This is a genomic window from Streptomyces sp. NPDC003456, from assembly GCF_042878735.1.
Lineage (GTDB): Bacteria > Actinomycetota > Actinomycetes > Streptomycetales > Streptomycetaceae > Streptomyces.
The window spans coordinates 846,756-904,426 of sequence record NZ_JBIAOK010000004.1 but is presented as its reverse complement, the minus strand read 5'-3'; the positions used below and the strand labels follow the sequence as shown (position 1 = coordinate 904,426).

Here is a 57,671-nt window from a genome sequence, read left to right as displayed (position 1 = left end):
CCCCGGCCCACGGGTAGTCGACGGTCACGCGTTTCTCCGTGACGAGCCGGACCGTGCCGACCGGGTCGCCCGCCGCCGGAGCGGCGTGCGCGGGCGCGGTCGACACGGAGCAGGACAGGGCCAGCACCCCGCCCGCGGCCACCTGGACGAGCCTTCGTGAACGGCTCAAGTTCCTCTCCCCCCGCACCGGGCGCACACGCGTGCCGTGTGCACAGGGAGCATCCAACGCCTCTCGGGCGGACGGGAGCCGGCCGGAACGGTGAACTCCGGGTGACGGCCGGGCGGACACGGCGAGGGCGGCGCCCGAACCGGACGCCGCCCTCGGGGAACCGTGTCGTTACGCGGCCAGCTTCGCCAGCGCCGCGTCGATCCGGGCCAGGGTCTTCTCCTTGCCCAGGATCTCCAGGGACTCGAAGAGCGGCAGGCCGACCGTGCGGCCGGTGACAGCCACGCGGACGGGCGCCTGCGCCTTGCCGAGCTTGAGGCCGTGGGCCTCACCGGCGGCCAGGACGGCCTCCTTGAGCGACTCGGCGGAGGTCCAGTCGGCCGCCTCCAGCTTCTCGCGGGCCGTGCGCAGCAGGGCGTCCGAGCCCTCCTTCATGGCCTTGTTCCAGGAGGCCTCGTCCTCGGCCGGCTCCGGCAGGAACAGGAAGTCGACGTTGTCGGTGATCTCCGACAGGACCTTCAGCCGGGTCTGCGCGTGCGGCGCGATGGCCTGCCACTTGGCCTCGTCGAAGGCCTCCGGGGCCCAGGGGGCGAACGGCGGCTGCAGCCACGGGCGGCAGCGCTCGGTGAAGTCCTTCACGTCCAGCATGCGGATGTGGTCGCCGTTGATCGCCTCGCACTTCTTGAGGTCGAAGCGCGCCGGGTTGGGGTTGACGTCGGAGATGTCGAACGCGGCGACCATCTCGTCGATGGAGAAGACGTCCTGGTCGGCCGAGAGGGACCAGCCGAGCAGCGAGAGGTAGTTGAGCAGGCCCTCGGGGAGGAAGCCGCGCTCGCGGTAGAGGTTGAGGGAGGACTGCGGGTCGCGCTTGGAGAGCTTCTTGTTGCCCTCGCCCATCACGTACGGCAGGTGGCCGAAGGACGGGATCTCCTTGGCGATGCCGAGCTCGATCAGCGCCTTGTAGAGGGCGATCTGGCGGGGGGTGGAGGAGAGCAGGTCCTCGCCGCGCAGGACGTGGGTGATCTCCATGAGGGCGTCGTCGACCGGGTTGACCAGGGTGTACAGCGGGGCGCCGTTGGCGCGGACGATGCCGTAGTCCGGGACGTTCTCCGGGGTGAAGGTGAGCTCGCCGCGGACCAGGTCGGTGAAGGTGATCGTCTCGTCGGGCATCCGGAAGCGGACGATCGGCTCGCGGCCCTGGGCCTTGTACTCCTCGACCTGCGCGTCGGTCAGCTCGCGGCAGTGGCCGTCGTAGCCGGAGGGCTTGCCGGCGGCGCGGGCGGCCTCGCGGCGGGTGTCCAGCTCCTCCTGGGAGCAGTAGCAGTGGTAGGCGTGGCCGGCGTCGAGCAGCCTGGCGGCGACGTCCTTGTACAGGTCCATGCGCTGCGACTGGCGGTACGGCGCGTGCGGGCCGCCGACCTCGGGGCCCTCGTCCCAGTCGAAGCCCAGCCAGCGCATCGAGTCGAGCAGCTGGGTGTACGACTCCTCGGAGTCGCGGGCCGCGTCGGTGTCCTCGATGCGGAAGACCAGAGTGCCCTGGTGGTGCTTGGCGAACGCCCAGTTGAACAGGGCGGTGCGCACCAGGCCCACATGGGGGTTGCCGGTGGGCGACGGGCAGAAACGGACACGGACTGCTGGGGCGGATGCGCTAGCCACGCTTGACAACCTTGTTGGTGAGAGTGCCGATGCCTTCGATGGTGACGGCGACCTCGTCGCCGACGTTCAGGGGGCCGACCCCAGCCGGGGTGCCCGTGAGGATCACGTCGCCGGGGAGCAGCGTCATGGCCTCGGAGATGTTGACGATCAGGTCCTCGACCGAGTGGATCATCTCGCTGGTGCGGCCGAGCTGGCGCTGCTGCCCGTTGACCGTGAGCTGGATGGTCAGGTCGGAGGGGTCGAGGTCCGTCTCCACCCAGGGGCCGAGCGGGCAGGAGCTGTCGAAGCCCTTGGCCCGGGCCCACTGCTTCTCGCGCTTCTGGACGTCGCGGGCGGTGATGTCGTTGGCGCAGGTGTAGCCGAAGATCACGTCCTTGACGCGCTCGCGCGGGACCTCGCGGCACATGCGGCCGATGACCACGGCCAGCTCGGCCTCGTGGTGCACCTCCTCGGAGAAGGAGGGGTACCGGATCTCGTCGCCGGGGCCGATCACGGAGGTGGACGGCTTGAAGAAGGCGAAGGGGGCCTCGGGCACCTCGTTGCCCAGCTCGCGCGCGTGCTCGGCGTAGTTGCGGCCGAAGGCCACGACCTTGTTGGGCAGCACCGGCGGCAGCAGCCTCACCTTGCCGACCGGCACCTTCGTGCCGGACAGCTCGTAGTCCGCGAACGGGATGCCCTTGATGATGTCCAGGACGAGCTCGTCCTGCTTCTCGCCCTCGATGGCGCCGAAGGCGACGTTCCCGTCGATGGAGAATCTGGCGATGCGCACGGGATGCTTGGCCCCTTGACTGAAGCGGCTGGAGTCTGACGCTCCAGGCTAACGCGGGGAAGGCGCCGCGCCCCGCGCACACCGGCGGGACGCCGTACGTGCACAAGGGGCGCCCCCCGGGTGGGGGGCGCCCCTTCGCGGTGGTCCGTCTCCCGCCGCCGTGAGCATCCGGCGGCCGGCGTGCGTACTGACGGGTGTCACTCGGCGGCCGCGCCGGCCGCCACGGGGATCTCCATGAGGACGGTGCGCTTGGGGTTGGCGGTCTGGGTCGGGAGTTCGACGGGGTGCTCCGGCTGCTGCGGCGTCTGCAGTTCGTCGGCGCCCGCGAGGTGCGCCAGCGTCGTGCGCCGCGGGTTGGCGATCTTGTGGAACATCGTCGTCGTCTTCACTGTTTACTTGACCCTGTCCTGTGACGGGCGCCGGGAGGGCGCGTAAAGGCCCCCACGCGGGCGCGGGTTGTCGGTTTTGCCATGTCTGTAAAGCGTCAGGCTAAACAGCGGATTCCCGCCTCAACCGTCGGAGGCTCATGTTCGGCATGTGAGTTTGCTCACCAGCAGGGGGGTGAATCGGGCATTCCGGGCTGCCACTTCGGAGCGACGAAGCGGACATTGACCCCCTGAACCCATCATTCCGCTCCTGATCATGGCGACTGGGACACGGACGGCAGCTCGGCGACTCGCGGGCATACGCCCGAAATGGACGAACTCCCTTTCTACGTCCGGTGATCCGGCCCTCACGTGGTGTCACCTAGGTCACGGCTCGGCCTACGGGCCTTGTTGGAGATCCTGTGCTGTGCTGGAATCTCACGGACCGCCGCAGGATCGAGCCGGCGCACAGGGGGCGCACAGACGCGCCGCGTGGCGGGTGAGAAGGGGGAGCCAGCGCCGGTCACTCACGACCATCACGGGGACGTAATTCAGGGCGTCCCCAGAACGCCGACACCGTGCTCCGCCGCTCACACGACGGGGTGCCTGGTCCAGAGGTTGCGACGCTAGTGCAGGGACGTTTCAAGAGGGATGGCAACGCTTCGGCGGAGCCGGAGCCGCACGGCGGGACTGGCCCCATGAATGGCGGCCCCTCGCCCCAGCACGCCCAGAACCCGGGCCCGGCGGGCGACGGCGGTGAGCGCCCCGGGCGTCCCGGCGCGCCGGCCGCTTCGACGGCGGCCCCGGCCGAGCCGCTGAAGCCGCCGACGGGCCCCACCGGCCCCGGTCCGCGAATAGCCCTGCGCAACTGGCGCATCTCCACGCGACTGGTGTCGCTGCTCGCCCTGCCGGTGGTCGCGGCCACCTCGCTCGGCGCGCTGCGCATCAACCAGTCCATGGACGACATCCAGCAGCTCGACAACATGAAGCTGCTGACGGACATCACCAAGCAGGCCACCGAGCTGTCCGCGGCCCTCCAGGAGGAGCGCGACCAGTCGGCCGGCCCGCTGGCGCACGGCGCCAAGGCCACGGACTTCACGGTCAAGGGCCTGCGCGACAAGACCGACCGGGCGAGGAAGAACTTCCTCGACAGCTCCGAGGAGATCGAGAGCGCCAGCAGGGACGGCGACCTCGGGGGCGTCCGCGAGTACCTCGTCCAGCTGGCCAGCGAGCTCGGCGACCTGGAGCAGATCCGCAAGGGCGCCTACGAGACCGAGGGCAACTCCACGCAGACGGTCGAGGCCTACCACCGTCTGATCGAGAACCTGATCGACCTCTCCCAGGACATGGCCGAGGCGACCAGCAACCCGGACATGATCCAGCGCACGCGTGCGCTGGCGTCGTTCTCCGCCGCCAAGGAGTACTCCTCCATCCAGCGCGCGGCCCTCGCGGCGGCGCTGCCCGCGAACAACACCACGGCCGGCAAGCTCTCTCCGAACGACCGGCTGTACGCGCAGTCCGCCTCGGACAGCCAGAAGTCCGAGATCCGCAGCTTCAAGAGCATCTACGGCGAGGAAGCCGCCGCCGAACTGCTGAAGCCGATCGAGGACGGCAGCAACAGTACGATCAAGGCGACCGACCGGTACGCGGACCGCGCACTGGTCTCCGCGAGCGGTCTGGCCCAGCAGGACAAGCGGTCCTACCGCGACTGGCTGGACGACAGCTCCACCAAGATCCTTCAGATGAAGAAGATCGAGATCACGCTGCTCGAGGAGATGGAGCAGAAGGCCCGCGAGCTGCGCAGCGCCACCGAGCGCGACGCGATCATCTCCGGTGCCCTGATCCTGATCGTGCTCGGTGTGTCGCTGGTCGGCGCCTTCGTCGTGGCCCGCTCCATGATCCGCTCGCTGCGGCGCCTGGAGGACACCGCCACCAGGGTCGCCTCCGACCGCCTGCCCGAGCTGGTCAAGCAGCTGTCCGAGTCCGACCCGCAGGACGTCGACACGTCCGTGGAGTCGGTCGGCGTGCACTCCCGGGACGAGATCGGCCGGGTGGCCGCGGCCTTCGACGACGTGCACCGCGAGGCGGTCCGCCTCGCCGCCGAGCAGGCGCTGCTGCGGGGCAACGTCAACGCGATGTTCACCAACCTCTCGCGCCGCTCCCAGGGTCTGATCCAGCGCCAGCTGTCGCTCATCTCCGAGCTGGAGTCCCGCGAGGCCGACCCGGACCAGCTGTCGTCGCTGTTCAAGCTCGACCACCTCGCCACCCGCATGCGCCGTAACGGCGAGAACCTCCTCGTCCTCGCGGGTGAGGAGCCCGGCCGCCGGTGGACCCGCCCGGTCCCGCTGGTCGACGTGCTCCGCGCCGCCGCGTCCGAGGTGGAGCAGTACGAGCGCATCGAACTGGCCTCCGTGCCGACCACCGAGGTCGCCGGCCGGGTCGTCAACGACCTCGTGCACCTGCTGGCCGAGCTGCTGGAGAACGCGACATCGTTCTCCTCGCCGCAGACGAAGGTGAAGGTCACCGGTCACGCCCTGCCCGACGGCCGGGTGCTGATCGAGATCCACGACACCGGTATCGGTCTGTCGCCCGAGGACCTCGCGGCGATCAACGAGCGCCTCGCCTCTCCCCCGACGGTGGACGTGTCCGTCTCCCGCCGCATGGGTCTGTTCGTGGTCGGCCGGCTGTCCCAGCGCCACGGCATCCGCATCCAGCTCCGCCCGTCCGACTCCGGTGGTACGACCGCGCTGGTCATGCTGCCCGTCGATGTCGCCCAGGGCGGCAAGAAGCCCCAGCCCAAGCAGGGCGGTCAGCCGCCGGCCGGCGGCGGCGGTCCGGCCGCTGCGCAGGCGGCGGCGGGCGCCGCGGCAGCCCGGCGGGCCGCCGGCCAGGGTGCCGGTGCCCCCGGTATCGCGGGTGCCTTCGGCGGTGGCCGGCCGGCGGTCGGCCAGGGCGCGCGCGCCGCGCTGCCCGGGCGGGACGGCGACGCGGGACGTCCGGGCGCACCGCGCGGACCGCAGGGCCAGGGCAACTCCATGTTCGAGCAGGGCCGTCCGAACCAGGCACCGGCCGGTGCCGGCTTCGGCCAGGCCCCGGGCGCCCCGCAGGGCCTGCAGTCCGCGGGCGCCAACGGGGCTCAGGGCCAGGACGCGTTCGGCGGCGGCCGCAGCCGGTCGCAGCAGAACGGCGAGGCCGAGCAGCAGGGCAAGGGCCGCGGTCGCGGCCGCCGGCCGCAGCTGCCGCCGCGGGGCGGTGGCGCGCGCGCCGAACTGCCCGGCGGTGACGCGCAGCAGCAGCGTCAGCAGCCGAGCTGGAGCGACGAGAACGCCCAGCCGCCCGTGCCGCGCGCCTCGCTGGACGCCCCGCGCGGCCACGAGGACGCGGACGGCCCCCGCACGGCCGCCCTGCCGCGGATCGACGACCGGCAGGGTCCGGGCGCCACGGCGGAGATCCCGGCCGTGCCACGCGACGCCGGCCGGCAGCTCCCGGGGCCGGCCGACTACAGCGCCCCCCAGCAGCAGGACCCCTACGCCCAGGGCGGGAACGCCCAGCAGGGACCGGGCCAGTTCGTCCGCCCGGACATCTACGGCACCCAGTCGGGCCACCGCGAGGCGTCGCCCGCGCCCGGTCAGTACCAGGTGCCGCAGCAGTCGTACGACAACGGCAACGGCTCGACGGGGCAGTACCCTGCGCCGCAGGCCCCGCAGGGCTACGACAACGGCTCCACCGGGCAGTACCCGGCGCCGCGCCAGGACAACGGCTCCACCGGCCAGTACCCGGTGCCCCACCAGGGCAACGGCGCGGGCCGGCCGACCCTCCCGGGTCCGGCCACCCCGGCCGACCCGGCGGGCACGGGCCAGTTCGAGCGTCCGCAGGTCAACGGCGGCCGGAACGGCGCCGACTTCGGCGCCCCGCGCCCGCCCGCCCCGCAGGCCCGGCCCGTCCGGCAGGAGCCCGAGGCCCTGCCGCCGGCGACCGGCCCGGGCGACGGCCGCACGCCGCTGTACGACACGCTGGAGACCAACTGGTTCCACGGGCAGCAGGAGCAGCAGCCGGGCAACGGCTCCGCTCCCGCGGCCCCGCAAACGCCGCAGCAGCCCACCGGCCCGCAGCGGTCCGCCTCCGCCGGCTGGCGCACCTCGCCCAACGACGACCTCGTCCGCCAGGCCGAGCGCGTCCGCCAGCCAGCCGCCGGCGGTATCACCACCTCCGGACTGCCGCGCCGGGTCCCCCGGGCCAACCTCGTCCCGGGCACGGCGCAGCAGCAGACCCACCAGAGCGGTCCGCAGGTCTCGCGCGCACCCGATGACGTGCGCGGCCGGCTGACCAATCTCCGTCGGGGAATCGCACAGGGTCGTCAGGCCGGGTCCACCCAGACCGGCAGCCACCCACGGCCCACTCACCAGCAGGAGCGTTAGTTGAGTCCGATGAGCCAGGCGGCACAGAACCTCAACTGGTTGATCACCAACTTCGTGGACAACACCCCCGGGGTGTCCCACACCGTCGTCGTGTCCGCCGACGGTCTCCTCCTGGCGATGTCGGAGGGCTTCCCGCGCGACCGCGCGGACCAGCTCGCGGCCGTCGCCTCGGGCCTGACGTCCCTGACAGCGGGCGCCTCCCGGATCTTCGAGGGCGGTGACGTGGCGCAGACGGTCGTGGAGATGGAACGAGGATTCCTCTTCCTCATGTCCGTCTCCGACGGCTCGTCCCTGGCCGTCCTCGCGCACCCCGAGTGCGACATCGGCCTCGTCGGCTACGAGATGGCGCTCCTGGTCGACCGCGCGGGCGCGGTCCTCACCCCGGACCTGCGAGCCGAGCTGCAAGGCAGTCTGCTCCACTGATCGGCCCCGGCACCACCCGTCTCACCACATCACCGTCCGGCCGCCACATCCCCCACACAGGCCTCTACAGACGGCTCGACCGACCGACTTGCTGTCCCGCCCGGAGGACTCATGACCCCGCCCACCGCCTCTCATGATCCGTACGCGGAGCCGTACGAGGACGAGGGCGACCAGCCACTGGTAAGGCCGTACGCCATGACCGGTGGCCGGACCCGGCCGCGCTACCAGCTGGCCATCGAGGCACTGATCAGCACGACGGCGGACCCCGCCGCACTCATGGGACTGCTCCCCGAGCACCAGCGCATCTGCCACCTCTGCCGTGAGGTGAAGTCGGTCGCGGAGGTCTCGGCCCTGCTCAACATGCCGCTGGGCGTGGCCCGGATCCTGGTCGCGGACCTCGCCGAGGCCGGCCTCGTCGCGATCCACCAGCCGGGCGGCGACGAGACCACCGGCGCACCGGACGTGACACTGCTCGAAAGGGTGCTCAGTGGACTTCGCAAGCTCTGACGGGGGTCGTTCCACCACTTCCGCGAAGATCGTGGTGGCGGGCGGCTTCGGCGTGGGCAAGACCACGTTCGTCGGCGCCGTCTCGGAGATCAACCCGCTGCGCACGGAGGCCGTGATGACCTCCGCGAGCGCGGGCATCGACGACCTCACGCACACCGGGGACAAGACCACCACCACGGTGGCCATGGACTTCGGCCGTATCACCCTGGACCAGGACCTGATCCTGTACCTGTTCGGTACGCCGGGCCAGGACCGCTTCTGGTTCATGTGGGACGACCTGGTGCGCGGCGCCATCGGCGCCGTGGTCCTGGTGGACACCCGGCGGCTGGCGGACTGCTTCCCGGCCGTGGACTACTTCGAGAACAGCGGCCTGCCGTTCGTCATCGCGCTCAACGGCTTCGACGGGCAGCAGCCGTACAACCCGGACGAGGTCCGCGAGGCGCTGCAGATCGGGCCGGACACACCCATCATCACGACGGACGCCCGGCACCGGGCCGACGCGAAGAGTGCCCTGATCACGCTGGTCGAGCACGCTTTGATGGCACGGCTCAGGTAGCACCCAAATCCACGAGCCTATACGGCAGTTGTCGTAGATGCACCGGAGCCGGCTGTGTCCTTTGACACGGTCGGCCAAGGTGTTCATAACGTTTCGGCAGAGGAATCGGGTGGTACCGCCACGCGACGCGCACGCCCGGTCTCGCTGTGCGCACAACCGCCCCGCCTTTTGGCGGGGCTCGCTCTTTATGACCGTTTTATCTAGGCCTTACAACGCGGGGATTCGCCCCCTCGGACTGTTTGGAAGAGCGCAGGTCGTCGTGCTGGAATGCCTGAACTGCCCAATAGTCAATGACGTACTCGTCCGTAGATGGTGCGTGGGGCTCTGAGAAACTGCGGCACAACGTTGGTGCCGACCGCCGAGAGGTTGTTGGTCGAGTGAGGCGAAGCAAGAACAGTCCCGAGCCGTCGGCCCGGGGCAACTTCACCCCGCCGCCGCGGACAGCGGCGCCCGCCCCCGTGGCCGGTTCGGAGCCGACGGCCGCCTCCGCGCAGAGCGGCGGCCGCTTCTCCCCGCGCAACTGGCGCGTGGCGACCCGGCTGAACGCGATCCTGCTCATCCCGGTGGTGGTCGGCCTGGTCATGGGCGGCTTCCAGGTGAAGAGCTCCATCGACACCTGGCAGGAGGCCGAGGACGCGGAGAACACCGCGCGTCTGGTGCGGGCCTCGCTGCTGTACGCCAACGCCCTCTACAACGAGCGCGACATCACCGCCGCCCCCCTGCTGCAGGGCAAGGGCCAGGACGACAAGACCGTCGTCGAGGCCCGCAAGCTGACCGACAAGGCGGCCGACGAATTCGACGCCGCGGCGCAGGACATGCCCTCCAAGCCCGGCCTGGTACGCCGGCTGGACCTGTTCCACGACGTGGAGCCGAAGCTGGCCACCCTGCGCCAGGCCGCGTACACCTCCAAGCTCAAGGGCGTGCAGACGGAGGAGGGCTACGTCGAGATCGCCCACCCCCTGACGGAGTTCGCCAACGAGCTGGGCCTGGGCACCGGCAACATCACCAGCTACGGCCGGACCGTGTACGCCATGGAGCTGACCAAGGCGGCCCTGTCGCTGCAGCGCTCCATCGGCATGCACATCCTGATCAAGCCCGGCCCCGACGACGTCAACCTGGCCAGCCAGCGCGTCGCCCTGTCCTCCTACGCCTACCTCGAGCGCATCGCCATCGGCGAGTACATCGGCGGCGGCACCGAGCAGGACGCGGCCAAGCTCAAGACGGCCGAGGCCGACATCAAGGCCGAGGGCGCCGCCATGGCCCGCGAAGCCAAGGCCAAGGACCCGGACTACGTCGCCCCGCCGGCCAAGCCCGAGACGATGGTCGGCGCCCTCGTCACGCTGCCCAGCACGGACCCGAGTGCCCGCGCCGCCCTCGCCACGAAGGGCATCAACGCCGAGAACTGGTGGGCGGTCAACACGCTCAAGTTCAACGCGTACGAGAAGATCGAGGCGGACCTGGCCGACAAGGCCGTGAGCGAGGCCTCGGACATCGCCGCCGACGCCCAGCGCGACGCCTACATCACCGGTGCCGCCGTCGTCGTCGCCCTGCTCCTGGCCTTCATCCTGGCCGGCGCGGTCGCCCGCCAGATGAGCCGCTCGATGCGCCAGCTGCGCAACGCCGCCTTCGGCATCGCCGAGCAGCGCCTGCCGATGCTGGTCGACCAGCTCTCGCGCACCGACCCGGGCCGCGTCGACACCCGTGTCCAGGCCATCCCGATCGCCACCACGGACGAGATCGGCGAGGTCGCCCGCGCCTTCGACCAGGTCCACCGCGAGGCGGTCCGGCTCGCCGCCGAGCAGGCCCTGCTGCGGGGCAACATCAACGCGATCTTCACCAACCTCTCGCGCCGCAACCAGTCGCTGATCGAGGGCCAGCTGACCCTGATCACCGACCTGGAGAACAACGAGGCCGACCCGGACCAGCTGGAGAACCTCTTCAAGCTGGACCACCTGGCGACCCGTATGCGGCGCAACGGCGAGAACCTCCTCGTCCTCGCCGGCGAGGAGCCCGGCCGCCGCTGGGACCAGCCGGTGCCGCTGATCGACGTGCTGCGCGCCGCCTCCTCCGAGGTGGAGCAGTACGAGCGCATCGAGCTGTCCGGCGTGCCGGAGGCGGAGATCCACGGCCGGGCCGTGACCGACCTCGTGCACCTGCTCGCCGAGCTGCTGGAGAACGCCACCACGTTCTCCTCCCCGCAGACCAAGGTCCGCGTCACCGCGACCCGTCTCCCCGACGGCCGCGTGATGATCGAGATCCACGACAAGGGCATCGGCCTGACCGCCGAGGACTTCGCCGACATCAACCACAAGCTGGCCAACCCGCCGACCGTGGACGCCGCGATCTCCCAGCGCATGGGCCTGTTCGTGGTCGGCCGGCTGTCCGACCGGCACGGCATCCGCGTCCAGCTGCGCCCCTCGGGCGAGCAGGCCGGCACCACCTCGCTGGTCATGCTGCCCGACGCCATCACCCACGGCGGTGGCGGCGAACAGCACGTGGACCGCGACGAGTTCACCGTCTCGCAGATCATCCCGGAGCAGCACTTCGGCGGCGGCGAGAACTTCAACCAGCAGCCGATGCGCACGGCCGCGGAGCTCGGCTTCGACGACAGCCGCTACTCCGACGTCCCCGACGACATACGCGACCTGGACCCCGTCGGCCGCTCCCTGATGCGCGAGGAGCGCCGGGCGGCCCTGGAGAACCAGTCGCACCAGCCGCCCGCCCTGCCCGCCCAGGGCTCCCAGGAGCCCGCCGAGGCGTACGACGAGTACAACGGGCAGCGGGGCTACGACAACGGCCAGGGCTACGACACGGGCCGTCACGGCTACCCCGAGCAGCAGCAGCCCGCGTACGACCGCCAGGCGCCGTACGAGGAGCAGCAGCAGGGGGCGTACGAGGACCGGCAGCAGGCGTCGTACGAGCAGCAGCAGGCGGCCTACGACGAGCAGCAGCGCCCCGCGTACGACGACCAGTACTACGCCCCGGACGGCCGACTGCCGCAGAACGACACCTTCGCGCCGGGCGGCGGCTACCCTGAGCCCTCCTATGCGGAGCCGGCCCAGGAGGAGTCCCACGCTCAGAGCGCCGGGGCGACGGAAGCCTTCCCGGCCTTCGAGCAGCGTCGCCACCAGGACGACTGGCCGCAGCAGGAGGGTTACCGCAACGGCTACCCGAACCAGTACCCTGCTCAGGCCCCGGAAACGGAATCTGCGCAGGCCGCTGACGCGAGTGAGCGGGACCGCGTAGGCTTCGACCGTCCGGGACAGGCCCCCTCCGCAGCCCACGCGCTGACCGATGCCGGTCTTCCCCGCCGCGGAGCCACCGCCGGCGGAGCGAACGGCACGGGTGGCGCACGGCACGTGAGCCAGGAGCCGCCGGCCTCCTCCCAGGAGAGCGACGGCGACGGCGACTGGCGCTCGGCCAACGACGAGCGGTGGCAGCAGGCCTCGCAGCTCCGGAAGCCCAAGGCGGGCGGGGTCACCTCCTCCGGCCTGCCGCGGCGGGTGCCCAAGGCCAACCTGATCGAGGGCGCCGCCGAGAGCACCCCCCAGGGAGGCCCACAGGTCTCCCGCGCCCCGGAGGACGTCCGGGGCAGGCTGAGCAACCTGCGTCGGGGCGTCCAACGCGGACGCAGCGCAGGCAGTGAAACGAACGGCCAGGGCCTCGGTCCTGACAGCACCTACAACCAGGAGCGTTAGTGTGAGCCCGATGAGCCAGGCGGCACAGAACCTGAACTGGTTGATCACCAACTTCGTGGACAACACCCCGGGGGTGTCCCACACGGTGGTGGTCTCCGCCGACGGACTCCTTCTGGCGATGTCCGAAGGCTTCCCCCGCGACCGCGCCGACCAGCTCGCGGCCGTCGCCTCCGGTCTGACGTCTCTGACGGCAGGCGCCTCCCGCATCTTCGAGGGCGGCAGCGTGAACCAGACGGTCGTGGAGATGGAGCGGGGATTCCTGTTCATCATGTCCATCTCCGACGGCTCGTCGCTCGCGGTTCTCGCACATCCCGAGGCGGACATCGGCCTCATCGGGTACGAGATGGCCCTGCTGGTCGACCGAGCCGGTACGGTCCTGACACCGGACCTTCGGGCGGAGCTCCAGGGGAGCCTGCTCAACTAACAGACGAACGGTGCGTTTTGGCGTCCCTTGGCCGTAAGGTCATGGGACGCGGCTCCACAGCGTTGGGTGCCGGGCACAGTCGGAGGAGGAGAAAGTGGCAACACCCCCAGGCGGTTCGTCGGGCAACTGGTCGTACGGCCCTGCCCAGGGTCAGGGCGACGGTGGCCAGAACCCGAACCGTTACAACTTCCCCTCCGCGCCCAGCCACCGGCAGCCGTACGCGCCGCAGGGCCCCGGCCCGTCGCCGTACGACCAGCCGCACGCCCCGCGCATCCAGCCCGTGCAGCCGCAGCGCCGCGCCCCCGAACCGGCGCCCGCCGGGGGGTCGAACAACCCGCTGGTGCGTCCGTACGCCATGACCGGTGGCCGGACCCGCCCGCGTTACCAGCTCGCCATCGAGGCGCTGGTGCACACCACTGCGCAGCCGCACCAGATGCAGGGCCAGTTGCCCGAGCATCAGCGGATCTGCAACCTCTGCCGGGAGATCAAGTCGGTCGCCGAGATCTCGGCGCTCCTGACGATCCCTCTCGGCGTGGCCAGGATCCTCGTCGCCGACTTGGCGGAGGCGGGACTGGTCGCCATCCATCAGCCCGGCGGCGACGAGAACGCCGGCGGCCAGCCAGACGTGACACTGCTCGAAAGGGTGCTCAGTGGACTTCGCAAGCTCTAGCGGAGGGCCTTCCCGCTCCACCACCTCCGCGAAGATCGTGGTGGCTGGCGGCTTCGGCGTGGGCAAGACCACGTTCGTCGGCGCCGTCTCGGAGATCAACCCGCTGCGCACCGAGGCCGTGATGACGTCCGCTTCGGCGGGCATCGACGACCTGACCCACACCGGGGACAAGACCACCACCACGGTGGCCATGGACTTCGGCCGTATCACCCTGGACCAGGACCTGATCCTGTACCTGTTCGGTACGCCGGGCCAGGACCGGTTCTGGTTCATGTGGGACGACCTGGTGCGCGGCGCCATCGGCGCGATCGTGCTGGTCGACACGCGGAGGCTCGCCGACTGCTTCCCCGCCGTCGACTACTTCGAGAACAGCGGCCTGCCGTTCGTCATCGCGCTCAACGGCTTCGACGGCCAGCAGCCGTACAGTCCGGACGAGGTGCGCGAGGCGCTCCAGATCGGGCCGGACACGCCCATCATCACGACGGACGCCCGGCACCGGGCCGATGCGAAGAGTGCCCTGATCACGCTGGTCGAGCACGCGCTGATGGCTCGGCTGCGGTAGGTCGGTCGCTGTGGAACAGCCCCCGGCGGCCTTCGGGCTGCCGGGGGCTGTCGCGTTGCCGGGTGCGGGTGGTGGTGGGCCGGTCGCGCCCGCGCGGCGGAGCCGCACGGGGACGCAGCCCCGCGCCCCCGAACGAAGAAGGCCCCTCGCAGAGGGGCCTTCTTCGCATGCGGGGTCAGCGCCAGCTGTGCGGGGCGCGGAAGCCGGGCTCGCGCTCCAGGCGGCGCCAGCCGGCCTTCACGCGGCCCCGGTGGGCCGGTGCCGGGTCCGTGGGGTGGGCGGCCGCGCGGGCCAGGAGGAGGGCCGTGATGGCGGCGACCTCCTCGGGCTCGGCGTGGCCCTTCTCGACGCGGATGTCAGGAGTGTCCATGGGTGTCAGTCTCCGTGGCTGAGATGTCCGCCGGGTTACTGCGGCGGGTTGCCGTGCTTGCGCGACGGCAGATCGGCGTGCTTGGTCTGGAGCATCGCGAGGGACGTGACGAGCACCTCGCGGGTTTCCGCGGGGTCGATGACGTCGTCGACCAGGCCGCGTTCGGCCGCGTAGTAGGGGTGCATCAGCTCGGACTTGTACTCCTTGACCATGCGGGCCCGCATGGCCTCGGGGTCCTCGGCCTCGGCGATCTGGCGTCGGAAGATGACGTTGGCCGCACCCTCGGCGCCCATGACCGCGATCTCGTTGGTCGGCCAGGCGTAGGTGAGGTCGGCACCGATGGACTGGCTGTCCATGACGATGTACGCACCTCCGTAGGCCTTGCGCAGGATCAGGGAGATCCTCGGCACGGTCGCGTTGCAGTAGGCGTAGAGGAGCTTCGCGCCGTGGCGGATGATGCCACCGTGCTCCTGGTCGACACCGGGCAGGAAGCCGGGGACGTCCAGAAGGGTGATGATCGGGATGTTGAAGGCGTCGCACATCTGGACGAAGCGGGCCGCCTTCTCGGAGGCCTCGATGTCCAGGACACCCGCCAGGACCTGCGGCTGGTTGGCGACGATGCCGACGACCCGGCCGTCCAGCCGGCCCAGGGCGCAGATGATGTTGCGGGCCCAGCGCTCGTGGACCTCGAGGTACTCGCCGTCGTCGACGATCTCCTCGATGACCTTGGTCATGTCGTAGGGCCGGTTGCCGTCCGCCGGGACGAGGTCCAGCAGGACGTCCGAGCGGCGGTCGACCGGGTCGGAGGACTCGGCGCGGGGCGGGTTCTCGCGGTTGTTCTGCGGCAGCAGCGACAGCAGGTAGCGGACCTCGGCGATGCAGGTCTCTTCGTCGTCGTAGGCGAAGTGGCACACGCCGGAGGTCTCGGCGTGGACGTCGGCGCCGCCCAGGCCGTTCTGGGTGATCTCCTCACCGGTGACCGCCTTGACGACGTCGGGGCCGGTGATGAACATCTGCGAGGTGTCGCGGACCATGAACACGAAGTCGGTCAGGGCGGGGCTGTAGGCCGCGCCGCCCGCGCACGGGCCCAGCATCACCGAGATCTGCGGGATGACGCCCGAGGCCTTGGTGTTGCGCTGGAAGATGCCGCCGTAGCCGGCGAGCGCCGAGACGCCCTCCTGGATCCGGGCGCCCGCGCCGTCGTTCAGCGACACCAGCGGGGCACCGGCCGCGATGGCCATGTCCATGATCTTGTGGATCTTCGTGGCGTGGGCCTCGCCCAGCGCGCCGCCGAAGATGCGGAAGTCGTGGGCGTAGACGAAGACCGTGCGGCCCTCCACCGTGCCCCAGCCGGTGATCACACCGTCCGTGTACGGCTTCTTCGTCTCCAGCCCGAAGCCCGTCGCCCGGTGCCGGCGCAGCTGCTCGACCTCGCGGAAGGAATCGGGGTCCAGGAGGAGCTCGATGCGCTCACGCGCGGTCAGCTTGCCCTTGGCGTGCTGCGCCTCGGTCGCCTTCTCGCTCGGTCCGGCCACCGCCTGCGCACGGATCTCGTGCAGTTCGGCCACGCGTCCGCGCGCGTCGGTCGTCTCACCCGGCGCCTCATCCAAAACGGTCATGTAGCGACCTTACGAAGCCGACCGAGGAATGGGGGCCGTCGACTCCTCACAGTCTCCGGCGTGTTTTCCTGGTACCCCTGAACAGAACCATGGCCGCGTGCAGCCTTTCCGACTGCTCAGAGGGCCTGCGGCTTGTAGAGGTCGTACAAAGTCGTCAGCCGAGAGACACCTCACAGACATGGGTGGCACATGCCTCCCCCGGGGTGACGCGCACGCGCAGACGGGTGCCCGCGGCCAGGACGCGGACCGAGTCGTCGGCGCGCAGCACCCGGCGCACCGGCCGGTTCCAGACGATCTCCAGGGGCTCGCCCGTACGGGGCGGCTCGCTGACGCAGAGCGTAGCGGTACGGCCCCGGCGGACGGTCAGCACGCTCGCGCCCGAGGAGGCGGTGAACGGGCCGGCCGTGCCGGCCTGCCAGAAGTTCGCCGCGGTCAGGCCCAGGGAGGGCACCGCGACCGCCTGCCGTCGGGCGTCGTTGGCGAGGACCGACAGCCAGGGGCGGTCCGCGGCCCGGCGGGCGACGGCGCGGCGGGACGCCCCGGGCATCAGCAGGTAGGCGTAGGTGGCGTCGTGCGGGTCGGTGCCGTGGTCGAGCCAGAGGGTCTGCCAGCGGCGGGTGCGGCGCTCGGGCGTGCCGCCGGTGTTGATGTCGGCCCAGGCGCCGGTGCGGTCCTCGCGCAGCACGCGGGCCTCGCCGTCGAGCAGCACCCAGCCGCCGTGCTCCGCCAGGTGGGCCCAGCGCGGACCGCGGGTGAACCGCTGGGTGCCGGACTCCCCCAGGTTGCGGTTGTCCACGACGGTCTCCACGGGGACGCCGTCGGCGCAGCTGATCCCGGCGCCCAGGCAGATCACCGCGTCGTGGGCGAAGAACCAGGACTTGCGGGCCCGCAGGGTGGAGCCGAGGCCCCGCAGGTCCTGGCCGAGGGCCGCGTACCGGCCGTCGGTGGTGCCGCCCACCCAGCGGGCGGCGGGGCGGGCGGTGCCCCACTCGCCGCCCTCCCGGTCCGCGAGCCGCTTGGTGGAGACGGTGGTGCCGGGCAGGCGGTACCAGTCGACGGTCGGCCAGTACCAGTCCGTGTACTGGTCGCTCGCGCCGGCCCACCAACCGACCATGCCGGCGCCGGTGTGCCAGCCGCGCGGGTTCTCGCCGTTGCCGCACTCGTAGTGGGCGATGCGGTCGCTGGCCATGGCGACGTTCACGGTGAAGCCCGGACCGCGGTGGACGGCGCGGTCCATGGCGGCGAAGATGCGGTGTCCGGCGGGCTCGGGAGCCGCCGGGACGGGGGAGGCGGCGATCGCGTGCAGCCGGGCGAGGTCGGCGACGCCGTACTGAGGGGCCGTCAGGATCGGGGCGGCGGTGTTCCGTTCGATCCATCCCTTGACGTAGGCGTGCCAGCGGTCGCGTTCCGAGGGGCTCGCGCCGGCCGCGAGCAGGGCGATGGCCGCGATGAGCTGCCGGCCGTGGTAGTGGTCGCTGCGCATGATCTCGCGGTCGTCGGTGACGAGGTGGCCGCGGCTGATGGCACGGCCGTTGACGCTGTCCATGACCAGTCCGTCGTGGATGAGCGGCGCGAAGGCCCGCTCGACGCTGTCGAGGACGATCTGCCGGTCGGGGTCGGTGACGTCCCACTCGGACCCGGCCAGCAGGGCGAACAGGCGGCCCAGGCCGTCGAGCAGGACCTGGCCGTAGGTGCCCGAGTAGGCGACCCAGGTGTGCTGGACGAAGGACCCGTCGGCGTGGAGTCCGTCGCCCCGGGTGACGTACGGGAAGACCGGCGAGAGCGCGTCACGGGCCAGGGAGATCTTGGCCGGGTCGCGGCCGAGGATGCCGCGCAGGGCGACCGAGCGGCACAGGTCGACGCGGTTGGCGCCGGTGGAGGTGCCGCTGTAGTCGCCGAGGGCGGAGTCGGGGACGAAGCGGTCGACGGCCGCGCAGGCGGCCGCGACGCGGGCGTCGCCCAGCCGGTCGTGTAGGGCGGCGGTGATGTCCATGAGCAGGCGGGGGCTGCCGATCTGCCACTCCCACCAGTTGCCGTAGGGGGTGGTGGCGGGGTGGTAGACGGTGGCGGAGAGGTGGTCGAGGCCGCGCAGGACGCCGGCGAGGAGGTCGGGGTCGCCGGTCGAGCCGGTGCCCGGCTGGAGCCACGCCTGCGTCATGGTCCACAGGCGGCCGTAGCTGAACGTGATGCCGGACGGCGGGTCGAAGGGGTGGCCGGGCCAGAGGAAGCCCGCGGCCGGGGACATGGTGCCGCTCAGCTCCCGGGCGAGGGCACCGGTCCGGGCGAGGCGGGAGGCGTACGGCTCGCCGGCCGGGTCGTACCCGCTGCCCAGGGAGAGGTCGAGCCAGCGGCGGCGCAGGGTGTCGTACGGATCGCCGGCTCCGTCCCGGCCGGAGGCCGCGCTCGGGGCGGCGGGCGGCGCGCCCGCGGTCGCCGCGAGGGCGGCGGCGGCCAGCAGCAGGGTGCGACGGGTGGGCCGGGGCGGGCGGAGACCCCGGGGCGGGACGCGGCGCTGGGCAGTCATCCCCATGCCGTACCACGCGCGCCCACCCGCCCTGAACGCCGGAACCGGCCGGATCGCCCACCCGGAGGACGGCCGGACGCCCCCCCGGGGGGGCCTGCTCCGGTCATCCGCGGCGCGCCGCACCGGGTCCCGCCGCCAAGTGGGGGCCGCGTGACGGCCCGTCGGACGAGCCGGTGCCCGCGGCGCCGGTCACGGGCTGACCGGGGCCGGGCCCCTGCCGGGAGCGCGCGCGGACGGGCGCCGTGCGGGGCGCGTCCGGTCGGTTCGGGCGGGTCACGCGCAGGACCACCGAGGCCCTCCGGCCAGACCGGGCGGGTCACGCGCAGGACCGGGATCCTCTGGTCGGTCCGGGCGGGTCACGCGCCGCACAGGCGCCCTCCGGTCAGTCCGGGCAGGGCACGTACACGACCGGGCCCCTCCGGTCAGTCCTGTCGGTTCGTCAGGCGGCGGTAGAGGCCCGGCGCCAGGTCGCGGACGCGGTCCGGCAGATTCGCCCGGGCGGACCCGGCGGTCTCGTCGCGGTCCTGGGAGACGGCCTCCCAGATCCGGGCGGCCACATGGCCGGGCGACAGGCGGCCCGTATGGTGGCCCCCGCGCCCGGGGAAGGCCGCGCCCACCGGGCCCGGCTCGACGAGCGTCACGCCCACGCCGGTGCCGCGCAGTTCGCGGCGCAGCGCCTCGGCGAAGGCGGCGAGGCCGGCCCTGGCGGCGGAGTGCACCGCCTCCTGCGGTACCCCGGCGCGGCCCGGCGCCGCGCCGAGCAGCACCACCCGGCCGCGCCCGGCGGCGATCATGGACGGCAGGACCTCGCGCACGAGGTGGAGCGTGGCGTTGAGGTCCAGGGTGAGCACCCGGTCGATGTCGGTGTGGGGCATGGCCGCGAAGGGCCCGGTCCAGCCGAGCCCCGCCCCGGCGACCAGGGCGTCGACACGGCCGGTCGTGTGCAGGGCGGACCTGGCCAGCAGGCGGGGCCCGTCCGGCGCCGCGAGGTCGGCGGGCAGCACGACGGCCGACGTACCGGACGCCGTCCGTTCCAGGCCGTGCCGGTCGCGTCCGCTGAGCAGCAGGTGCCAGCCGTCCAGGGCGAAGCGCCGTGCCGTGGCCGCCCCGATGCCCGAGGAGGCCCCGGTGACCAGGGCGACGCGTCGGTCGAGTCCGCGCGCGGGTCCGTAGGCGCCGGTCCGGGCCGGGGCCGCGGAGCGTAGGGCTGGGTCCGTCCGGGGGTCGTGGGCCGAGCCGGAGCCGGTGAGTGTCACGAGTCGCTCTCCCCTGCGCTGTGCGTCCGCCGTGGTCTCGTCTGTCGCGTCTCCATACGGTTCCTTGCAACGGAACCCCGTCTTCCGGGACCCCGCCACCGCACACCGCCCCGGATCGCGCGCCCGCCGGGCGGGTCCCGGCGGGCCCGTTCCCGGGCGGGGCACGGTCCGTGGCGTCTCCACCGGAATCCGCCGGCACCCCTGCGGCGGGCCGCTCGATGCCGCCGTCCGGGTGTACGGGCACCGGGACGGCCGGGCGGTCCGCGGACCGGGCCGGGGCGGGACCGCAACACACCCGGCGATGATGTTGAAGGTTGAACGGAATAGGTCTACGGTGGGTCGCGTTGAGGTAGTTCAACGTTCAACATCAGCCCAGGAGGCGTACGCCATGAGCATCTTCAGCCGCAACACCACCCCCGCCGCCGCCACCACCGGCGGTGCCGTGAACCCCGAGCTGGCCGCTCTGACCGGCGACTACACGATCGACCCCGCGCACTCCACGATCGGCTTCACGGCCCGGCACGCCATGGTCACCAACGTCAAGGGCGGCTTCAAGGACTTCACCGGCACGCTCCACCTGGACGGCAGCGACCCCTCGCGCTCCACGGCCACCCTCGACGTCGTGATGGACAGCATCGACACGGGCAACGCGGACCGCGACGGCCACCTCAAGAGCGCCGACTTCTTCAAGGCCGACGAGTTCCCGGCCATGACCTTCCGCTCCACCAAGGCGGAGGCGCTCGGCGGTGACGACTACCGCATCACCGGCGACCTGACGATTCTCGGCACGACCCGCCCGCTGACCATCGACCTGGAGTTCAACGGCGTCGCCAAGGACCCGTTCGGCAACGAGCGCGCCGGCTTCGAGGGCAAGGCGGAGATCCTGCGCTCCGAGTGGGGCCTGACCTGGAACGCCGCGCTGGAGACCGGCGGCGTCCTGGTGTCGGACAAGATCAAGCTCACCTTCGACATCTCGGCCATCAGGAACGCGTGAGCCCGCGCGGCCGGCCCGGCGGCGCACCGCCGGGCCGGTCTGGCCGGAACGCGCCCCTTGTGGAAGGACCGTCGGCGTTCTCATAATCCAGCAGCAGAATTTTGACCAGTCCATGCCAGTACATGGACGTTCTTTTTGCCCATGCTGCTGTCATGCTCTCGTCAATCTGATGCTTCGGTTGCACCTCCCCAGTCAACCCCCCACGGAAGGCATCACGTTGAAGAGACTCCTCACGGCCCTCAAGAGATGCGCCGTGCTCGGCGCCGCCGCGCTCGCGATCGCCAGCCTGCAGCCCGTCTCCGCCGCGCAGGCGGCCCCCTCGCCCGTGGTCGGCGGCACGCGCGCCGCCCAGGGCGAGTTCCCGTTCATGGTCCGGCTCTCCATGGGCTGCGGCGGCGCGCTCTACACCCAGCAGATCGTGCTCACGGCCGCGCACTGCGTCGGCCGGTCCGGCACCAACACGAGCATCACCGCGACCGCCGGGGTGGTGGACCTCCAGTCGACCAGCGGCCGGGTGCAGGTGCGCTCCACCAAGGTGCTGCGCGCCCCCGGCTACAACGGCACCGGCAAGGACTGGGCCCTGATCAAGCTCGCCCAGCCCATCAACCTGCCGACCCTCAAGATCGCCACCACCGCGCAGTACAACACCGGTGACTTCACGGTCGCCGGGTGGGGCGCCAACCGTGAGGGCGGCGCCCAGCAGCGCTACCTGCTGAAGGCCACCGTGCCGTTCGTCAGCGACGCGGCGTGCAGGGCCTACGGCGGCTCGTACAGCGGCCTGGTGGCCGACGAGGAGATCTGCGCCGGGTTCGACGCGGGCGGTGTCGACACCTGCCAGGGCGACTCCGGCGGCCCGATGTTCCGCAAGGACAACGCCGGCGGCTGGATCCAGGTCGGCATCGTCAGCTGGGGTGAGGGCTGCGCCCGGCCGCAGGCGCCGGGCGTCTACACTGAGGTCTCGACCTTCGCCTCCGCCATCGCCTCGGCGGCGTCCACGCTCTGACCGAGCGTCCGACCGTCCCACCGCTCGACCGTCCCGGGCCCGGCGCCGTGTCGGCGCCGGGCCGTCACGCTCCGCGGGGACAGCGGACGTCACCGCGCGGAGCGTGCGGCTGGCCGGCACGGGAGGGGACGCCACGGCGGGGCATACGGGCCGTCGCCCGCGCGGGCGACGGGACGTCACCCACGGGAGGACCGCGCTTCCACGGCGGCCCGGCCCCGGCCGTGCGGGTCCGGGAGTCAGCGGCCCGGTTCGCCGCGGGACTCCAGCGCGGCGATCGCGGCCGCCACCCGGGCCTCCCGCGCGCTCGCCGTCCGGGCGCGCAGGACGCCGAGCATCGCCAGGTAGCGGTCCGTGCGGCCGAGCGCCCGGAAGGCCGCCGCGGCCCGCGGGCTGCGTTCCAGCGCCGCCGCCAGATCACCGGGCACCTCGGCCTCCTTCTGCGACGCGTACGCGGCGTCCCACCGGCCGTCCGCCCGCGCGGCGGCCACCTCGCGCAGCCCGCCCGGACGCATCCGGCCCTCGGCGGTCAGCTCCCCGACCCGCCGGACGTTGACCATGGACCACACACTGCCGGGCCGCCGCGGGGTGATCCGCTGGAGGTAGCGCGCGGCGTCGACACCCTTGCGCTGCCCGGTGATCCAGCCGTGGCACAGCGCCACGTCGTTGACGTCGGCGGCGCCGACCGAGGGGATGCCCGAGCCCTTCTTCGCGATCTCGACCCACAGCCCGGGGTGCGGCGCCGGATGGGCGGTGAGCCAGGAGTCCAGCTCGGCCACGGTCGCGAAGGCGAGGGGGCCGCTGTCGTCGGAGACGGTCATGGCTCCACCGTAGGGAGCCGGTAGGACGGATCCCGTCCGCTACGGGAGCAGAGCCCGGGCCTGTTCCCGTGCGGCCGCGGCGGCGTCCGGGAAGATGCCGAGGCCGTGGGCGACCAGGGCGCCCTCGTGCAGCAGCATCAGCGTCCGGGCCAGCTCGCCGGCCCGGTCGGGGGCGATGTCCCCGGCGAGGCGGGTGAACAGGTCGAGCATCCAGCGCTTCTGCCCGGTGATGACCGGATGGGCCGGGTGGGCGGGATCGCTGATCTCCGCGTGGGCGTTGACCATGCTGCACCCCTTGGGGCTGAGGTCCACGGCCCAGGCGCCCGTGGCGTCGAAGACGGCCAGGACGCGGTCGCGGGGGTCGGGCCCCGCCGCGTCCAGCCGCTCGGCGAGGAAGGCACGCCAGCGCTCGTCGCGGTCGGCCAGGTACTCCACGACGATCTGCTCCTTGGAGCCGAACCGGTCGTAGAGCGTCTTCTTGGTCACCCCGGCCTCGGCCGCGATGAGGTCGACGCCGACCGCGTGGATGCCGCGCTCGTAGAACAGCCGGGCGGCGGCCTGGAGGGCGCGGCGGGCGGCGGGCGTCATCGTGATGCGGCGGGGGGTCTCGGCGGTGGCCATGCTCACGAGTATACCGATCTGTATAGTGGGCAGGACGCAGGTATACCGATCTGTCTATTGGATGGGGTGCCGCCGTGAACGTCCTTCTGTCGCTCGCCTTCGTGCTGTGCTGGAGTTCCGGCTTCATCGGGGCGAAGCTCGGTGCGGGCAGCGCGTCCGCGATCACCGTCCTGATGTGGCGGTTCCTGCCGCTGGCCGTCCTCCTCGTGGCCGTCGCCCTCGTCGCGCGCGGCGCCTGGCGGGGGCTGACCGCCCGGGACCTGACTCGCCAGGCCGTCGTCGGCCTGCTGTCGCAGAGCGGCTATCTGCTGAGCGTGTACCACGCCATCCAGCTCGGCGTCTCCAGCGGTACGACGGCTCTCGTCGACGGGGTCCAGCCCCTGGTCGCGGGGGCGCTCGCGGGGCCGCTGCTGGGGCAGTACGTGTCGGGGCGGCAGTGGATCGGCCTGGTCCTGGGGCTGAGCGGCGTCGCCGTGGTGACCCTGGCCGACGCGGCGGCCGGGGCCGGTGTGCCCTGGTGGGCCTACGCCGTCCCGCTGCTCGGGATGTCCTCGCTGGTGGCGGCGACCTTCCTGGAGAGCCGGTCCCGCTCGCGGGTCGCGCCGCCGGTGTCGCTGACCGTCCACTGCGCCACCAGCGCCGTCCTGTTCTCCGCGCTGGCCGTCGAGGCCGGGGCAGCCGCGCCGCCCGCCGAGGGGGAATTCTGGCTGGCGGTCGGCTGGCTCGTGGTCCTGTCCACCTTCGGCGGGTACGGGCTGTACTGGATCCTGCTGAAGCGTTCGGGCGTCACCGCCGTCAACACGCTGATGTTCCTCATGGCGCCGGTCACGGCCGTGTGGGGAGCGCTGATGTTCGGGGAGCCATTCGGCGTCCGGACCGCCCTGGGGCTGGCCGTGTGCCTCCTGGCCGTCGTTATCGTCGGCCGCGGCGAGGAGGGGCGGACCAGGGCCGCGGCGGCCGTCCGCGCCGGCCGTGCGGCCGGACGGGCCTCCGACTCCCCCGCGCACGCCCGCCGTTGACCGTCATCGTCCCGCCGGCTCGGGCACGCCCGCCGCTGAGTCCCTCTACCCGGGCGCACCCGCCGTCGCGGGTCATGCCCGGAGGTCGGCGTCGGCCCGGAGGTCGGCGTCGGCCCGGGGGCGCGGGCCGGTTAGGGGGACGCGGGCCGGTTCGGGGGCGCGGGTCAGAAGCCGCCTCCGAAGTCGCCGCCGCCGCCGAAATCCCCGCCTCCGCCGAAGTCGCCGCCGCCGAAACCGCCGCCGAAGTCTCCGGTGTCGAAGTCCGCGCCGGAGACGTCGCCGCCCTCGTAACCGCCGAAGTCCCCGTAGCCGGAGCCGTAGTCGGCCGCGTAGGCGGGGCCGGCCATCATGCTGCCGAGGGCCGTGCCGACCAGGAGGCCGGGCAGCAGGCCGCCGCCGAAGTAGCCGCCGGCCCAGGGGCCGTAGGCGGGGCCCGCCTCCCAGTACGGGCGGCGGCCGTAGTCGGTGTCCACCTCGCGCACCGCCGGGTCCCGGCCCTCCGCGAGCCGGACCTGGTCGGCGCCGCACACCGGCACCTCCCGGGTGGTGCCGCCCGGCGGCGTCCAGCTCGCGTCGGCCACCGAGGGGCCGTGGCGCGGGTCGAAGAAGCAGGGCGGGCGGCGCTCCGGAAGCGCCCTGCCCTCGCGGCGGGCGGCCAGGGCGGCCAGGGAGAACCGGCCGTCCTCCACGGTCTGGGTCACGGCCCGGACGTCCTCCGGTTTCGCCGCGGCCGCCATCAGGGACTTGGCCCGGTCGTAGGAGTCCAGGGCCCGCTCGTAGTCGGCGCGCATGGCGTCGTCGGCGCCCGGTTCGCCGGGGCGGAAGTCGAGGCGGTCGAGTTCCTCGCCGAAGGCGGTGATGTCCTCGTCGACCACCACGCGCAGCTTCTCCAACGCGGCCCGCTGCTCCTCCTCGTGGCGGCGGCGGTTGCGCCGGACCAGCGTGTAGGCGCCCGCGCCGCCGGCCGCGACCAGGGCACCGACCGTGATCAGCCCGCCGACCGGCACGTCGCCGCCGGAGCCGTCGCTCCAGCTGCTGGGCGCCGTGCCGCGCATGTTGCGCACGGCGTCGTCGACGAAGTCGTTCAGCTGGGCCTTGGTGTCGCCCGCGCCCTGCACGGCCGAGACGAGGTTGGACACCGCCGGGCGGCTCATCACCGCGCTGTCGGCGCGGGCGTCGAACCGGTCGCCGAGGCGGATGCCGTACAGGCCGGTGACGCCGGTCTCGGTGCGCAGGTTCCGGAACAGGTCCTGGGTGGGGTAGCCGGCCGGCAGGACCGCCACGAAGACGGGCTTGTCGGCGTCCTTGATCTTGTCGGCGAGCGCCTCGGCGTCCGACGCGGAGAGCAGGCCGGAGGCGGCCGGGTCCACGTAGACGGGGTTCTCGCGCAGTTCGGCGGCGACTTTCGACAGGTCGGTGGCCGCGTGCGCACCCGGCGCACCCGCCACCAGCACCGCCAGCGCGGCGGCGACCGGCACGATCAGCAGGCGTAGGACGATACGCACCAGGTGGGGCCTCATATGTTCGAAGCTACCTGAATCGGCACACAAAGGGAGATCGTCCGGGGCCCGGTTTTCGGCGGGCCGCTGCGCCTACGATGCCTGTGGATTCACTGCCGTGGGCCGCTCCGGCCCGTCGGCCGCAGCGGAGGGCGGGGGACGAAGGCATGCTCGGACGACGCAGGGCCGCGGACATGACCGTGTCGCGACTGGCCGAGCTGGACCGGTCGCGGACGCGGGCCGACCTGCTGTGGGAGCTGTTCCGGCACGCCGAGGCCGAGGTGGCGGCGGCGATCGACTGGTACCTGGCGCGGCGCAGGGGGCCGGCGCTCTGGTCGCGTTCGCTGCGGGCGCTCGCCGCGCTGCTGGGCATCGTCGGCACGCTGACACCCCTGGTGCACGCGGCCGCGCCCACCGCCGTGCAGCCCGAGTGGGGCTTCGTGTTCCTGGCGGCCGGTGCGGGCTGCGTCCTGTTCGACCGGATCTTCGGGTTCTCGGCGTCCTGGACCCGGTACATCCGCTCGCAGCTGGCGCTGCAGCAGGTGCTGAAGAAGGCGCAGGCGGAGTGGGCCCAGGCGTTCCTGCGGACCACCGACGCCCCCAGCGACAAGGAGCAGGCCGCCCTCCTGGGCGTGATCGAGCGGCTGCGCACGGACGCCCACCGGATCATCGAGGAGGAGGGGTCCGCCTGGGTCGGCTACCTCGCCGACGGCGTCGAGGAGCTGACCCGCTCCACCTCCCAGGCCACCGGCCAGCGCCCCCACGGCGCGGGCCTGTTCCGCCTGGACCGCGTGCCCGGCCGCGACCGGGGCGGGGAGGTCCCGGGCCCGCGCTCCCGGGACACGGCGATGTGACCCGCGCGCCGCGACCGGCCCCGCACCGACCCGGCACACCGCCTCGGAACCCCGCACGGCCCGCCCCGCCGCTCCTGCCCGGCCGGCGCGGCCCCGCAGCAGCCCGCCCCGCCGCTCACCGCCCGGCCGAGTCGGGACCCGAACCGGCCCGCCCCGCCGGTCCTACTCGGCAGGGACCACCCCGGCCCGGAGCAGGCCGTAGGTGTACGCGTCCTCCAGGGCCTGCCAGCTCGCCGCGATGACGTTGTCGGCGACGCCCACCGTGGACCACTCCCCCGAGCCGTCCGACGTGGAGATCAGCACGCGGGTCGTGGAGTTGGTGCCGTGCTTGCCCTCCAGGATCCGGACCTTGTAGTCGACCAGCTCCAGCTTGGCCAGCTGCGGGTAGATCTTCTCCAGACCGACGCGCAGGGCCCGGTCCAGGGCGTTGACCGGGCCGTTGCCCTCCGCCGTGGCGACGATGCGCTCCCCCTTGGCCCACAGCTTGACCGTGGCCTCGTTGGCGTGGGAGCCGTCGGGCCGGTCCTCGACGATGGCCCGCCAGGACTCGACCTGGAAGTAGCGCAGCGGCCTGCCCTGGACCTCGGTGCGCAGCAGGATCTCGAAGCTCGCGTCGGCGGCCTCGTAGGTGTAGCCCTTGAGCTCGCGCTCCTTGACCCGCTCGACCACCCGGCCGACCAGTTCGCGGTCGCCGCCGAGGTCGACGCCGAGTTCCTTGCCCTTGAGCTCGATGGAGGCCCGCCCGGCCATGTCGGAGACGAGCATCCGCATGGTGTTGCCGACCCGCTCGGGGTCGATGTGCTGGTAGAGGTCCGGGTCGACCTTGATCGCGGAGGCGTGCAGGCCGGCCTTGTGGGCGAAGGCGGACAGGCCGACGTAGGGCTGGTGGGTGGAGGGGGTCAGGTTGACGACCTCGGCGATGGCGTGCGAGATCCGCGTCATCTCCCGCAGATGCCCCTCGGGCAGGACCTTCTTGCCGTACTTGAGCTCCAGGGCGGCCACGACCGGGAAGAGGTTGGCGTTGCCGACGCGCTCGCCGTAGCCGTTGGCGGTGCACTGCACGTGGGTGGCGCCGGCGTCGACGGCGGCCAGGGTGTTGGCGACCGCGCAGCCGGTGTCGTCCTGGGCGTGGATGCCGAGCCGGGCGCCGGTGTCGGCGAGGACGGTGCCGACGACCGCCTGGATCTGCGCCGGGAGGAAGCCGCCGTTGGTGTCGCACAGGACGACGACGTCGGCGCCGGCCTCGGACGCGGTGCGCACGACCGCCTTGGCGTACTCGGGGTCGGCGCGGTAGCCGTCGAAGAAGTGCTCGCAGTCGACGAAGACCCGGCGGCCCTGCTCCGTCAGGAACGACACGGTGTCGCGGACCATGGCCAGGTTCTCGTCGAGCGTGGTGCGCAGGGCGAGTTCGACGTGGCGGTCGTGCGACTTGGCGACCAGGGTGATCACCGGGGCACCGGACTCCAGCAGCGCCCTGACCTGCGGGTCCTCGGCCGCGGTGGTGCCGGCGCGGCGGGTGGAGCCGAAGGCGACCAGCTGGGCGTGCCGGAAGTCGATCTCCTGCCGGGCGCGGGCGAAGAACTCGGTGTCCCGGGGGTTCGCGCCGGGCCAGCCGCCCTCGATGAAGCCCACGCCGAAGTCGTCCAGGTGCCGGGCGATGGCGAGCTTGTCGGCGACGGTCAGGTTGATGCCCTCCCGCTGGGCGCCGTCGCGCAGGGTCGTGTCGAAGACGTGGAACGAGTCGTCGGGCTCGCTGGTCTCGGTCATGGTCTCAGAAGCTCCTGGGGATGAGATCTCGGTCGTACCGGAATGACCGGCTCCACCGCCCTCACATACTCCCTCGCGCTCTCGCCTTCCGGCTGCGGGTGGGCCAGAAATGCGAAAAACCCCTCGCGGGTGCGAGAGGTCTGCGCGCGGGTCGAGGACGACGGTGTCCGCCCGTACCTGGTCGTACGTGCGGTCACTGCGGACCGGCGCGCCTGCTGCCAATAATCATGGCGAACGAGAGCACGGCGGCAGTCTGGCACAGTCCGCGCGCCCCGCTCACCGCCGTCTCAGGATGCGGTCGATCAACGCCGGCTGATGGACACGTCGGCTGCGGCCGCCACCCGTGCCGGTTCAGGAAGCCGCGGGCGGGCCGTCCGCGAGGAGGCCGTCGGCGAGGAACTCGGCGACGTGCCCGAGCACCTGGTCCCGGTCGGTGCCGCGCAGGCCGATGGCGACGTGGATGGACAGGCCGTCCAGCAGCGCGCGCAGGCGGGCCGCGAAGCGGTCGGGGTCGACGGCGCGGAACTCGCCGCGCGAGATGCCCTCGGCGAGCAGGGCGACCAGGTCGCGGTGCCAGGCGCCCTCGATGGCGGCCTGCCGGTCGCGGGCGTCGGATTCGACGGCGACGTTCTGCGACCGGTTCCAGACCTCCAGCCACAGGGTCCAGTGCGGGTCGCGGTGGCCGTCGGGGACGTACAGGTCGACGTAGGCGCGCAGGCGCTCCCGGGCGGGGGCGGCGCGGGTCAGCAGCCGGGCGCGTGCGGCGCCGAGCCGGCCCTCGCTCCACTCCAGGGTGCGCAGCAGCAGTTCGTCCTTGGAGCCGAAGTAGTAGAGCAGGTGACCGCTGCTCATGCCGACCTCGCGGCCGAGCGCGGCCATGGTGAGTTTCTCCAGGCCGCGCTCGGCGATCATCTCCATGGCGGCGGCGAGCACGTCCTCGCGGGGCGGGGCCTGCTTTCGCCCACCGGCCATGTGTGCTCCCTAGATCCTCGGCTGCTGCTGGGTGATGCAGTGGATGCCGCCACCGCCCGCGAAGATCGTACGGGCGTCCACGAGGGTCACGGTCCGCTCGGGGAACAGGCGGCGGAAGATGCCGGCGGCGATCTCGTCGCGGGGGTCGTCGAAGCCGCACAGCACGACGCCGCCGTTGCACAGGTAGTGGTTGATGTAGGAGTAGTCGGCCCAGTGGCCGTCGGCCTCCAGCACGGTCGGGGCGGGGACCTCGACGACCTCCAGGCGGCGGCCCCGGGCGTCCGTCTGCGCCTTCAGCAGGCCGATGACCTCCTGGGTGACCTCGTGGTCGGGGTGGGCGGGGTCGGGCTGGGAGTGCGCCACGACGACCCCGGGGCGGGCGAAGGCGGCGACGATGTCGACGTGGCCCAGGGTGCCGAAGCCGTGGGGAGGGTAGTCGCCGGTGAGGCCGCGCGGCAGCCAGATCGCCTTGCGGGTGCCCAGGTGGGCGTGGATCTCGGCCTCGGCCTGCTCGCGGCTCCAGCCGGGGTTGCGCTCGGGTCCGAGCTGGACCGTCTCGGTGAGCAGGACCGTGCCCTCCCCGTCGACGTGGATCCCGCCGCCCTCGTTGACCAGCTTCGAGGAGTACGTCCGCGCCCCGGTCAGGTCGGCGACGTGGGCGGCGATCTTCGCGTCGTGCTCCCAGCGGGCCCACTCCTGGGCGCCCCAGCCGTTGAACGTCCAGTCGACGGCGGCCAGCCGGCCCCTGCCGTCGGTCAGGAAGGTCGGGCCGATGTCGCGCATCCAGGCGTCGTCGAGGTCCCGCTCGACCGTGTCGATCCCGTCGCCCAGCAGGGTCCGCGCCTGCTCCGACCGGCCCGGGCCGCACACGACGGTCACCGGCTCGAAGCGGCGTACCGCCCGCGCGACCGACGCCCAGGCGATCCGGGCGGCGGCCAGGTCGTCGGGGGACTCGAAGGTGGTGTTGGGGCCGGGCCAGGCCATCCAGGTGCGCTCGTGCGGGGCCCATTCGGCGGGCATGCGGAAGCCGTCGGCGGCTGCGGACATCGTTGATCCTCAGAGGAAGTAGAGACGGTTCAGGGAGACGGAGTCGGCCGGTTCGGAGCGCAGCGGCTCGCCGTCGAGGGTGACCAGCCCGGTGCGCCGGTCCACGTCGACGGCGCCGGTACGGGAGTTGAGGCGCAGGTCGGCCGGGCCGATGCCCCGGGTGCCGCGCACGGCGACCCGGCGCCGCCGGGTGGGCAGGGTGTCGTGCCCCTGGTCCAGGGCGGCCTGCGCGACGAACGCCACGGAGATGTCGGCCGGTGTGGCCCCGTGCGCGCCGAACTGCGGTCCCAGCACGAGGGGTTCGCAGGTGTCGGTGGCCGCGTTGGGGTCGCCGGTCACCCCGTACGCCGGGAAGCCGGCCTTCAGCACGAGCTGCGGCTTGGCCCCGAAGTACTCCGGGCGCCACAGCACGATGTCGGCGAGCTTGCCGGTCTCCAGGGACCCGACCTCGTGCGCGAGGCCGTGCGCGATGGCCGGGTTGATGGTCAGCTTGGCGATGTAGCGCAGCACGCGCTCGTTGTCGTGCCCGACGCCGGGGTCGCCGAGCTCGGCCTTCATCTTCCCGGCCATGGCGAAGGTGCGGCGGACGGTCTCGCCGGCGCGGCCCATGCCCTGCGCGTCCGAGGAGGTGATGCCGATGGCGCCCAGGTCGTGCAGCACGTCCTCGGCGCCCATGGTCCCGGCCCGGATGCGGTCGCGGGCCATGGCGGCGTCGCCCGGCAGGTCGGTCTTGAGGTCGTGGACGGACACGATCATGCCGTAGTGCTCGGCGACGGCGTCCCGGCCGAAGGGCAGGGTCGGGTTGGTGGACGAGCCGATGACGTTCGCCACGCCCGCCATCTTCAGCACGTTGGGGACGTGCCCGCCGCCGCAGCCCTCGATGTGGAAGGCGTGGATGGTGCGGCCCTCCAGCACGCGCAGGGTGTCCTCGACCGAGAGGCACTCGTTCAGGCCGTCGCTGTGCAGGGCGACCTGGACGTCGTGCTCCTCGGCGACGCGCAGGGCGGTGTCGAGGGCGCGGGTGTGGGCGCCCATGTCCTCGTGCACCTTGAAGCCGGACGCGCCGCCCTCGGCGAGGGCCTCGATCAGGGGTGCGGGTGAGGACGACGAACCGCGGCCCAGGAAGCCGATGTTGACCGGCCAGGCGTCGAAGGCGCCGAAGGCGTGGCGCAGCGCCCAGGGCGAGTTGACCCCGACGCCCCACACCGGCCCGAACTCCTGCCCGATGATCGTGGTCACGCCGGAGGCGAGCGAGGCCTCCATCACCCGCGGCGACAGCAGGTGCACGTGGGTGTCGACCGCCCCGGCGGTGGCGATGAGCCCCTCGCCGGAGACGATCGAGGTGCCCGTGCCGACGACGACGTCGACCCCGTCCAGGGTGTCGGGGTTCCCGGCCCGCCCGATCGCGCAGATCCGCCCCTCGCGGATGCCGATGGAGACCTTGCGCACGCCCTGGACGGCGTCGATCACCACGACGTTGCTGACGACGACGTCGCAGGTGTCGCGGACGGCGGCGGCCTTCAGGTGCAGTCCGTCGCGGGCGGTCTTGCCGAACCCGGCGAGGAACTCGTCGCCGTGGAGCTGGGAGTCGGACTCGACGCGGACGGTGAGGCCCGAGTCGCCGAGGCGGATGCGGTCGCCTGCGCGGGGGCCGTGGGTGGCGGCGTACTCGTGCGGGGTGAGGCGGCGGGCCTCTGCGGGGTGTCCTCCCGGGCGGCTCATCGCCCGTCCTCCTGTCCGTCGGGGTCCGTCGCGCCGAGGTAGCCGCAGGCGGCGGCGCGGCGCAGCGCCTCCTCGCGGGCGCCCGGGGCGTCCAGCGGTCCGTCGACCAGCCCGGCGAACCCGACCGCGATGCGGGCGCCGCCGATGGGCACCAGAGCGACCTCGACGCTCTCCCCCGGTCCGAAGCGCACGGAGGACCCGGCGGGCACGGCCAGGCGCATGCCGTAGGCCCGGGCGCGGGGGAAGTCCAGGCGCGGGTTGGCCTCGAAGAAGTGGAAGTGCGAGGTGACCGAGACGGGCACGGACGCCGTGTTGGTGACCGTCAGCCGGTCGGCCGGTTCGGGCTCGGGGTGGTCCGGGCCGGGCAGCAGCGCGCCCGGGGCGTCGGGGCCGGAGCCGGGGCCGAGGGGGTCGGAGACGACGGCGAGGCGTGAGCCGTCGTCGAAGACCGCCTCGACGTGCACCTCGGTGACGACGTCGGCGACGCCGGGCAGCACGTCGCCGGGGCCGAGCACCGCGCGGGCCCGTTCGACGGCCTCGGCGAGCCGGGCGCCGTCGCGGGCCGCCTCGCACACGGTGTCCGCGATCAGCGCGGTGGCCTCCGGCACGTTCAGCCGCAGCCCGCGCGCCCTGCGGGCCCGGGCCAGCTCGGCGGCGGAGAAGAGCAGCAGCCGGTCGCGTTCCGTGGGAGTCAGTCTCACGCCTCGGCACCTCCTTGCCATCCAGGACTTAGAGCATCACTCTAAATCAGGGATTTCCGCAACCCGACCGTTGACGGAACAGCATTTGCTGCACCACATTGAGCGTCGCTCTAAAGTCCGGTGGCGTCGAAGGAGACCAGCCCATGCCGATCGAACAGCGCGGAGTCGACACCATCCCCGAGGAGGAACGCACCAGCGGGCCGCGGGACCTCGTCTCGATCCTGCTCGGCTCCAACCTCTGCCTCGGCGTGATCGTCTTCGGCTGGCTGCCGCCGTCCTTCGGCCTGGACTGGTGGTCGTCCGTCGGCGCGGTGGTCGCCGGCACCGTCGTCGGGGTGGTCTTCACGGCCCCGCTCGCCCTGGTCTCGCTGCGCACGGGCACCAACCTGTCGACGTCCTCCGGCGCCCAGTTCGGGGTGCGCGGGCGGCTGGTCGGCTCGGTGGTCGGCCTGCTGCTGGCCCTCGGCTACACCGCGCTGACCGTCTGGATCGGCGGCGACGTGATGGTGGGCGTACTGGGCCGGCTCGCCGGCCTGCCGCAGGGCGGCACGTCCTACGCGGTCGTCTACGGCCTGCTCGCCGCCGCCACGGTCGCGGGCGCGGTCTACGGCTACCGGGTGCTGCTCGCGATGTCCCGGGTCCTCGCCTTCGGCATGACGGCCCTGCTGGCGCTCGGTGTGATCGCCTACGCCCCGCACTTCACCACCGCCGCGCTGCCCGGGGCGGGCGGCTACCTGCTGGGCGGGTTCTGGCCGACCTGGCTGCTGGCGGCCGTGGCGGCGGGACTGTCCGGGCCGGTCGCCTTCATCACCCTGCTGGGCGACTACACCCGCTACATCTCCCCCACCCGCCACTCCTCGCGCCGGGTGCTGCACGCGACCTGGCTCGGGCTGATGCTGGGCCTGCTGGTGCCGCAGCTGTTCGGCACGTTCACGGCCTACGCGGCCCGGGCCGCCCTGGACTACGCGGGCCCGCTGGTGGATGCGGCGCCCGGCTGGTACCTGGTCCCGCTGCTGCTGGCCGCCTCGGCCGGCTCGGTCGGCAACGCGGGGCTGATGCTGTACTCGATGGGCCTCGACCTGGACGCGATCCTGCCGCGCGCCTCGCGGGCCCGGGCGACGTACACGGTCGCCGTCGTGGCCACCGGCGCCGTCTTCGCCGGGCACTACTACTCGACCGCGCAGGACGCGATGACGTCCTTCGTGCTGCTGCTGACGGCGATCGGCACGCCGTGGGCGGTCATCACCCTGATCGGCTTCGCCCGCTGCGGCGGGGTCTACGACGCGGACGCCCTGCAGGTGTTCAACCGCCGCTCCCGGGGCGGCGTGTACTGGTACCGCGCGGGCTGGAACGTCCCCGCGACGGCCTCCTGGGCGGCCGGGGCGACGGTGGGCGTCCTGGCGGTGTCCCTGCCGTCGTACGAGGGACCGCTGCTGGCCCTGACCGGCGGGGTGGACTGCAGCTTCCTGCTGTCGGGCCTGGTGGGCGGGGCGGCGTACGCGGTGTCGACCCGGGGAACGCCCCGGACGCACGCGGGAGCACAGACCCCGGCGCCTCAGATGACGGCCCCGGAGACCACACCGAACCCGACCCGCTGACACACCGGTCCGGGGCGGGCCGGGCGCCGCCGACTTGCGCGGCCGGGTCCGGACTCCACCGGCCCGAGGGTGCGCGGGGCCGGGCGACGACCCGGGCGGCCGCAGGCGCCCGGGCGGTGTCGAGTCGGTACCGGGCCGGGTGCGCAGGCCGGCTCGGGGTGAGCCCGCCCGGCTTTCATCCGGCCCGTCCCGCACGCCGGCCCCGGCGGGGCGAGGCCGGCCTCCTGCCCGACACGACAGGTTCGGGTGGCGGGTGGGCGCCGGCCGGGGTCCGGGGGCGGAGCCCCCGGGAGGCCGGGAGAGGCTCAGCCGAGCCGGTGCATCCAGCCGTGCTTGTCCTTCGCCGTGCCCCGCTGGATGTCGAGCAGCGCCTGACGCAGCCGCAGCGTGACCTCGCCCGGCTCGCCCCCGCTCTGCTTCCACTCGGCCCCGGCACGCTTGACCGTGCCGACCGGCGTGATGACCGCGGCCGTACCGCAGGCGAACACCTCGGTGAGCGAGCCGTTCGCGGAGTCCCGCTGCCACTGGTCGGCCGAGATCCGGCCCTCCTCGGCCTCGTAGCCGAGGTCGCGGGCGACGGTGAGCAGGGAGTCGCGGGTGACGCCCTCCAGGATCGACCCGGTCAGGGACGGCGTGACGATCTTGTCGCCGTACACGAAGTACAGGTTCATGCCGCCGAGCTCCTCGACCCAGGTGTGCTCCACCGCGTCGAGGTAGCAGACCTGGTCGCAGCCCTTGGCCGCGGCCTCGGCCTGCGCCAGCAGGGACGCCGCGTAGTTGCCGCCCGTCTTGGCGTCGCCCATGCCGCCCGGGACGGCGCGCACGCGGTCCTCGGAGACCCAGATGGACACCGGCTTCACGCCGCCCGGGAAGTAGGCGCCGGCCGGGGAGGCGATCACCAGGAACAGGTACTCGTTGGCCGGCTTCACACCCAGCCCGACCTCGGTCGCGATCATGAACGGGCGCAGGTAGAGGGACTCCTCGCCGCCGTGCGCCGGGACCCAGGCGTTGTCCTGCGCGACCAGGGCGTCGCACGCCTCGATGAACGTCTCCACCGGCAGCTCCGGCATCGCCAGCCGCCGCGCGGACCGCTGGAAGCGCTCGGCGTTCTTCTCCGGCCGGAAGGTGGCGACCGAGCCGTCGGGGCGGCGGTAGGCCTTGAGCCCCTCGAAGATCTCCTGCGCGTAGTGCAGGACGGTGGTGGCCGGGTCCAGGGAGATGGGGGCGTACGGCACGAGCTGGCCGTCGTGCCAGCCGCGGCCCTCCGTCCACTTGATCGTCACCATGTGGTCGGTGAAGTGCCGGCCGAACCCGGGGTTGGCCAGGATCGCCTCGCGCTCGCTTGCGGAGAGCGGGTTGGCGGAGGGCTTGAGCTCGATCGTGGGCGTCGTCATGGGTTGATGTCCTTCACCGGTTGTAGTGACGGGCCGCGCTCGGTACCGCTCTGGTGAGGACCAGTGCTAGGACGTCCGAGCATTCCCTCGATCCGCGGCCTCACGTTCGATTATCGCCCGGAGGCGGAGGCGGAAGGAACGGGGTGATTGCGACCCGGTGGTCGATGGTGACACCCGGCGGGGGGCATGCGGAAGCCGCCGGGTGCGGATGCGACCCGGCGGCTTGCGAAGAGGCAGCGGCGGGTCAGCCGGCTACTCGTACGGCGAGCGCGTCGCCGATCTGCGAGGTGGAGCGGGCGGGCTTGCCGGTGCGCTCGGCGAGGTCGGCGGCGACCGCCGCGTCGATGCGGTCGGCCTCGGCCTCGTGGCCGAGGTGGCGCAGCAGCAGCGCGACGGACAGCACGGTGGCGGTCGGGTCGGCCTTGCCCTGCCCGGCGATGTCCGGCGCCGAGCCGTGCACGGGCTCGAACATCGACGGGAACTCGCCGGAGGGGTTGATGTTGCCGCTCGCGGCGACGCCGATGCCGCCGGAGACGGCCGCGGCGAGGTCGGTGACGATGTCGCCGAAGAGGTTGTCGGTGACGATCACGTCGAAGCGCTCGGGCTGCGTGACGAGGTAGATCGTCGCCGCGTCCACGTGCATGTACTCGGTGGTGACCTCGGGGAACTCCGCGGCCACCTTGGTGAAGATGTTCGTCCACAGGTGACCGGCGAAGGTCAGCACGTTGTTCTTGTGGATCAGCGCCAGCTTCTTGCGCGGGCGGGCCTGGGCGCGGGCGAAGGCGTCGCGGACGACGCGCTCGACACCGAAGGCCGTGTTCACGGAGACCTCGGTGGCGACCTCGTGCTCGGTGCCCTTGCGGATGGTGCCGCCGTTGCCGGTGTACGGGCCCTCGGTGCCCTCGCGGACCACGACGAAGTCGATGGCCGGCTCGCCCTTCAGGGGCGTGTCCACACCCGGCAGGAGCTTCGACGGGCGCAGGTTCACGTGGTGGTCGAAGGCGAAGCGGAGCTTGAGCAGGAAGCCGCGCTCCAGGACGCCGGACGGCACGGACGGGTCGCCGATCGCGCCGAGCAGGATGGCGTCGTGCTGCTTCAGGGCGTCGAGGTCGGCGTCGGTGAGGGTCTCACCGGTGGCGTGGTAGCGCCGGGCGCCGAAGTCGTACTCCTTGGTCTCCAGCTTCACATCCTGCGGAAGGACGGCGGAGAGGACCTTCAGGCCTTCGGCCACCACTTCCTGGCCGATGCCGTCACCGGGGATCACTGCGAGATTGAGGATGCGAGAGCTTGCCGACATGCGAGCACCCTACTCCTCGTCCCATGGGATGACATGCGGTGTCCGGCATGCGGACGCGCCGTGCGTCCGGGCCGTGCGTCCGGCCGGGGGACGGCACTGGTCCGTCAGGCTCCGTTCACCCGTGTGTGGGGCGGCCGTTGGTCCGCGCTGGGAAGTTCACCGGACATGGAGATCCCCCACTTCGGCATCCCGCCCGAGCTCGCGGACCGGATGAGCATGGCGGAGCAGCACGCGTACCTGCGCAGCCGGCTGTCGCGGCGGCGCACGCTGGTCACGGCGGGCGCGGTCGCGGGCGGGCTGCTGACCGGCTGCTCGGACGGACGCGCCGGCTCCGGGCGGGGCGGCGCGACCGCGACCCGGGCGCCGTCGGCCGTCACCTCGGCGGCACCCGGCGCCCTCGTCACCCCCTTCGGCCGCCACCTGGCCTTCGGCGCCGACCCGAGGACGCGGATGCGGATCTCCTGGCAGGTGCCGTTCGCGGTCCGCAAGCCGTACGTGCGCGTCGGCCTGCGCCCCGACGACCTCGGCGGCAGGATCGAGGCGGAGCTGCGGGACCTGCACACCCCCGGGCTGCGGGGCGTCCGGGCACCGGTGGAGCAGTACTACCTGCACGCGGCCCTGGACGGCCTGCGGCCGGGCACGACCTACTACTACGGCGTCGGCCACGACGGGTTCGACCCGGCGTCACCGCGCCACCGCTCGACGATCGCCTCCTTCCGCACGGCCCCCGCGAGCCCGCCCGAGCGGTTCGTGTTCACCGCCTTCGGCGACCAGGGCGTCGGTCCGGAGGCCGCGCTGGTCGACCGCACGCTCTCGCGCCGGGATCCGGCGTTCCACCTGCACGCGGGGGACATCTGCTACGCCGACCCGACCGGCAAGGGCAAGGAGTCGGACGTCTTCGACGCGAGCCAGTGGGACCGGTTCCTGCGGCAGACCGAGCCCGTCGCCCGGTCGGTGCCGTGGATGGTGACGACCGGCAACCACGACATGGAGGCCTGGTACTCCCCCGACGGCTACGGCGGCCAGCTCGCCCGGTTCTCCCTGCCGGACAGCGGCTTCGACCCGCGCACGGCACCGGGCGTGTACGCCTTCACGTACGGCAACGTGGGCGTGGTGGCGCTGGACGCCAACGACGTGTCGTACGAGATCCCCGCCAACTTCGGCTACAGCGAGGGGCGTCAGACGCGCTGGCTGGACCGCACGCTCGCCGGACTGCGCGCCGACGCCGCGGTGGACTTCGTCGTCGTCTTCTTCCACCACTGCGCGTACTCGACGTCGACGCACGCCTCGGACGGCGGGGTGCGCGCGGCGTGGCTGCCGCTGTTCGCCCGGCACGAGGTGGACCTGGTGATCAACGGGCACAACCACGTCTACGAGCGGACCGACGCCGTGAAGAACGGCGAGGTGGGCCGGCCGGTGCCGATCGGCGGGTCGACGGACCCGCGCCGGGACGGGACCGTCTACGTCACCGCGGGCGGCGGCGGCAAGGAGCTGTACGGCTTCCCGGGCGGCGTGCGGGAGAGCTACGAGGGGCGGCCGGCGAAGGACGAGCCGGTCGCCACGTTCCGCTGGACGAAGTCCCGGGACACCGAGGCGGAGTCGGTGCGGTGGTCGCGGGTGCGCTACCGCGGTTTCTCGTTCCTCGCGGTGGAGGCGGTGAGCGGCGCCGCGCCCCGGCTGAAGGTGGAGGCGCTGGCGTCCGACGGCCGGCGCATCGACCACTTCGAGGTGCGGCGCGGGGGGTGAGGCCCCGCGCCGCGCCCCGACGGGCGGCTCCCGGTCCTGCGGCGGCTCAGTGGCCGGTGGATCCGCCGTTGTCCCTGCGGTCCAGGGCGCGCTGGAGCGCGGCGGCGGCGTTCTTGCGATCGGACTCGCTCGTGCGGGAGAGGTGGCGGACTCGGCGGCGGGCGGTCGTCTCGGCCATGGGGCATCGACTCCTTCGAGGAACAGCACGGAGTGCGGAGGGAAAACAGATACGAGACGCCGGAAAGGGGCGGGGAGCTCGGCCGCAGGGGTTGCCTGCACGGGGCCCGGCTCACGACCGCCGTTCGCTTGGTCGAGCGAGACGTTCGGCTCCTACAAAACTAAGGGAGAGCGGAGCGTCTGTCTCCACAATTACTCGGACTTCCTACTATCTGAGACGGCGCCTCGGGCCACACCCCTGCGACCTGGCATGACGCCTACAGGACGTCTCCGTCGCGCCAGTCGAAGAGCAGGGGGTGCGCCGGGTCGAGCAGGCCGGCCGCCGTGGTCCGCACGAAGGTGCTCCCCTCCTCCTCGGGCAGTCGGATGTCGCCGTGCAGCGGGCTGAGGGCGCGCACCTGACCGGGCCACACCCGCCAGCCGCGGGCGGTGTACAGCGCGGCACCCTCGTCGCTGGCGGAGAGGGCGGCGAGGTCGTAGGCGCGGTCGGCGATGCGTTCCAGTTCCGCCATGACCCGCCCGCCGAGGCCCCCGCGGCGGGCGTCGGCGCGGACGGCGACGTTCTCCACGTATCCGGTGCGCAGCCACCGGCCGCGGTGGCGCACGCGGCGCATCACGATCGCCCCGTGCGCGGCGAGGCCCGCGCCGTCGTGCACGAGGACGTGCAGGCCGCCGAGCCCGTGGTCCCAGTCGTCGTCGCCGAAGTCGCCGTCGAAAGCGGCGTCGAGGAGGGCCCGTACGGCGTCGAGGCCGGCCGGGGCGAGGTCGGCGGTGTGGGCGGTGCGCACGCGCGGAGTCATCGGGCCATCCTCCCCGCGGACATGCCGACGGGCCAGGTCGTTTCCCACGACCCGGCCCGTCGGTGCGGCGGGGTGTCAGCCCATGTGCGGGTAGGTGTAGTCGGTCGGCGGGACCAGCGTCTCCTTGATGGCGCGGGTCAGGGTCCAGCGCATCAGGTTCTGCGGGGCGCCGGCCTTGTCGTTGGTGCCGGAGGCCCGGCCGCCGCCGAAGGGCTGCTGGCCGACGACGGCGCCGGTGGACTTGTCGTTGATGTAGAAGTTGCCGGCCGCGTAGCGCAGCTTGTTCGCCGTGTACGCGGCGGCCGCGCGGTCGTTGGCGACGACCGAACCGGTCAGGGCGTAGTCGGAGACGGCTTCCATCTGGGTGAGCATCTCGTCGTAGCGGTCGTCCTCGTAGACGTGCACCGCGAGGATCGGGCCGAAGTACTCGGTGCGGAAGACCTCGTTGTCCGGGTCGGTGCACTCGATGACGGTCGGGCGGACGAAGTACCCCTCGGAGTCGTCGTAGGTGCCGCCCGCGACGATCGTGCAGGAGGCGTCCTCCGCGGCCCGGTCGATGGCGGCCTTGTTCTTGGCGAAGGCACGCTCGTCGATGACGGCGCCGATGAAGTTCGACAGGTCGGTGACGTCACCCATCTTGATGCCGTCGACCTCGGCGGCGAACTCCTCCTTGAAGCCGGAGTTCCAGATGGAGGCGGGGATGTAGGCCCGGGAGGTGGCGCTGCACTTCTGGCCCTGGTACTCGAAGGCACCGCGGGTCAGGGCCGTCTTCAGGATCGCCCGGTCGGCCGAGGGGTGGGCGACGAGGAAGTCCTTGCCGCCGGTCTCGCCGACCAGCCGCGGGTAGGTGCGGTACTTCTCGATGTTGTTGCCGACCGTCTTCCACAGGTACTGGAAGGTCTTGGTCGAGCCGGTGAAGTGGATGCCGGCCAGCTCGCGGTGTTCCAGGGCGACCTCGGAGACCTCGATGCCGTCGCCGGTGACGAGGTTGATGACGCCCTTGGGCAGGCCGGCCTCCTCCAGCAGCTGCATCAGCAGCACGGCGGCGTGGGTCTGCGTCGGGGACGGCTTCCAGACCACGACGTTGCCCATGAGGGCCGGGGCGGTCGGCAGGTTGCCGGCGATGGCGGTGAAGTTGAAGGGCGTGATCGCGTAGACGAAGCCCTCCAGCGGACGGTGGTCCAGACGGTTCCACACGCCCGGGGCGTTGGCCGGCGGCTGCTCGGCGAGCAGCCTGCGGGCGTAGGAGACGTTGAAGCGCCAGAAGTCGACCAGCTCGCAGGGCGTGTCGATCTCGGCCTGCTGGGCGGTCTTGGACTGGCCGAGCATGGTGGAGGCGGCGAGGGTCTCGCGCCAAGGGCCGGCCAGCAGCTCGGCGGCGCGCAGGATGATCGCCGCGCGGTCGTCGAACGACATGGCGCGCCAGGCGGGCGCGGCGGCCAGGGCCGCGTCGATGGCGTCCTGGGCGTCGGCCTGCGTGGCGTTGCGGTAGGTGCCGAGCACGGCCTTGTGGTTGTGCGGCTGGACGACCTGGAAGGCCTCGCCGCCGCCCATCCGCTTCTCGCCGCCGATGGTGCAGGGCAGGTCGACCGGGTTGTCGGCCAGCTCCTTCAGCTTGGCCTCCAGCCGGGCCCGCTCGGGCGAGCCGGGGGCGTAGCCGTGCACCGGCTCGTTGACGGGGGTGGGGACCTGGGTCACAGCGTCCATGTTGTCCGTAACTCCTTACTGAGCGGTGGTTCGGTCTCGGCCCGTGGTGGGCTGTCAGCCCTTGGTGAGCATCGAGCGGGCGAAGAAGCGCAGGTTGGCCGGCTTCTCCGCGAGACGGCGCATGAAGTAGCCGTACCAGTCGGTGCCGTAGGCGGTGTAGACGCGCATGCGGTGGCCCTCGGCGGCCAGCCGGACGTGCTCCTCGGCGCGGATGCCGTAGAGCATCTGGAACTCGTAGTCGCCGGGCTTGCGTCCGGCGCGGTGGGCCAGCTCCTGGGCGATCGCGATGAGGCGCGGGTCGTGGGACCCGATCATCGGGTACCCCTCGCCCTCCATCAGCGTCCGCAGGATCCGCACGTAGGCCCGGTCGATGTCGTGCTTGTCCTGGAGGGCGACCGAGGCGGGCTCCTTGTAGGCGCCCTTGACCAGGCGGACCCGGCTGCCGCTCGCGGCGAGGCGGCGGGCGTCGTCCTCGGTGCGGAAGAGGTAGGCCTGGATGACGCAGCCGGTCTGCGGGAAGTCCTTCCGCAGCTCCTCGTGGATGGCGAACATCGAGTCGAGGGTGGTGTGGTCCTCGGCGTCGAGGGTGACCGTGGTGCCGATCTCGGCGGCGGCCTCGACGACCGGGCGGACGTTCTTCAGGGCCAGCTCGTGGCCGTTCTCGAGCGCCTGCCCGAACATCGACAGCTTCACCGACATCTCGGCGCGGGTGCCGAGCTCCAGCGGCTTGAGGCGGTCGATCAGCTCCAGGTAGGCGTCCCGGGCGGCGGCGGCCTGCTCCGGGCGGGTGATGTCCTCGCCGACGACGTCCATCGTCAGTTCCAGGCCGCGCTCGGACAGCTCGCGGATCACCGGGACGATGTCGTCGACGTCCTCGCCCGGGATGAAGCGGTCGACGACCTGCTTGGTCACCGGGGCCGCCGAGATCAGGCGTCGCATCCGGTCGCTGCGGGACGCGGCGAGAATCACGGGACCCAGCACGGGGCACCTCCTGGAGCACAAGCAACGTGAAGGCCGGACCTTTCGCGAGCGACGCGTCGGGTACGGCACGGAGAACCACCGGGAAACCTAAGGATCCCTCCGATCGTCTGCCATCGACAGCTGTCACGCATCCGTGCCGCAGATCTCAGACAGTTGTATGAAGGGTCTCCGGTGGTGAGGGACAATGCCCGGGTGACGCCGGAACACAGGGGTGACTACCAGGAGCTGGTCGACGAGATCTCGGAGCTGCTCGGCGCGCCCGCGACGCTGGAGAACCGCGACTTCGAGCTGATCGCCTTCGGCGCCTACGACAGCGAGGGCGACCTCGATCCCTCGGCCCTGGACCCGGTGCGCACCCGCTCGATCCTCACCCGCCGCTCGACGGCCGCGGTCCGGGCCTGGTTCGAGGGCTTCGGCATCACCCGTGCGACGGAGCCGGTCCGCATCCCGCCGACCCCGGAGGCCGGTGTCTACCGGGGCCGGATCTGCCTCCCGGTCCGCCACCGGGGTGTGGTGCACGGCTACGTCTGGCTGCTGGACGACGACCCCGGCCCCGGCGAGCGGCAGTTGTCCGCCGCCATGGGGGTGACGGCCCGCATCGGCGCCCTGCTCGCGGACGAGGCCCAGCACGGCGCCGACCTCAGCCGGGAACTGAGGGCGGTCCTCACCGCCGAGCGCGGCTGGCAGCAGGACATGGCCGTGGCCGAGCTGCGCACCGCCCTGGGCTCCCGCGCCGACGGTCTGCACACGGTGGTGTGCGTGGCGCCCTGGCCGTCGGCCGATCCGGACGACGCGCCCTCGGGGCGGGCCGTCCCGGGCGCGACGGCCCTGTGCACCCTGCCGTGGGGGGCCGCGTCGCAGTCCCTGGCGGTACTGATGCGGCTGCGCTCCCCCGAGGTGCTGACCCCGGCGGCCACCGCGGCGGCCCGGCTGCTGGAGCGGGCCCGTGCCGGAGGCGGCCCCGGCGGGCCGGTGCCGGGCGCGGCGCGGCAGGCGCAGGGCACCGCCCCGGGCGCGGCGGGCGCGCACGCCGCCGGCATCGCGACCCCGCGTACCGGACTGGCCGAGCTGGGCGGCGCCTGGTCGGAGGCGTCGGCGGCCGCCCGGGCGGCGCTGGCCGAGCCGCAGCTGGGGCCGGTCGCCGAGTGGGCGTCGATCGGGCCGTACCGGCTGCTGACCGCCCTGCCCGCGGAGGCTGCCCACGACCCCGTCGTACGCACCCTGCTGGCGCCCGTCCACCACGATCTCGCCCGGACGGCCGAGGTCTACCTCGACTGCGCCGGCCAGGCCGCCCGGGCCGCCGCCGAACTGGGCGTCCACCGCCAGACCCTGTACTACCGGCTGTCGCGGATCGAGAAACTCACCGGTCTCGACCTGGACGACGGCGAGGACCGCCTGCTCCTGCACATGGCCCTGAAGGCCCACCGCCTCTGAACCGGGGCGTCACGTCCCCCCGGCGGCGCCCCTCACCTGCGGCGGCTGCCGGCCCTGCGCCGGATCCGGGTACGCGAAGACGCCGGACGGGCCGATGAACTCGGCTCGTCCGGCGTCCGAGGAGAGGTCCTGCCGAAAGGTCAGGCCAGGTTCACGGAACGGGCCGACGTCGCGCCGATCTCCGCCGCCACCTCGGCCAGCACCCCGGAGGTCACCGTGTCGTCCACGGTCAGCACCGCCAGCGCCTCGCCGCCGGCCACCGCACGGGACACCTGCATCCCGGCGATGTTGAGGCCGGCCTCGCCGAGGATGCGGCCCACCGTCCCGACGACGCCCGGCCGGTCCTCGTACCGCAGCACCAGCATGTGGTCGGCCAGCGCCAGGTCGACGTCGTACTCCCCGACCGCGACGATCTTCTGCAGGTGCTTGGGGCCGGCCAGCGTGCCGGAGACCGCCACCTCCTCGCCGTCGGCGAGGGTGCCGCGCACCGTGACGACGTTGCGGTGCTCGCTCGCCTCGGAGCTCGTCGTCAGGCGCACCTCGACACCGCGCTCCTGGGCGAACAGCGGGGCGTTGACGTAGGACACCGTCTCGTCGACGACGTCCTCGAAGACGCCCTTGAGGGCGGACAGCTCCAGCACCTTCACGTCGTGCTGGGTGATCTCGCCGTACACCTCGACGTCGAGGCGGACCGCGACCTCACCGGCGAGCGCGGTGAAGATCCGGCCCAGGCGCTCGGCGAGCGGCAGGCCCGGCTTGACGTCCTCGGCGATGACACCGCCCTGCACGTTCACCGCGTCCGGGACCAGCTCGCCGGCCAGGGCGAGGCGCACCGAGCGGGCCACGGCGATACCGGCCTTCTCCTGCGCCTCGTCGGTGGAGGCGCCCAGGTGCGGGGTGGCAACGACCTGGTCGAACTCGAACAGCGGGGAGTCCGTGCAGGGCTCCTTCGCGTACACGTCGAGACCGGCGCCGGCGACGCGGCCCTCCTTCAGCGCCGAGTACAGCGCCTCCTCGTCGACGATGCCGCCGCGCGCGGCGTTGACGATGCGCACGCTCGGCTTGACCTTGCGCAGCGCCTCGTCGCCGATCAGGCCGAGCGTCTCGGGGGTCTTGGGGAGGTGGACGGTGATGAAGTCGGAGACCTCCAGCAGCTCGTCCAGCGAGAGCACCTTCACGCCCATCTGGGCGGCGCGCGCGGGCTGCACGTAGGGGTCGTAGGCGACGACCTTCATGCCGAACGCGGACATGCGCTGGGCGACGAGCGCGCCGATGCGCCCGAGGCCCACGACGCCGAGGGTCTTCTCCGCCAGCTCGACACCGGTGTACTTGCTGCGCTTCCACTCGCCGTTCTTCAGCGCGGCGTTGGCCTGCGGGATGTTGCGGGCGGTGGCGAGCAGCAGACCGCAGGCGAGCTCGGCGGCGGTCACGATGTTCGAGGTGGGGGCGTTGACGACCATCACGCCGGCCTTGGTGGCGGCGGAGACGTCCACGTTGTCCAGGCCGACGCCGGCTCGTGCGACGACCTTGAGCTTGTGCGCGGCGGCGATCGCCTCGGCGTCGACCTTGGTGGCCGAGCGGATCAGGATCGCGTCGACCTCGGCGATGGCGGGGAGCAGCTCGGCGCGGTCCGCGCCGTTGCAGTGCCGGATCTCGAAGTCCGGGCCCAGGGCGTCGACGGTGGCGGGCGACAGCTCTTCAGCGATGAGTACGACGGGTTTCGAGCTCACGTGAGTCCTCACAAGTCCAGTGCTGCGGACGGCCGTCCCGACGGCCGCAGGCGGTGGAGGGGTGCTTGCCGCGTGGAAGACGCACGACGCTGTGGGCCTGACGCGTATGTAGTGCTGCAGTCTAGTGGCGCCGAGGGCTTCGTCTTGCGCCGCTGCGGAAGGATCACCCGGACGAGAAGCGCCGATATGGAGCATGTCCGGGGGGCAGCCCGTCGGCGGTGTCCCCCTGCCGGGGGCCACCGCCGACGGACCGGCAGGTCACGCCTCCTCGTTGACCCACGACATGAGCTTGCGCAGCTCCTTGCCGGTGGTCTCCAGCAGGTGCTCGGAGTCCTGCTTCTTGTACTCGTTGTACTTCTTCAGGCCGCCGTGGTATTCGTCCATCCAGTTGCGGGCGAAGGTGCCGTCCTGGATCTCGGCGAGGACCTTCTTCATCTCGGCCTTGGTGGCGTCGGTGATGATGCGCGGGCCGGTGACGTAGTCGCCCCACTCGGCGGTCTCGGAGATCGACCAGCGCATCTTCTCCAGGCCGCCCTCGTACATGAGGTCCACGATGAGCTTCAGCTCGTGCAGGCACTCGAAGTAGGCGATCTCCGGCTGGTAGCCGGCCTCGGTCAGCGTCTCGAAGCCCGCCTTCACCAGGGCCGCGGTACCGCCGCAGAGCACGGCCTGCTCACCGAACAGGTCGGTCTCGGTCTCCTCGGTGAAGGTCGTCTTGATGACGCCGGCGCGGGTGCCGCCGATGCCCTTGGCGTAGGACAGGGCCAGCTGGAAGCCGTTGCCCGTGGCGTCCTGCTCGACGGCGGCGATGCAGGGAACGCCGCGGCCCTCCTCGTACTGGCGGCGGACCAGGTGGCCCGGGCCCTTGGGGGCGACCATGCAGACGTCGACGCCGGCCGGGGGCTTGATGAAGCCGTAGCGGATGTTCAGGCCGTGGCCGAAGAACAGGGCGTCGCCGTCGTTCAGGTTGGGGGCGATGTGCTCCTCGTAGACCTGCGCCTGGATCGGGTCCGGGACCAGGATCATGATGACGTCGGCCTCGGCGGCGGCCTCCGACGGGCTCACCACGCGCAGACCCTGCTCCTCGGCCTTGGCCTTGGACGTGGAGCCCTCGTGCAGACCGACGCGGACGTCGACACCCGAGTCACGGAGCGACAGCGCGTGGGCGTGGCCCTGGCTGCCGTACCCGATGACCGCGACCTTGCGGCCCTGGATGATGGACAGGTCGGCGTCGGCGTCGTAGAACAGCTCGGCCACTTTGGGTTCTCTCCTCGGGAGTGCAGGTGTTGCGTCCCACCGTATGACGGGGGGCGGAAGGGAAGCGTGAGGGTCTCGGGATACGGGCGGCCGGCCGCGCGCCGGCCGCCCGTTTCGGTGCTCAGGCCGATCGGTCCAGAGCGCGCAGCGACCGGTCCGTGATGGAACGGGCACCGCGGCCGATCGCGATCGTGCCGGACTGCACGAGCTCCTTGATGCCGTACGGCTCCAGCATCTTGAGCATCGCGGAGAGCTTCTCGCCGGATCCGGTGGCCTCGATGGTGACGGCCTCCGGGGAGACGTCGACGGTCTTGGCGCGGAACAGCTGGACGATCTCGACGATCTGGGAGCGCGTCTCGTTGTCGGCGCGCACCTTCACCAGGACGAGTTCGCGCTGGACGGCCTGCGACGGCTCCAGTTCGACGATCTTCAGCACGTTGACGAGCTTGTTGAGCTGCTTGGTGACCTGCTCCAGAGGCAGGTCCTCCACGCCGACGACGATGGTGATGCGGGAGATGTCGGGGTGCTCGGTGACGCCGACCGCGAGCGAGTCGATGTTGAAGCCGCGGCGGGAGAACAGGGCGGCGATCCGGGCCAGGATGCCGGGGGTGTTCTCCACCAGGACGGAGAGCGTGTGCTTGGACATGGTCTTTTACGTCTCTCTCGCTCAGTCGTCTTCGTTGTCGCCGAAGTCGGGGCGGACGTCCCGGGCGGCCATGATCTCGTCGTTGGAGGTGCCGGCGGCGACCATCGGCCAGACCATGGCGTCCTCGTGGACGACGAAGTCCACGACGACCGGGCGGTCGTTGATGGAGTTCGCCTCCTCGATGACCTTGTCCAGGTCGGCCGGGTCCTCGCAGCGGATGGCGTAGCAGCCCATGGCCTCCGACAGCTTGACGAAGTCGGGGACGCGGGTGCCGCGGGCCTCGGGGTTGACGTCGTCCGGGCCGGAGTGCAGCACGGTGTTGGAGTACCGCTGGTTGTAGAAGAGGGTCTGCCACTGGCGGACCATCCCGAGGGCGCCGTTGTTGATGATGGCGACCTTGATCGGGATGTTGTTCAGGGCGCAGGTGGCGAGTTCCTGGTTGGTCATCTGGAAGCAGCCGTCGCCGTCGATGGCCCAGACGGCCTTGTCCGGCGCGCCGGCCTTGGCGCCCATGGCGGCCGGGACGGCGTAGCCCATGGTCCCGGCGCCGCCGGAGTTGAGCCAGGTGCCGGGCTTGTCGTACTGGATGAAGTGGGCGGCCCACATCTGGTGCTGGCCGACGCCCGCGGTGAAGATCGTGCCCTCCGGGGCGAGCTGCCCGATGCGCTCGATGACCTGCTGCGGGGAGAGGGAGCCGTCGCCGGGCTGGTCGTAGCCGAGCGGGTAGGTCTCGCGCCAGCGGTTCAGGTCGTTCCACCACGAGCCGTAGTCGCCCTGGTGGCCCTCGCTGTGCTCCTTCTGCACGGCCTGGATCAGGTCGGCGATGACCTCGCGGGCGTCACCGACGATCGGCACGTCGGCGGCGCGGTTCTTGCCGATCTCGGCCGGGTCGATGTCCGCGTGGACGATCTTGGCGAAGGGCGCGAAGCTGTCCAGCTTGCCGGTGACGCGGTCGTCGAAGCGGGCGCCGAGGGCGACGATCAGGTCGGCCTTCTGCAGGGCGGTGACGGCGGCGACCGAGCCGTGCATGCCCGGCATGCCCAGGTGCTGCGGGTGGCCGTCGGGGAACGCGCCGAGCGCCATCAGCGTGGTGGTGACGGGCGCGCCGGTCAGCTCGGCGAGGACCTTCAGCTCGGCGGTGGCCTTGGCCTTGAGCACGCCGCCGCCCACGTACAGCACGGGCCGGCGGGCGGCGGTGATCAGCTTCGCGGCCTCGCGGATCTGCTTGGCGTGCGGCTTGGTCACGGGCCGGTAGCCGGGCAGGTCCATGGCCGGCGGCCACGAGAAGGTCGTCCTGGCCTGGAGGGCGTCCTTGGCGATGTCGACCAGGACCGGGCCGGGGCGGCCGGTGGAGGCGATGTGGAAGGCCTGCGCGATGACCCGCGGGATGTCCTCGGCCTTGGTGACGAGGAAGTTGTGCTTGGTGATCGGCATGGTGATGCCGACGATGTCCGCCTCCTGGAAGGCGTCCGTGCCGATCGCCTTGGACGCCACCTGGCCGGTGATCGCGACCAGCGGCACCGAGTCCATGTGCGCGTCGGCGATCGGGGTGACCAGGTTGGTGGCGCCTGGGCCGGAGGTCGCCATGCAGACGCCGACCTTGCCGGTGGCCTGCGCGTAGCCCTCGGCCGCGTGGCCCGCCCCCTGCTCGTGCCGGACCAGGACGTGGCGCACCTTGGTCGAGTCCATCAGCGGGTCGTACGCCGGGAGGATGCAGCCGCCGGGGATGCCGAATACCGTGTCGGCGCCGACCTCCTCGAGAGAGCGGATGAGGGACTGCGCGCCCGTGACGTGCTCGGGGGCGGAGTGCTGTCCTCCGGATCGGGGCCGGGGCTGCGGGTGGTGGGCCCCGGTGGCCTGCTCGGTCATCGGCAATCTCTTCTCAGATGCTGAGGGTTTTTGCGAGGTTTGGGCGGTGCTGTTCTGCCGCACAGCAGGTGCTGGTGCAACAAAAAACCCCTCGTGCCGAAAGGCAAGCGAGGGGAGCGCGCCGGGTGGGGTCGCTGAGCGGTCGAGGCTCAGCGTCAGCCGACGCGCTTTCCAAGTACGAGAATTCGGGTGCGCATGGCACTGACCCTCCCCCCGGCACGCACTCACTGTCAAGTGGGTGGGACGGGAGTCTCATTATGTGAGCGGAGGGCCGTGCCGCCACCGATGACGGCGGACATCCCCGAGCTGTACAGACGCGGGGCGCCGCCCGCGAACGCCGGCTCGGCCGGCCCGTCGGGCACCGGGTAGCTGCCGACGGCGAGCGCGCGGCGCAGCCGGTACTCGTCGAGCGGCCCGGAGAAGGCCATGCCCTGCCCGTGCGTGCACCCCATCGCGCGCAGGGCGACCACCTGCTCGGGCAGGTCGACCCCTTCGGCCACGGACTGCAGGCCCAGGTCGCCGGCGATCCGCAGCAGCCCGCTGGTGATCTTGTGCAGGCGGGCGGACTCGACCACGCCGTCGACGAGGTCGCGGTCGAGCTTGAGCACGTCCACGGGCAGCCTCCGCAGGGCCGTGATCGCCGCGTAGCCGCTGCCGAAGCCGTCGAGCGCGATCCGTACGCCCACGCGCCGCAGAGCCGCCAGGCGCCGCTCCAGCTCGTCCATCGAGACGCGGGGGTCGGTGTCGGACAGCTCTATGACAAGCGCGCCGGACGGCAGCCCGTGCCGGGTGAGCAGCGCCTCGATCGAGCCGAGGGGCATCGAGGTGTCCAGCAGCCGCCGGGCGCTCATGCGGACGACGACCGGCACGGCCGGCCCCGTGGTGTGCCGCTCGGCGGCCTGCTCGACCGCCTCCTCGATCATCCAGCGGCCCAGTTCGGCCGTCCTGCCGCCGTCCTCGGCCACGCGCAGGAACTCCGCGGGGGTGAAGAGCACCCCCTGGGAGGAGCGCCAGCGCGCCTGTGCGGCCACCGACGTGATCCGGCCGTCCTCCAGGCACACCACCGGCTGGTGCAGCAGGGCGAACTCGCCGTCGTGCAGGGCGGCCCGCAGGCGGGTGGCCAGTTCGGCCTTGCGTACGACGTCCTGCTGCATCTGCGGCCGGTACAGCTCCACGCGCCCCTTGCCGCCGGCCTTGGCCCGGTACATGGCCAGGTCGGCGTTGCGCAGCAGCTCGCCCGCGCCGAGGCCCTGCTCGGCGAAGGCGACGCCGATGGAGGCGTTGACCCGGACATCGTTGCCGTCGATGAGGTAGGGCTGCGACAGCGTGGTCCGCAGGCGGTCGGCCAGTTCCAGGATGTGCCGCTCGCGGGCGTCCCGGTCGCGGGTGTTGTCCCCGACGATCAGGGCGGCGAACTCGTCCCCGCCCAGCCGGGAGGCGGTGTCGCCCTGCCGTACGGAGTCCTGCAGCCGGCGCGCGGCCTGGACCAGCAGTTCGTCCCCGGCCTGGTGCCCGATCGTGTCGTTGACGGCCTTGAAGCCGTCGAGGTCGATGAACAGCACCGCCGTGTTGCGCAGGGCCAGGCCCCGGTCGGAGGCGCGGCGGCCCGACAGGGCGTGCTGGACGCGCTTGGTGAACAGGGCGCGGTTGGGCAGGTCGGTGAGCGGGTCGTGTTCGGCGTTGTGCTGCAACTGGGCCTGCAACCGCACACGTTCGGTCACGTCGCGGCTGTTGAAGATCAGGCCGCCCTGGTGGCGGTTGACGGTCGACTCGACGTTGAGCCAGCCGCCGTCGCCCGAGCGGAAGCGGCACTCGATGCGCGTGGTGGGTTCCTCGACGGGGTGGGCGGCGAGGAAGCGCCGCACCTCGTGCACGACGCAGCCGAGGTCCTCGGGGTGGATGAGACCGGCCAGTTCCGTGCCCACCAGCTCCTCGGCGGGCCGGCCGTAGACCCCGGCGGCGGCGGGCGAGACGTATCTGAGGACACCGCTGGGGGCGGCGATCATGATGACGTCGCTGGAGCCCTGCACCAGGGAGCGGAAGTGGTTCTCCTTCTGGGCCAGTTCCTGGGTGAGGGTGATGTTGTCGAGCAGCATGATGCCCTGGCGCACGACGAGCGCGAGCACGACCGTGCCCCCGGTGAGCAGGACCACGCGGTCGACACTGCGGCCGTTGAGGACGTTGTAGAGGATCCCCAGGGTGCACACGGCGGCCGCGAGGTACGGCGTGAGGGCGGCCAGGGAGCCGGCGATGGGCCGGGCCGCCGCGTACCGCACGGTCTCGGTGCCGGGCCCGGCCGCCGGGGCCGGGTGCGCGCCGCCGCGCTGCCCGGGCACGTGCTCGTGGACCACGCGCGAGTGCCCCGCCGGTCCGTGCCGTTCCCGGTCCGGGTGGTCGCCGTCCGGGGTGCGCGGTGTGGCCCAGGGGGCGTAGGCCAGGAGCAGGGAGCCGGCGAACCAGCCCGCGTCGAGCAACTGGCCGGAGCGGTAGCCGTGGTGCAGCAGCGGAGAGGTGAACAGGGCGTCGCACATCACGGTCAGCGCGAGGGCGCCGATCGCGGTGTTGACCGCCGAGCGGTTCACGGCCGAGCGCCGGAAGTGCAGGGCGAGCACCATGCTGACCAGCGCGATGTCCAGCAGCGGGTACGCCAGCGACAGCGCGGTGTGCGCCACGCCCGGCCCTTCGGACTTCGCGGCCTGGGCGAGGGCGAGGCTCCAGGCCAGGGTCAGCAACGAGCCGCCGATGAGCCAGGCGTCGAGCCCGAGGCAGACCCAGCCGGCCTTGGTCACCGGCCGTTTGGCGAGCACGAGCAGCCCCACGATCGCGGGCGGCGCGAAGCAGAGGAAGAACAGGTCGGCGTAGCTGGGGCTGGGCACGGGCAGCCCCAGGACCACCTCGTACCACCCCCAGACCAGGTTGCCCAGGGACGCCATGGCCGAGGAGAGGCCGAACAGCAGCCAGGCGGGCCGGAAGCGGGTGCCGCGGCTGCGGGCGTAGAGGAAGCACGAGACGGCCGCGGTGGCGGCGGCCGCGCTCAGCCCGAAGTCGCCCATGATCAGGGCCAGTCGGTTCGAACCCCAGCCGAACGCGGCGCCGACGGCGTAGGCCGCGCAGGCCAGGGCGAGGACGATCTGGAGGGCCGGGCCCGGCCGGTGGCCGGTGGCCGGTGTACGGGGCGGCTGCGCGGTCCGGGACGGAGGCTGTGCCCGCAGCGTTCCGTCCAGCGTGGGGGTCGGGGGCGCGCTCACCGGGCCCTCCCGGTCCGCTCCGCGCCCGGGTCCCGCGGACCCCGGTGGACCGGCTGGGCCTGCCGTCGGGGGATGCCGGTCCTGCGGTGGTGGCTGTGCTGGGTGTGGTGGTCGCTGTGACGGGTGCGGTGGCCGCCGTGATGGGCGCGCCGGCCGCGGCCGCCCGCGGCCGTCCGCCCGGGTCGCCGTCGGCCGCCCCGCCCCGTCGGATCGCTCGTCCCTAGGCCGTGCATCGCCTGTCGCCCCCCTCACAGTCTGAAGTACTCGTCCCCGGCGCCGAACGGTCCCCGGCGCAACCCCTGTCGGGACGATACACCAGTCTCGTCACTCAGGGACATAGGTTCTCTACGCTCCGTGACGATCAACAGATATATGAGTACCCCCCGCAGCCGTAAGGTTGCGGACGGTACCCGAAGGTCGGTCAGTCGGTTGGTGCACCCGTCGTCAGAATCACGTTCCGGAGCGGCTCCCGGTTCACGTAACGGGTCAACTGGTCCGCCAGGAGCCGCCGGGCGCGCGGGAGGAACGCGGAGGTGGGTCCGCCCGCGTGGGGGCTGATGAGTACCCCCGGCGCACGCCACAGGGGGTGTTCGCGCGGGAGGGGCTCGGGGTCGGTGACGTCGAGGGCCGCGGTGATCCGGCCGCTGTCGACCTCGGCCAGCAGGGCCTTGGTGTCGACGACGGGTCCGCGGGCGACGTTGACCAGCAGCGCGCCGTCCTTCATGCGGGACAGGAAGTCGGCCCCGGCCAGGCCGCGGGTGCTGTCGGTGAGCGGGGTCGACAGGATGACGACGTCCGCTGCGGGCAGCAGCGCGGGCAGTTCCGTGAGCGGGTGCACCGGCCCGCGCGCCGTCGCGCGCGCGGAGCGCGCGACGCGCGCCACCCGCGCAACCTCGAACGGAACGAGCCGGTCCTCGATGGCGGCGCCGATCGATCCGTAGCCGACGATGAGGATGTTCCGGTCGGCCAGCGCGGGCCGGAACCCGCCGAGCCACTCGCCCCTGTCCTGCGCGCGGACGAAGTCGGGAACACCGCGCAGCGAGGCCAGGATCAGCGCCAGGGTGAGTTCCGCGGTGCTGGCCTCGTGCACTCCGCGCGCGTTGCACAGCCGCACGCCGGGCCGCAGCCGGCCCAGGCCCGGCTCGACGTGGTCGATCCCGGCGGACAGCGTCTGCACCACCTCCACCCGGCGCATCGCGGGCAGCGGACGTACGCACAGCGCACTGGGCTTCATGTAGGGGACGACGTAGAAGGCGCAGTCGGCCGGGTCCGCGGGGAAGTCCTGCGCACCGTCCCAGAAGTGGTAGTCCGGCCCCTCCGGGAGTCCGTCGATCTCGTCCGGCGGGATGGGCAGCCACACGTCAGCAGTCATGCTCCGGAGGCTATGTCAGGAGCGCGCCACGGCAGAGGTTAGGTTGGGGTGGCCGGAACAGGGAGGGTCACGACCACGTGGAGCGCAGGACGATCGGCGCGGGGGCACTCGCGGTGGGGGCCGTCGGACTCGGGTGCATGCCGATGAGCTGGGCCTACAGCGCCTCACGGCGGCGCGGCGACGAATCGCTCAGGGCGGTGCACCGGGCGCTGGACCTCGGCGCCTCCCTGCTGGACACGGCCGACATGTACGGCCCCTTCACCAACGAGCTGCTGCTGGGGCGGGTGTTGAAGGAGCGGCGCCCCGACGCCTTCGTCTCGACGAAGGTCGGGCTGCTCGTGGGCGACCAGCACATCGTCGCCAACGGCCGCCCCGGGTACGTGAGACGGGCCTGCGACGCGTCGCTGAGGCGGTTGCAGACGGACGTCATCGACCTCTACCAGCTGCACCGGGCCGACCCCGAGGTGCCCGTGGAGGAGACCTGGGGCGCGATGGCGGAGCTCGTGCACGCCGGCAAGGTGCGGGCGCTGGGCCTGTGCGCGGTGGGCGCCGGGTCCCCGCGCAGGGGCGGGGTCCGGCCGTACGACGCGACCGTGCGGCAGCTGGAGCGCGTGCAGCAGGTCTTCCCGGTGAGCGCGGTGCAGGCGGAGCTGTCGGTGTGGTCGCCGGAGGCGCTGCGGACGCTGCTGCCGTGGTGCCGGGGCAGGGGCGTCGGCTTCCTCGCCGCGATGCCCCTGGGCAACGGCTTCCTGACCGGCCGGCTGCGGCCCGGCGCCGGGTTCGAGGCGGACGATCCGCGCGCCCGGCATCCCCGCTTCACGGGCGAGATGATGGCCGCGAACCAGCCGATCGTGGCGGGGCTGCGCCGCGTGGCCCGCCGGCACGGCCCCACCGTCACGCCCGCGCAGGTCGCCCTGGCCTGGGTCCTGGCCCAGGGCGAGCACGTGGTGCCGGTGCCGGGCACCAAGCAGGAACGGTGGGTCACGGAGAACTCGGCCGCGGCGGACCTGCGTCTGACCTCCGCTGATCTGCGGGAGCTCGCGGGTCTGCCGCCGGCCCAGGGGTCCTGGGACTGATGCGCGGCGCCCCGGGGAATCCGGGGGGCGCGGGTCCGCATCGCGTGATCGGGAACTTCCGCGCCGCGTGCGGTGTATGACAGGGAGAGGGACCCGCCCGTCGAAGGGACCGAGATCGTGCGACGTCGAGCCGTGCCGGCCGTCCTGGCCGCCGCCACGCTCCTGCTGACCGCCGGCTGCTCCTCCGGCGACGGGGACTCCCCCGGCCCGCAGGACAGCACCTCCGCGAGCCCAACCGGAGCGGGAGCGTCCGCCCCGCCGCGGCAGTCGGCCGAGGCGCCGCCCGCCAAGGGCTCGGTGAAGGTGCTGCGCACCGTCGCCGAGGGCCTGGACTCCCCCTGGGGTCTGGCCCCCGTCCCGGGCGGCGGCCTGCTCGTCTCCTCGCGCGACGAGGCGACCATCGTGCGGGTGGACGACAAGACCGGCAGGAAGACCGAGCTGGGCGAGGTGGCGGGGGTGTCCGCGGCCGGCGAGGGCGGCCTGCTCGGCATCGCCCTCTCCCCCGACTTCGCCTCGGACCGCATGATCTACGCGTACTTCACGTCGGCCTCGGACAACCGCATCGTGCGGATGCTCTACGACGACCGCAAGCCCGCCGGCGAGCAGCTCGGCGCGCCCGACACCGTCTTCAAGGGCATCCCCAAGGGCTTCGTCCACAACGGCGGCCGGATCGCGTTCGGCCCGGACAGGATGCTGTACGCGGGTACCGGCGAGAGCGGCGACACGGGCCTGTCCCAGGACAAGGACTCCCTGGGCGGCAAGATCCTCCGCCTCACCCCGGAGGGCGAGCCGGCCCCCGGCAACCCCCTCCCGGACTCGCCCGTGTACTCCTACGGCCACCGCAATGTGCAGGGGCTCGCCTGGGACGAGCGGCAGCGGCTGTTCGCCTCGGAGTTCGGGCAGGACACCTGGGACGAGCTCAACGCGATCGAGCCGGGCGGCAACTACGGCTGGCCGGAGGCGGAGGGCGCCTCGGACGACTCCGGCTACCGCAACCCGGTGGACCAGTGGTCGACGGGCGAGGCGTCGCCCAGCGGCATCGCGTACGCCGAGGGGTCGGTCTGGATGGCGGGCCTGCGGGGCAAGCGGCTGTGGCGCGTCCCGCTGGACGGCACGAAGGCCTCGGCGCAGCCGCAGCCCTTCCTGGAGGACGAGTACGGGCGGCTGCGCACGGTGGTCGCGGCGGGCGGCGACCGGCTGTACGTCATGACCAGCAACACGGACGGCCGGGGCAGCCCGAAGGACGGGGACGACAGGATCCTGGAGGTGCGGGTCCGCTAGCCGCGCCGGGTCGGCCGGCCACCCGGGGCCGACACGGGGCAGCGGCCGCCGCCAGGCATGGGCGAGCCGGGTCCGGGTCTACTCGTCGGGCTCGTCCGGCGGGCGTACGACGACCTTGCCGGAGGCCAGGTCTATCGGGCCGCGCCCGGGATCGCCGTCCCCGACGTCCTCCCGGGTCAGTTCCAGCCGGTTCTGCTCGTCCCGGGTGTGCTTGCGGCCGGGCGAGAACAGTTCCTCGAACACGTTGAACAAGTCGGCCTCCCCTGCGCCGCGCGCACCGCGACCTCCCTTCCAGCGTATGCCTCAGCCCGCCGGACCCGGCAGGAGCGTCTCGGCCGGGAACAGGCCGAGGCGGTGCGCCAGTGCCGCCGCCTCGCCCCGGCCGGCGACGCCGAGCTTGCCCAGGATGTTGGAGACGTGGACGCTCGCCGTCTTCGGGGAGATGAACAGCTCCTGCGCTATCCGGCGGTTGGTGTGCCCGGCGGCCACCAGCCGCAGCACGTCCCGTTCCCGGCTGGTCAGGCCGAGGGCGCCGGCCGGGTCCTCGTCGGCGGCCGTGGCCGCCGCGGTGGCGGGCACCAGCGGGAGCCGGGCCCGGCGGGCGAGCGCCCCGGCGGCCTCGGCGAGCGGCCGGGCACCGAGGTGGCGGGCGACGGCGTGGGCGAGGCGCAGCAGCTCCGTGGCGCGGGCGCGGTCGTCCTCCCCACCGTCGGCGAGCAGCGACTCGGCCAGGCGGTACCGCACGCGGGCGAGGTCGTAGGGCCGTCCCAGGGGTTCGAAGGCGGTGACCGCCCGGGACCAGGCGTCGGGGGCGCTCAGGCCCCGTGCGCGGTGCAGCTCGGCACGGACCCACTGCTCGTGCGCCAGCCAGACGGGGGCGTTGGTGGTGAGGCGCCTGACCGCCTCGAAGACGCTGTCGAGGACGTCGTCGCGGCCCTCCCGCGCGGCGGGCAGGGCGCGGGCGTCGGCCTCGGCGGCGGCCGCTTCGAGCAGCAGCGGCCAGGCGTAGCGCTGGGTGCCGGGCGGGAAGCCCGCCCGGAGGGTGCGGGCGAGTTCGG

General features: G+C 72.6%; 47 protein-coding genes (2 of these 47 cut by a window edge). 17 read left to right on the top strand and 30 right to left on the bottom strand.

The window, feature by feature from the left end:
• The 4 genes from ACFYWG_RS20210 to ACFYWG_RS20195 all read right to left on the bottom strand — a co-directional run.
• Window positions 1-169, bottom strand: partial view of a FlgD immunoglobulin-like domain containing protein gene (locus ACFYWG_RS20210; protein ID WP_389202570.1) — the 5' end (the start) only. 2,048 nt of this gene lie to the left of the window's left edge; only the first 169 of its 2,217 coding nucleotides appear in the window; it begins with the start codon at window positions 167-169; its stop codon lies beyond the left edge, outside the window.
• Window positions 170-337: 168 nt separating this feature from the next.
• Entirely contained in the window at window positions 338-1,822 is a 1,485-nt protein-coding gene (gltX, locus tag ACFYWG_RS20205; protein ID WP_383510335.1) for a glutamate--tRNA ligase, read from the bottom strand.
• Complete coding sequence (locus ACFYWG_RS20200) at window positions 1,815-2,591, bottom strand: fumarylacetoacetate hydrolase family protein (protein WP_376331999.1); 777 nt, start codon at window positions 2,589-2,591, stop codon at window positions 1,815-1,817. The genes gltX and ACFYWG_RS20200 overlap by 8 nt, the downstream gene beginning before the upstream one ends.
• 197 nt (window positions 2,592-2,788) lie before the next feature.
• A complete protein-coding gene (locus ACFYWG_RS20195; protein ID WP_376332105.1) occupies window positions 2,789-2,980 on the bottom strand; it encodes a hypothetical protein in 192 nt (63 codons plus the stop codon).
• Window positions 2,981-3,585: 605 nt separating this feature from the next.
• Between ACFYWG_RS20195 and ACFYWG_RS20190 the strand changes: the two genes are divergently transcribed.
• The 8 genes from ACFYWG_RS20190 to ACFYWG_RS20155 all read left to right on the top strand — a co-directional run bounded on the left by ACFYWG_RS20190 (window position 3,586) and on the right by ACFYWG_RS20155 (window position 14,214).
• Entirely contained in the window at window positions 3,586-7,374 is a 3,789-nt protein-coding gene (locus ACFYWG_RS20190; RefSeq protein ID WP_383504323.1) for a nitrate- and nitrite sensing domain-containing protein, read from the top strand.
• Window positions 7,375-7,383: 9 nt separating this feature from the next.
• Window positions 7,384-7,797 carry a roadblock/LC7 domain-containing protein gene (locus tag ACFYWG_RS20185; protein WP_005479910.1) on the top strand — a complete coding sequence of 138 codons (414 nt, stop codon included), beginning with the start codon at window positions 7,384-7,386 and terminating at the stop codon, window positions 7,795-7,797.
• A gap of 111 nt (window positions 7,798-7,908) precedes the next feature.
• Window positions 7,909-8,304 carry a DUF742 domain-containing protein gene (locus ACFYWG_RS20180; RefSeq protein WP_159535968.1) on the top strand — a complete coding sequence of 132 codons (396 nt, stop codon included), beginning with the start codon at window positions 7,909-7,911 and terminating at the stop codon, window positions 8,302-8,304.
• Window positions 8,285-8,860: an ATP/GTP-binding protein gene (locus ACFYWG_RS20175; RefSeq protein WP_189937383.1), complete on the top strand. Its 576-nt coding sequence runs from the start codon at window positions 8,285-8,287 to the stop codon at window positions 8,858-8,860. Before ACFYWG_RS20180 ends, ACFYWG_RS20175 begins: the two co-directional genes overlap by 20 nt.
• 377 nt (window positions 8,861-9,237) lie before the next feature.
• Window positions 9,238-12,558, top strand: a complete 3,321-nt coding sequence (locus tag ACFYWG_RS20170; RefSeq protein ID WP_389202566.1) for a nitrate- and nitrite sensing domain-containing protein — start codon at window positions 9,238-9,240, stop codon at window positions 12,556-12,558.
• A gap of 10 nt (window positions 12,559-12,568) precedes the next feature.
• Complete coding sequence (locus ACFYWG_RS20165; RefSeq protein ID WP_004983065.1) at window positions 12,569-12,982, top strand: roadblock/LC7 domain-containing protein; 414 nt, start codon at window positions 12,569-12,571, stop codon at window positions 12,980-12,982.
• A 94-nt stretch (window positions 12,983-13,076) separates the two neighbouring features.
• Window positions 13,077-13,652 (top strand): DUF742 domain-containing protein, encoded by a 576-nt coding sequence (locus tag ACFYWG_RS20160; protein WP_376334174.1) that lies wholly within the window; start codon window positions 13,077-13,079, stop codon window positions 13,650-13,652.
• Entirely contained in the window at window positions 13,633-14,214 is a 582-nt protein-coding gene (locus ACFYWG_RS20155) for an ATP/GTP-binding protein (protein WP_093769009.1), read from the top strand. The genes ACFYWG_RS20160 and ACFYWG_RS20155 overlap by 20 nt, the downstream gene beginning before the upstream one ends.
• Before the next feature lie 175 nt (window positions 14,215-14,389).
• Here the strand turns inward: ACFYWG_RS20155 and ACFYWG_RS20150 are convergent, their stop codons facing one another.
• The 4 genes from ACFYWG_RS20150 to ACFYWG_RS20135 form a co-directional block, all read right to left on the bottom strand.
• On the bottom strand, window positions 14,390-14,584 hold the full coding sequence (locus tag ACFYWG_RS20150) for an acyl-CoA carboxylase epsilon subunit (protein ID WP_376334172.1): 195 nt from the start codon (window positions 14,582-14,584) through the stop codon (window positions 14,390-14,392).
• A 35-nt stretch (window positions 14,585-14,619) separates the two neighbouring features.
• A complete protein-coding gene (locus ACFYWG_RS20145) occupies window positions 14,620-16,203 on the bottom strand; it encodes an acyl-CoA carboxylase subunit beta (RefSeq protein ID WP_376334170.1) in 1,584 nt (527 codons plus the stop codon).
• A 154-nt stretch (window positions 16,204-16,357) separates the two neighbouring features.
• Window positions 16,358-18,733 carry a polysaccharide lyase 8 family protein gene (locus ACFYWG_RS20140; RefSeq protein ID WP_389202562.1) on the bottom strand — a complete coding sequence of 792 codons (2,376 nt, stop codon included), beginning with the start codon at window positions 18,731-18,733 and terminating at the stop codon, window positions 16,358-16,360.
• Between the two features lie 416 nt (window positions 18,734-19,149).
• Window positions 19,150-19,983, bottom strand: coding sequence for an SDR family NAD(P)-dependent oxidoreductase (locus ACFYWG_RS20135; protein ID WP_389202560.1), 834 nt, complete (start codon window positions 19,981-19,983; stop codon window positions 19,150-19,152).
• A gap of 388 nt (window positions 19,984-20,371) precedes the next feature.
• Here ACFYWG_RS20135 and ACFYWG_RS20130 point away from each other — a divergent pair, with 388 nt between their 5' ends.
• The gene (locus tag ACFYWG_RS20130; protein WP_376334164.1) at window positions 20,372-20,977 is read left to right on the top strand and encodes a YceI family protein; all 606 of its coding nucleotides are present in this window, start codon (window positions 20,372-20,374) and stop codon (window positions 20,975-20,977) included.
• Between the two features lie 217 nt (window positions 20,978-21,194).
• Entirely contained in the window at window positions 21,195-21,980 is a 786-nt protein-coding gene (locus ACFYWG_RS20125) for a S1 family peptidase (protein WP_383504311.1), read from the top strand.
• Between the two features lie 236 nt (window positions 21,981-22,216).
• On the opposite strand, the gene ACFYWG_RS20120 is transcribed toward ACFYWG_RS20125, so the two are convergent.
• Entirely contained in the window at window positions 22,217-22,798 is a 582-nt protein-coding gene (locus ACFYWG_RS20120; protein WP_385416184.1) for a YdeI family protein, read from the bottom strand.
• A 39-nt stretch (window positions 22,799-22,837) separates the two neighbouring features.
• A complete protein-coding gene (locus tag ACFYWG_RS20115) occupies window positions 22,838-23,419 on the bottom strand; it encodes a TetR/AcrR family transcriptional regulator (protein WP_376334158.1) in 582 nt (193 codons plus the stop codon).
• A gap of 74 nt (window positions 23,420-23,493) precedes the next feature.
• Here ACFYWG_RS20115 and ACFYWG_RS20110 point away from each other — a divergent pair, with 74 nt between their 5' ends.
• Complete coding sequence (locus tag ACFYWG_RS20110) at window positions 23,494-24,438, top strand: DMT family transporter (protein WP_389202557.1); 945 nt, start codon at window positions 23,494-23,496, stop codon at window positions 24,436-24,438.
• A gap of 164 nt (window positions 24,439-24,602) precedes the next feature.
• Here ACFYWG_RS20110 and ACFYWG_RS20105 read toward each other — a convergent pair whose 3' ends face one another.
• Window positions 24,603-25,958, bottom strand: coding sequence for a hypothetical protein (locus ACFYWG_RS20105; protein WP_383504303.1), 1,356 nt, complete (start codon window positions 25,956-25,958; stop codon window positions 24,603-24,605).
• A gap of 173 nt (window positions 25,959-26,131) precedes the next feature.
• Between ACFYWG_RS20105 and ACFYWG_RS20100 the strand changes: the two genes are divergently transcribed.
• On the top strand, window positions 26,132-26,791 hold the full coding sequence (locus ACFYWG_RS20100) for an SLATT domain-containing protein (RefSeq protein WP_383504301.1): 660 nt from the start codon (window positions 26,132-26,134) through the stop codon (window positions 26,789-26,791).
• Window positions 26,792-26,953: 162 nt separating this feature from the next.
• Here ACFYWG_RS20100 and cimA read toward each other — a convergent pair whose 3' ends face one another.
• The 5 genes from cimA to ureA form a co-directional block, all read right to left on the bottom strand.
• Window positions 26,954-28,558: a citramalate synthase gene (cimA, locus tag ACFYWG_RS20095; protein WP_376334150.1), complete on the bottom strand. Its 1,605-nt coding sequence runs from the start codon at window positions 28,556-28,558 to the stop codon at window positions 26,954-26,956.
• Window positions 28,559-28,909: 351 nt separating this feature from the next.
• Window positions 28,910-29,530, bottom strand: coding sequence for a TetR/AcrR family transcriptional regulator (locus ACFYWG_RS20090; protein ID WP_376334148.1), 621 nt, complete (start codon window positions 29,528-29,530; stop codon window positions 28,910-28,912).
• Between the two features lie 9 nt (window positions 29,531-29,539).
• Window positions 29,540-30,577 (bottom strand): agmatine/peptidylarginine deiminase, encoded by a 1,038-nt coding sequence (locus ACFYWG_RS20085; RefSeq protein WP_376334146.1) that lies wholly within the window; start codon window positions 30,575-30,577, stop codon window positions 29,540-29,542.
• A 9-nt stretch (window positions 30,578-30,586) separates the two neighbouring features.
• Window positions 30,587-32,299: an urease subunit alpha gene (locus ACFYWG_RS20080; protein ID WP_385416193.1), complete on the bottom strand. Its 1,713-nt coding sequence runs from the start codon at window positions 32,297-32,299 to the stop codon at window positions 30,587-30,589.
• Window positions 32,296-33,000 carry an urease subunit gamma gene (gene ureA, locus ACFYWG_RS20075; protein WP_383504297.1) on the bottom strand — a complete coding sequence of 235 codons (705 nt, stop codon included), beginning with the start codon at window positions 32,998-33,000 and terminating at the stop codon, window positions 32,296-32,298. Before ureA ends, ACFYWG_RS20080 begins: the two co-directional genes overlap by 4 nt.
• A 143-nt stretch (window positions 33,001-33,143) precedes the next feature.
• Between ureA and ACFYWG_RS20070 the strand changes: the two genes are divergently transcribed.
• On the top strand, window positions 33,144-34,598 hold the full coding sequence (locus ACFYWG_RS20070) for a cytosine permease (RefSeq protein WP_389202553.1): 1,455 nt from the start codon (window positions 33,144-33,146) through the stop codon (window positions 34,596-34,598).
• Window positions 34,599-34,903: 305 nt separating this feature from the next.
• On the opposite strand, the gene ACFYWG_RS20065 is transcribed toward ACFYWG_RS20070, so the two are convergent.
• Both ACFYWG_RS20065 and ACFYWG_RS20060 read right to left on the bottom strand, forming a co-directional pair.
• Window positions 34,904-35,992: a branched-chain amino acid aminotransferase gene (locus tag ACFYWG_RS20065; protein ID WP_389202551.1), complete on the bottom strand. Its 1,089-nt coding sequence runs from the start codon at window positions 35,990-35,992 to the stop codon at window positions 34,904-34,906.
• 244 nt (window positions 35,993-36,236) lie between these two features.
• Window positions 36,237-37,289 carry a 3-isopropylmalate dehydrogenase gene (locus ACFYWG_RS20060; protein WP_376334136.1) on the bottom strand — a complete coding sequence of 351 codons (1,053 nt, stop codon included), beginning with the start codon at window positions 37,287-37,289 and terminating at the stop codon, window positions 36,237-36,239.
• A gap of 165 nt (window positions 37,290-37,454) precedes the next feature.
• Between ACFYWG_RS20060 and ACFYWG_RS20055 the strand changes: the two genes are divergently transcribed.
• Window positions 37,455-39,035 (top strand): purple acid phosphatase family protein, encoded by a 1,581-nt coding sequence (locus ACFYWG_RS20055; RefSeq protein ID WP_389202548.1) that lies wholly within the window; start codon window positions 37,455-37,457, stop codon window positions 39,033-39,035.
• A gap of 46 nt (window positions 39,036-39,081) precedes the next feature.
• Here the strand turns inward: ACFYWG_RS20055 and ACFYWG_RS20050 are convergent, their stop codons facing one another.
• From ACFYWG_RS20050 to ACFYWG_RS20035, 4 genes are all read right to left on the bottom strand, one after another.
• Window positions 39,082-39,213: a hypothetical protein gene (locus tag ACFYWG_RS20050; RefSeq protein WP_115905715.1), complete on the bottom strand. Its 132-nt coding sequence runs from the start codon at window positions 39,211-39,213 to the stop codon at window positions 39,082-39,084.
• A 256-nt stretch (window positions 39,214-39,469) separates the two neighbouring features.
• Window positions 39,470-40,012, bottom strand: coding sequence for a GNAT family N-acetyltransferase (locus ACFYWG_RS20045; RefSeq protein WP_383504291.1), 543 nt, complete (start codon window positions 40,010-40,012; stop codon window positions 39,470-39,472).
• Between the two features lie 75 nt (window positions 40,013-40,087).
• Entirely contained in the window at window positions 40,088-41,719 is a 1,632-nt protein-coding gene (gene pruA, locus ACFYWG_RS20040) for an L-glutamate gamma-semialdehyde dehydrogenase (RefSeq protein ID WP_385416201.1), read from the bottom strand.
• A gap of 54 nt (window positions 41,720-41,773) precedes the next feature.
• A complete protein-coding gene (locus tag ACFYWG_RS20035) occupies window positions 41,774-42,700 on the bottom strand; it encodes a proline dehydrogenase family protein (protein WP_383504289.1) in 927 nt (308 codons plus the stop codon).
• Window positions 42,701-42,892: 192 nt separating this feature from the next.
• On the opposite strand from ACFYWG_RS20035, the gene ACFYWG_RS20030 reads away from it, so the two are divergent.
• Window positions 42,893-44,134, top strand: coding sequence for a PucR family transcriptional regulator (locus tag ACFYWG_RS20030; protein WP_389202545.1), 1,242 nt, complete (start codon window positions 42,893-42,895; stop codon window positions 44,132-44,134).
• Between the two features lie 140 nt (window positions 44,135-44,274).
• Here the strand turns inward: ACFYWG_RS20030 and serA are convergent, their stop codons facing one another.
• The 6 genes from serA to ACFYWG_RS20000 form a co-directional block, all read right to left on the bottom strand.
• On the bottom strand, window positions 44,275-45,864 hold the full coding sequence (gene serA / locus ACFYWG_RS20025) for a phosphoglycerate dehydrogenase (protein WP_376334722.1): 1,590 nt from the start codon (window positions 45,862-45,864) through the stop codon (window positions 44,275-44,277).
• Between the two features lie 258 nt (window positions 45,865-46,122).
• Window positions 46,123-47,121 (bottom strand): ketol-acid reductoisomerase, encoded by a 999-nt coding sequence (gene ilvC / locus ACFYWG_RS20020; RefSeq protein ID WP_376334724.1) that lies wholly within the window; start codon window positions 47,119-47,121, stop codon window positions 46,123-46,125.
• 121 nt (window positions 47,122-47,242) lie between these two features.
• Window positions 47,243-47,767: an acetolactate synthase small subunit gene (ilvN, locus tag ACFYWG_RS20015; protein ID WP_010048631.1), complete on the bottom strand. Its 525-nt coding sequence runs from the start codon at window positions 47,765-47,767 to the stop codon at window positions 47,243-47,245.
• A gap of 21 nt (window positions 47,768-47,788) precedes the next feature.
• Window positions 47,789-49,636 carry an acetolactate synthase large subunit gene (locus tag ACFYWG_RS20010; protein ID WP_376334727.1) on the bottom strand — a complete coding sequence of 616 codons (1,848 nt, stop codon included), beginning with the start codon at window positions 49,634-49,636 and terminating at the stop codon, window positions 47,789-47,791.
• Window positions 49,637-49,866: 230 nt separating this feature from the next.
• Window positions 49,867-52,884, bottom strand: a complete 3,018-nt coding sequence (locus tag ACFYWG_RS20005; protein ID WP_383511084.1) for a putative bifunctional diguanylate cyclase/phosphodiesterase — start codon at window positions 52,882-52,884, stop codon at window positions 49,867-49,869.
• Between the two features lie 421 nt (window positions 52,885-53,305).
• On the bottom strand, window positions 53,306-54,256 hold the full coding sequence (locus ACFYWG_RS20000; protein ID WP_383511086.1) for a 2-hydroxyacid dehydrogenase: 951 nt from the start codon (window positions 54,254-54,256) through the stop codon (window positions 53,306-53,308).
• Window positions 54,257-54,333: 77 nt separating this feature from the next.
• Here ACFYWG_RS20000 and ACFYWG_RS19995 point away from each other — a divergent pair, with 77 nt between their 5' ends.
• Both ACFYWG_RS19995 and ACFYWG_RS19990 read left to right on the top strand, forming a co-directional pair.
• Window positions 54,334-55,332, top strand: a complete 999-nt coding sequence (locus ACFYWG_RS19995; protein ID WP_389202538.1) for an aldo/keto reductase — start codon at window positions 54,334-54,336, stop codon at window positions 55,330-55,332.
• Window positions 55,333-55,449: 117 nt separating this feature from the next.
• Window positions 55,450-56,613, top strand: a complete 1,164-nt coding sequence (locus tag ACFYWG_RS19990) for a PQQ-dependent sugar dehydrogenase (protein ID WP_383511090.1) — start codon at window positions 55,450-55,452, stop codon at window positions 56,611-56,613.
• 78 nt (window positions 56,614-56,691) lie between these two features.
• Here the strand turns inward: ACFYWG_RS19990 and ACFYWG_RS19985 are convergent, their stop codons facing one another.
• Window positions 56,692-56,865 carry a DUF6191 domain-containing protein gene (locus ACFYWG_RS19985; RefSeq protein ID WP_383511092.1) on the bottom strand — a complete coding sequence of 58 codons (174 nt, stop codon included), beginning with the start codon at window positions 56,863-56,865 and terminating at the stop codon, window positions 56,692-56,694.
• A gap of 51 nt (window positions 56,866-56,916) precedes the next feature.
• A protein-coding gene (locus tag ACFYWG_RS19980) for an AAA family ATPase (protein ID WP_389202535.1) crosses the window boundary here: on the bottom strand, window positions 56,917-57,671 show its 3' end. It continues 2,326 nt past the right edge of the window; 755 of the gene's 3,081 nt are visible here — the last part of the coding sequence; its start codon lies beyond the right edge, outside the window — the gene reads right to left on this strand; it ends in the stop codon at window positions 56,917-56,919.

Coding starts and splice junctions, on each gene's coding strand:
- ACFYWG_RS20185 (WP_005479910.1), top strand. CDS start 7,384: ATGAGCCAGGCGGCACAGAACCTCAACTGGTTGATCACCAACTTCGTG.
- ACFYWG_RS20180 (WP_159535968.1), top strand. CDS start 7,909: ATGACCCCGCCCACCGCCTCTCATGATCCGTACGCGGAGCCGTACGAG.
- ACFYWG_RS20165 (WP_004983065.1), top strand. CDS start 12,569: ATGAGCCAGGCGGCACAGAACCTGAACTGGTTGATCACCAACTTCGTG.
- ACFYWG_RS20150 (WP_376334172.1), bottom strand. CDS start 14,584: ATGGACACTCCTGACATCCGCGTCGAGAAGGGCCACGCCGAGCCCGAG.
- ACFYWG_RS20145 (WP_376334170.1), bottom strand. CDS start 16,203: ATGACCGTTTTGGATGAGGCGCCGGGTGAGACGACCGACGCGCGCGGA.
- ACFYWG_RS20140 (WP_389202562.1), bottom strand. CDS start 18,733: ATGGGGATGACTGCCCAGCGCCGCGTCCCGCCCCGGGGTCTCCGCCCG.
- ACFYWG_RS20130 (WP_376334164.1), top strand. CDS start 20,372: ATGAGCATCTTCAGCCGCAACACCACCCCCGCCGCCGCCACCACCGGC.
- ACFYWG_RS20120 (WP_385416184.1), bottom strand. CDS start 22,798: ATGACCGTCTCCGACGACAGCGGCCCCCTCGCCTTCGCGACCGTGGCC.
- ACFYWG_RS20115 (WP_376334158.1), bottom strand. CDS start 23,419: ATGGCCACCGCCGAGACCCCCCGCCGCATCACGATGACGCCCGCCGCC.
- ACFYWG_RS20105 (WP_383504303.1), bottom strand. CDS start 25,958: ATGAGGCCCCACCTGGTGCGTATCGTCCTACGCCTGCTGATCGTGCCG.
- ACFYWG_RS20100 (WP_383504301.1), top strand. CDS start 26,132: ATGACCGTGTCGCGACTGGCCGAGCTGGACCGGTCGCGGACGCGGGCC.
- cimA (WP_376334150.1), bottom strand. CDS start 28,558: ATGACCGAGACCAGCGAGCCCGACGACTCGTTCCACGTCTTCGACACG.
- ACFYWG_RS20090 (WP_376334148.1), bottom strand. CDS start 29,530: ATGGCCGGTGGGCGAAAGCAGGCCCCGCCCCGCGAGGACGTGCTCGCC.
- ACFYWG_RS20085 (WP_376334146.1), bottom strand. CDS start 30,577: ATGTCCGCAGCCGCCGACGGCTTCCGCATGCCCGCCGAATGGGCCCCG.
- ACFYWG_RS20080 (WP_385416193.1), bottom strand. CDS start 32,299: ATGAGCCGCCCGGGAGGACACCCCGCAGAGGCCCGCCGCCTCACCCCG.
- ACFYWG_RS20070 (WP_389202553.1), top strand. CDS start 33,144: ATGCCGATCGAACAGCGCGGAGTCGACACCATCCCCGAGGAGGAACGC.
- ACFYWG_RS20065 (WP_389202551.1), bottom strand. CDS start 35,992: ATGACGACGCCCACGATCGAGCTCAAGCCCTCCGCCAACCCGCTCTCC.
- ACFYWG_RS20060 (WP_376334136.1), bottom strand. CDS start 37,289: ATGTCGGCAAGCTCTCGCATCCTCAATCTCGCAGTGATCCCCGGTGAC.
- ACFYWG_RS20055 (WP_389202548.1), top strand. CDS start 37,455: ATGGAGATCCCCCACTTCGGCATCCCGCCCGAGCTCGCGGACCGGATG.
- ACFYWG_RS20050 (WP_115905715.1), bottom strand. CDS start 39,213: ATGGCCGAGACGACCGCCCGCCGCCGAGTCCGCCACCTCTCCCGCACG.
- ACFYWG_RS20045 (WP_383504291.1), bottom strand. CDS start 40,012: ATGACTCCGCGCGTGCGCACCGCCCACACCGCCGACCTCGCCCCGGCC.
- pruA (WP_385416201.1), bottom strand. CDS start 41,719: ATGGACGCTGTGACCCAGGTCCCCACCCCCGTCAACGAGCCGGTGCAC.
- ilvN (WP_010048631.1), bottom strand. CDS start 47,767: ATGTCCAAGCACACGCTCTCCGTCCTGGTGGAGAACACCCCCGGCATC.
- ACFYWG_RS20010 (WP_376334727.1), bottom strand. CDS start 49,636: ATGACCGAGCAGGCCACCGGGGCCCACCACCCGCAGCCCCGGCCCCGA.
- ACFYWG_RS20000 (WP_383511086.1), bottom strand. CDS start 54,256: ATGACTGCTGACGTGTGGCTGCCCATCCCGCCGGACGAGATCGACGGA.